The sequence below is a fragment of the Bacillus sp. XF8 genome (genome assembly GCF_017498755.1).
In the GTDB taxonomy this organism is placed as follows: domain Bacteria; phylum Bacillota; class Bacilli; order Bacillales; family Bacillaceae_G; genus Bacillus_A; species Bacillus_A bingmayongensis.
Genome location: NZ_JAGDQK010000025.1, coordinates 1 through 57671, shown reverse-complemented (window position 1 = coordinate 57671; position 57671 = coordinate 1). Strand labels below are relative to the sequence as shown.

The following is a 57671-nucleotide window of genomic DNA, read 5'->3' as shown; positions in this document are numbered from 1 at the left end:
ACAGAGCACCAGTAGATTGGTGCTCTGTTTATTTTAGCTAATTTTATTCTCCATCAACCCGCTTCAGTGGTTTCTCTGCTGGCCCCTCAATTACATCCCCCTCAATTGAAAAGCGTGAGCCATGACAAGGACAATCCCACGTACAATCACCGCTGTTCCATTCTACTTCACAGCCAAGGTGTGTACAGGTCGTATCAACAATATGTAATTTTCCCTCTTTGTCTTTATAAGCACCTGCACGTTTTCCGTGAACTCTTACAACTGCACCTTCACCGTTTTCAAGGTCTTCTGGTTTACGGAGAGCAAATTCTAACTTGCCTTCAATCAAATGTTTTGCCACATCAAGGTTTTGAGACAGGAATGTTTTTATATCTGGATCTGCATGGAATCGTGATGGAGCAAAGAGTTCTTTGTAAGGGCTATCTGTTTTTGTAATTGAAGCTGTTAGTAATTGTGCTGCAGCAGTTCCAGATGTCATACCCCATTTACGATAACCTGTTGCAACGAATATGTTTGGATTATTTTCATTAATATGACCAATGTAAGGCAATTTATCTAGAGTAATTAAGTCTTGTGTTGACCATCTGTAAGGAATTTCATCTATCCCAAATGTTTCTTCCGCGAAAGAGTGCAGTGCTTCATAATGAAGCATCGTATTAATTCCTTGTCCTGTTTTATGGCTTTCTCCACCAACGAGAATGAGTTTTTCTCCATTCATTGTTGTGTAGCGTAAGGAACGTGTAGGGTTATCGATACTTAAATACATGCCTCCGGGATAATCATTCTTTGCCTTTATTGCGAGAACGTAGGAGCGCTCTGCATACATTCTTGCGAAGAAAAAGTTGGTTGCATCATAGAAAGGAAAGTGGGAACAGGATACGACATATCCACATGTAATCCGATGGCCATCTTTTGTAATAACTTGTGGATAGAACCCTTTCTCAATATCGATTGCAGTGGTCTGCTCATAGATCGTTCCGCCAGCTTCAATAAAACGTTCGACAAGATTTTTTAAATAATGAAGAGGATGGAACTGTGCCTGATTTTTCATAGCAAGCGCTGCTTGAACTGAGATAGGAATTGAAATGGATTGAGTATAGTCACAAGGAATGTTTAGCTTTTTATAAGCTTCGTATTCTTTTGTTAATTTCCGTAATCCATCGTTGCAAGTTGTATATAAGTAGGCATCTTCTTCAGTAAAGTCGCAGTCGATGTTATTTGTTTGGATTGTTTCTTTAATAAATTGCAATGCTTTTTCGTTTGCCTCATAGTATAGCCGAGCTTGATCAGCTCCAAAATGATTAATCAGTTCATCATAAATGAGGTCATGTTGTGCAGTAATCTTTGCAGTTGTATGGCCTGTCGTTCCATTTAAAATATTTTCGGAATCGATTAAAACAACTTTCATACCCTCTTTTGCAAGTAAATAAGCAGTTGTAATGCCTGTAATTCCAGCGCCAATAATTGCAACTTCTGTTCTTATATTTTCTGATAGCTTTGGAAAAATAGGGAGTGAAGTAGAATCACGCCAGTACGGTTCTGGAAATTGGGGAAATGAATCATTTGTCATCGTATATCCCTCCTGTTTTAAAACAATTTACTACTTAATTTTTCCAATTTATATGAAATTCATGTAGATTATTTTTTATTTAAAATAGGGGAATGCTGTACAGTGAACAGAAGGAAATTAAGAATAAGTTATAAATATTTAAAAAACGTAAAAATTATTTTAGTATAATAAAAAACGCGTGTTTCGTCATAAACGTATTTTAAATGACAGTCAATTTCATAAAGAATTATTTCTGTTCATATATAAGTTATTCTTGAATAAAGCTAATTTTCTTATATGTTAAAGTATTTATATATATAACGGATAAAAGCATATAAAATCTATGTTTTTTCTTTGGTGAAATAAAATATTATTATAAAAATATAATCACATTTTATTACTAGGTCATAAAAGTTGTTGACAATACAGAAAGTCTATTGATATGATTCATCATGTAGAAAGGTTGATAAAGAGTAAAAAGAGAAATGTTTTTCATTGATAATAAAAGCAAAAATGAGTGACGGTAGAGTGAGTATGAATTACTTATTATAAATGCTTTTTGTAATTAACTAGTTTTATCAATCTGGAAACAAGAATTGATTTATGCAAGTTGCGTAAGCGCGGCATAAGAAAGGGGCAAAAGGATGAAGGAGCTTCATACGTTTGGATGGTATGCAGCACGTGTATCGCCGCATTTGCCAAAAAAAGCATTTAAACCAGTTCCAACTCGTTTGTTTGGTGGACTGGCTTATTTACTTGTGGCGGTAGCTGGATTAATAACGATCGGTTTATTCGACTTGAATGTGTGGGCAAATCTCGGGATTGCGATTGTTCTCGGGTTATGTTTTGCTTCGCTTGGATTTTTAGGACATGAAATTTTGCACGGAACGGTTGTAAGAAAGGCATGGCTTCGTGATTTTTTAGGGGCAATTGCATTTATGCCATTGTCTACAGGACCAAAATTGTGGAGAAAGTGGCATAATGCGACGCACCATGTGCATACGCAACATGAGGAACATGATCCTGATGCATGGCCAACGCTTGAAAAGATGAAGAAGAGTAAGTTTTTAAGATGGGTGTATCGTATGCCGCTTCATGTACGTTCTTTCTTTAGTTTTCTGTCACTAACAATTCAATTTACAATACATTCAACTCGTATGTTCTTTCATTTTATAAAAGAATTTAAGTCATCGAATCAACGATCTGTATGGCTTCAACTTCTTTTGCCGTGGACAGTGTGGATTAGCTTACTATTTATTTTGGGGCCTGCAAAGTGGTTGTTTGCGTATGTGATTCCGTTACTAATTGCAAACTTTATTGTAATGGCATATATTGCAACAAACCATCGCTTAAACCCAATTGTTCCTGTGAATGATCCGCTAGCTAACTGTTTGTCCGTAACAGTGCCGCGCTGGGTTGACGTTTTGCATTTTAATTTTTCATATCATACAGAACATCATCTGTTCCCTGCTATGAGTTCAAAATATTACCCGTTAGTAAAAGAGAAGATTAAAGAAATGTGGCCGGAGCGTTATCATGAAATGCCGATGACGAAAGCATTAGCAGCGCTTTGGAACACGCCTCGCGTATACTATCAAGGCAGTGAATTAGTCGATCCTCATAGGGAACATTTCTATGGTTCTTTAGGAAATGGATTAGATCCTGATAATATTGCGTATCGTGAGGAGCATATAGAAGAGCAGGAAACTATCAAAAAAGTGAATCCATGATGATAGATAAGTCAATTAAAAGCAAGCTACTTTGTCAGTAGCTTGCTTTTAGTTTTATAAAGAGGCTGCCTTTTCTTTCCCTTTATTTACTTGCAAAGAATTACTTTGTTTACGCTGAAGTCTTTTCTCTAAAAGGTTTACGAGATAGGTAAATAAAAGTACGAGTGCAAGATAGTATATACCAACAACAATATATGTTTCTAATTGTTGGAAGTTACCAGCTGCTATAGAGAGGCCAGAGCCCCATAATTCTGACATACCTACATAGGCAACAAGTGAAGAATCTTTTAATCCGATAATAAATTGGTTTCCTAGAGGCGGAATAGAGAGACGAAATGCTTGTGGTAATATAATACGTCGCATAGCCAGTGGATAAGACATTCCTAGGGAACGGGCAGCTTCTAATTGTCCGCGATCGACAGATTGAATAGAACCGCGGAAAATTTCGGTAATATATGCTCCGTTATGAATAGCTAAAGCGATTGCCCCCGCCCAAAAAGGTGTGAAGACAATGACAGATGTAATACCAAAGTAAAGAATTGCGATTTGTACGATTAAAGGTGTACCACGGATAATAGCGATGTAAACATGGGCAATACTATTTAATACTTTATTATTAGAAATACGAAAGAAGGCAAATAGTAGTCCAATTAATGAACCGAGTAGTAAGGAAGTTAATGTTAATTGTAATGTTATGACAACGGCCTTTAGAAGGGTAGGATATGTCGATATAAAAATTTCAATCATTAGTGTCACCTCAATATAGATTTTGTTTTAAGAAATAGATGCAAATGCCCCACGGCTGAGGTGGGGCATCGCTTATGGATTAAAAATGGTTTGTCCTGTAGAAGAGTAGATCCATTCTGGTTTGTAAAAAAAGAAAGTCATTTTATTTTGTCTTTTCTTCTTCTCCAAGAATATTGCGTCCAAACCATTTTTTACTGATTTTTTCATATGTGCCGTCTTTAATAATTTCATCTAATGCCTTGTTTACCTTCTTCACCATTTCTTTATCATCTTTGCGAATTGCAATTCCCATTTTATCAAGATTTAATGGTTTGCCAGCTTCTTTTATATTTGATTTACCTTCTTTTATCATACGAAGGCCAACCATTTGATCTGTAATAACAGCATCTACTCGGCCTGGTTCTAAATCCATAAGAGCTGTAACGTCACTATCATATTCTGTGATTTGATCTGTATGTTTTTCGACAAGTGCTTTAAATGTACTAGCTTTTACAACACCGATTTTTTTTCCTTTTAAGTCTTCTACTGAAGAAATAGAATTGTTCTTTTTAGCTACAAAAATTTGTGCACCGGAGCGATAGTATGGATTCGTAAAATTCACGGCTTTCAAGCGTTCTTCTGTAATTGCCATACTTCCTAATATCACATCATATTTTTTTGCTTTTAGACCTTGAATTAATGTTTCCCAAGGATTTGTAACTGGAACAGGCTTCATTCCCATTTTTTTTGCGAGTGCCTCACCAATTTCAACATCAAAGCCAACCAATTTTCCATCATTTTCTTTAAAGTTAAACGGCTTATATAGACCACTCATTGCATAACGAAATTCCTTTTCGCCATTTGTCGAAGTTGTACTACTTTCCTTACTACAGGCCCCAAGTATAAAAGATGCACATAGTGTAATAGTTGCAACAACAGTAAATATTTTCTTTCTCACAAAACCCCTCCTAAATATTTATCTTTTACATACGGGCAGTAATGCCACGTTTCAAAGTGCTATGAGAGTTTTTCTATTGGGAGATAAGCTACCCGGATGAGATTAAAATATTTTTATAAAATGTTTCGTAAAAACTGTTTTGCTCTCTCATTTGACGGTGCTGAAAAAAATTGTTCTGGAGGTGCATCCTCTACAATTTGTCCGTCATCCATAAAAATGACGCGATCTGCTACATCTCGTGCAAAGTTCATTTCATGGGTGACGATTACCATTGTCATTCCTTCCCCAGCAAGTTCTTTCATAACTTGAAGTACTTCTCCAACAAGTTCAGGATCAAGAGCTGATGTAGGTTCGTCAAATAGCATGATTTTAGGATTCATCGCAAGTGCGCGTGCGATTGCAACACGTTGCTTTTGTCCGCCAGATAAAAGGTGAGGCGTTACATTTTCTTTGTCTTGTAAGCCAACCTTCTTTAATAGGTCGTTTCCAATTTCTTTTGCTTTTGCTTTGTCTAGTTTTTTTACGTGAATGGGTGCTTCTATGATGTTTTCTAATGAGGTCATATGTGGAAAGAGGTTAAAGTGTTGAAATACCATTCCAACATTTTCGCGGACTTTATTTAAGTTTGTACTTTTTGGATCAATTCGTTCTCCTTGTAAGTGAATTTCACCTTCATCGTACATTTCTAAAAAGTTGAGGCAGCGAAGTAAAGTGCTTTTTCCTGAACCGCTTGCGCCAATTAAAACAACAACTTCTTTTTCTTTTACTTCTAAATTAATTCCTTTTAAAACATCTAATGAACCAAACGATTTTACTAGATTTTGAACCTGAATCATACCAACCCCCCCAGTCAAATTTGTATTTTACAAATGTTGCCTCTTATTTTTGTTATTAGTCATAAAGTGCCAAAACCCTTTATTTTTTGCGAAAAACATTGTCTGGGAATAAGTAAAATGAGGAAGATAAAATCATTTTTTTCTATTAGATAGTATAGAAATTTTTAATTACTGAAGCACCTAACAAATTTTGTGGGTTAAAAGTTACATACATTGAATAGAGAAGAATTGTTCTAGCAGTACTAAGAACTTTTAAAAATAAGACGGATAGTTTTATATATCATAAACTATGAACGTTTCCGCAATATTTAACCTTGTCTCTTTCGGATGGAAATTATAGCAAGATATAATAAAACTATAAATATTCGAAAGGGTGTCTTTTATGAAAAAAGAAAAAAGACAACGACTCATTAAACAATTGGTGAGAGAGTATGAAATAGATACACAAGAGAAATTAGTAGAATTATTAGAAGAACAGGGTGTATTGGTTACACAAGCGACAATTTCGCGAGATATTCGTGAGTTAAATTTAATAAAGGTAACTTCTTCAAGAGGCTTAACTATATATAAGGTTTTCTCAGAAGATAGTTTACAAACTGATATGAAGTTAAAGAAAAAATTGAGAGAGGTTGTCATAAGGGTTGATTATGTAGATCAATTGACGGTTATTAAAACATTACCTGGTAATGCCCACGTTATCGGTGCTTTATTGGATTCTTTAGACTGGAAAGAAAAAGTGGGATGTATATGTGGAAATGATACATGCCTTGTAATTTCTCGATCAGAATCGGATAGGAAGGTTCTAGAGGAAAGGTTGAAATTAATTATGTAAGTGAAAATCCTGTTTCTAATCGTTACTAGAAACAGGATTTTTTTTAGAATTTTAATATGAATTAGTAAAGCGTTATTCATTATATATACGTAATATACAGCTGTTTTGTAAAATGTAGGGTGAAAAAACTTATAAACATACAAATATATATTATTTTAAAAAATAACTTGTGAAATATTCCACTTAATAATGTTAACGTTTTCACAAAGTGAAAAGCACGTACCAGTTATTATGTACTTGTAAGGCATCAAACAAATTTAAAAGGAGGTACAACAAATGAAACATCCGATACATGTTACTTCAGAAATTGGGGAATTACAAACAGTTTTATTAAAACGTCCTGGTAAAGAAGTGGAAAACTTAACGCCAGATTATTTACAGCAATTATTATTTGACGATATTCCATACTTACCAATTATTCAAAAAGAACATGATTATTTTGCACAAACATTACGCAATCGGGGTGTTGAAGTTCTTTATTTAGAAAAACTAGCAGCTGAGGCGTTAGTTGATAAAAAGCTTCGGGAAGAATTTGTTGATCATATTTTAAAAGAAGGACAGGCTGACGTAAACGTTGCACATCAAACTTTAAAAGAATATTTACTTTCCTTTTCAAATGAAGAATTGATTCAAAAAATTATGGGTGGTGTGCGGAAAAATGAAATTGAAACAAGTAAGAAAGCACATCTATATGAATTAATGGAAGATCATTATCCATTTTATTTAGATCCAATGCCAAATTTATATTTTACTCGTGATCCAGCAGCTACTATAGGTGACGGTTTAACAATTAATAAAATGAGAGAGCCGGCACGGAGACGTGAATCATTGTTTATGGAATATATCATTAAGCATCATCCACGATTTGCAAATCATAATGTGCCAGTTTGGTTAGATCGTGATTATAAGTTTCCAATTGAAGGTGGCGACGAGCTGATCTTAAATGAGGAAACAATTGCAATTGGAGTATCTGCTCGTACTTCAGCTAAAGCAATTGAGCGTTTAGCTAAAAATTTATTTAGTCGTCAAAATAAAATTAAGAAAGTACTAGCAATAGAAATTCCAAAATGTCGAGCATTTATGCATTTAGATACAGTATTTACAATGGTCGATTACGATAAATTTACAATTCATCCAGCTATCCAAGGACCAAAAGGAAATATGAATATATATATTTTAGAAAAAGGAAAGGATGAAGAAACTCTAAAAATTACACATCGTACATCTTTAACTGAAGCTTTAAAAGAAGTATTAGGTTTAAGTGAATTAGTACTTATTCCTTGCGGAGGAGGAGATGTAATTGCTTCTGCTCGTGAACAATGGAACGATGGATCAAATACATTAGCAATTGCGCCAGGAGTAGTTGTTACATATGATCGCAACTATGTATCCAATGCTTTATTACGTGAACATGGTATAGAAGTTATTGAAGTATTGAGTTCGGAATTATCTCGCGGTCGTGGGGGTCCACGTTGCATGAGTATGCCAATTGTTCGAAAAGATATTTAGTATAAATAACGGAGAAAGTAGGGATGAATCATGTTGATGACTAAACCAAACTTAAAAGGAAGAAGTTTTCTTGCTGAAAAAGATTTTACGAAAGAAGAATTATTATATTTTCTAGATTTAGCAGCAGAATTAAAAGAGAAAAAGAAAAATGGTATCCCGCACCGTTATTTAGAAGGGAAAAATGTAGCACTCTTATTTGAAAAAACTTCCACTCGTACACGGTGTGCATTTACAGTAGCTTGTACAGATTTAGGTGCAAACCCTGAATATTTAGGTAAAGGTGATATTCAGCTCGGGAAAAAAGAATCAGTCGAAGATACAGCAAAAGTTTTAGGACGTATGTTTGATGGGATTGAATTCCGTGGTTTTGATCATGCGACAGTAGAATCTCTAGCAAAAAATTCAGGCGTGCCAGTATGGAATGGTCTAACAGATATGTGGCATCCAACACAAACACTCGCAGATTTATTAACAATAAAAGAACATGTGGGACGTTTAAAAGACGTTAAGCTCGTTTATGTTGGGGATGGGCGGAACAATGTAGCGAATAGCTTATTAGTTGGCGGTGCGATTGTCGGAATGGAAGTCCGTATTTGTACACCAGAATCATTATGGCCAGCACAAGAAGTTATTGATATGGCAAAAAAATATAATGACCGAGTAATGGTAACAGGTAGTGTTGAAGAGGCTGTTGCAGGTGCAGATGTAATCTATACAGATGTATGGGTATCTATGGGGGAAGAAGATAAATTTGCTGAACGTATCGAATTATTGAAACCTTATCAAGTAAATATGCAAATGATTAAAAAAACTGGAAATGATAGTGTGATGTTCTTACATTGTTTACCTGCATTCCATGATGTGGAAACAATGTACGGAGAAGAGATTTATGAAAAATATGGATTGAAAGAAATGGAGGTAAGTGACGAAGTATTCCGCAGTAAGCATTCAAAAGTATTTGATCAAGCAGAAAATAGAATGCATACAATTAAAGCGGTTATGGCAGCTACTTTAGGAAATATGGAATAAAGAAGGAAGTTATTCTTCCTTCTTTCTCCTCCTTTAGACACTATCATTCACTATTGTCGTTTTATTCTTATTGCAATTAAAGAGAGGTGAGTGTAATGGATGAAGAAAAGAAATTAGGGTTATTTACTTTAACAGCTCTTGTAGTTGGCTCTATGATCGGTGGTGGAGCATTCAACTTAGCAAGTGATATGGCAAAAGGCGCTGGTGCAGGGGCCATTATTATCGGTTGGGTTATAACGGGAATTGGGATGATTGCGCTTGGATTATCATTTCAAAATTTAACTGTAAAAAGACCAGATTTAGATGGCGGTATTTTTAGTTATGCAAAAGCAGGATTTGGTAATTTTATGGGGTTTAATAGTGCGTGGGGATATTGGCTATCTGCTTGGCTTGGTAATGTAGCTTACGGCACATTATTGTTCTCTTCATTAGGTTATTTCTTCCCAGTCTTTGAAGGTGGACAAAATGTAGCTTCGATTATTGGAGCGAGCATATTACTATGGTGTGTCCACATGTTAATTTTACGTGGTGTACAATCAGCAGCACTTGTAAATTTAGTAACTACAATTGCGAAATTAGTGCCTGTATTTGTATTTATTGTTGTAGGAATTTTCGCCTTTCATATTGATATTTTCTTAGATGGATTTTGGGGACAAGCTGGTTCTTTTTCTTGGGGAGCAGTAGGTAGCCAAGTTAAGAGTACAATGCTTGTAACGCTGTGGGTATTTATCGGTGTGGAAGGGGCTGTTGTTTTATCCAGTCGTGCTAAAAGCCGAAGTGATGTTGGGAAAGCAACAGTTATTGGATTAATTGGCACACTCATCATTTATATCCTACTTACATTACTATCTCTTGGTCTTATGCAACAAGCTGATGTTGCTAATTTGAAAAATCCAGCTATGGCGTATTTATTTGAAAGCGTTGTTGGAAAATGGGGTGCTATCTTTATTAACTTAGGTTTAGTCATCTCTGTATTAGGTGCTTGGCTAGGGTGGACTTTACTCGCTTCTGAAATCCCATATTTAGCTGCTAAAGACGGAGTATTTCCGAAGTGGTTCGCGAAAGAAAATAAGAACAAAGCTCCTGTAAACTCATTATGGATAACAAATGGTTTAATTCAAGTTTTCTTATTAACATTTGTTGTTTCAGATCAAGCATATAACTTTGCATTTTCTCTCGCATCCTCTGCTATTTTAATTCCTTATGCCTTTTCAGCATTTTATCAATTTAAGCATAGTTTACAATCTGAAGAAAAAGATCGGACAAAAAATATAATCATTGGCTTGGTAGCAAGTATTTATGGAGTCTGGTTAGTTTATGCAGCAGGGTTAGAGTACTTGTTATTAACAATGACCTTATATGCACCTGGTATTTTCATCTTTTACAATGTTCAAAAGAAAACGAGTCCAAAGCAAATATTTACTCGCGTGGAATTGGCATCTTCTGTAGCAATTGGTGCCTTAGCATTCTTTGCGATTTATGGATTAATTACAGGAAGTATTACTTTATAGAGTTTTGTGAAACTAACAATAATTGGAGGGTTGAAATATGACACGAAGAAAGATCGTAGTTGCACTAGGAGGAAATGCCATACAATCTGGAAATGCTACTGCCGGGGCGCAGCAAGAAGCATTAGAAAGAACAGCAGAACAACTTGTCAAAATCATGGAAAATAACGTGGATATTGTGATTGCACATGGAAATGGACCACAAGTAGGGAATATTTTATTGCAACAAAAAGCAGCGGATACGGAAAAAACACCGGCAATGCCGTTAGATACTTGTGGTGCAATGAGCCAAGGGATGATCGGATATTGGATGGAAAATGCAATTGAGAAGGCTTTGAAAAAGCGTAAAATAAAAAAAGAAGTAGCTACGGTTATAACACGTGTTGTCGTGGATGAAAAGGATGAGGCATTTCAAAATCCAACAAAACCAATTGGTCCTTTCTATACAGAAGAAGAAGCAAGAGCGTTAATGGAAGAAACAAAAGCCGTATTTAAAGAGGATGCAGGAAGAGGATGGAGACGCGTTGTGCCATCACCAAAACCTGTGAGTATTCATGAGCATAAAGTAATCAATTCATTAGTTGAGGATGGAAATATAGTAATTGCTGTTGGAGGTGGAGGAATCCCTGTTATTGACTCTGAGGAAGGTTTAAAAGGTACTGAAGCTGTCATTGATAAGGACTTTGCAGCTCAAAAGTTAGCGGAATTAGTAGATGCTGATACGCTTGTTATTTTAACTGCAGTTGATTATGTTTATGTGAATTTTAATCAACCTAATCAAAAGAGATTAGAGGCTGTTACAATTGATGAATTGGAAGGGTATATACAGGAGAATCAATTTGCAGCAGGTAGTATGCTTCCGAAAATTGAAGCTGCTATTAATTTTGCTAATACAGATCCAAAGCGAAAAACAATTATTACTTCTTTAGAAAAGGTATATGAAGCATTAGGAGAAAAAGCGGGTACTATTATTTCTAAGCAGGACGTATATGCTTGTGTATAAACAGAGCTCTTCTATTACTAGTAATTTCAAAAAGAATGAGGTTAGTAACTTCATTCTTTTTACTTACTAGTAATTTTTTGGTAACTAATGTTCATAAAGTATTCATGATAAGCAAAAGAAGTGTAGGTTAAGTGTGATAAAATAAACTTGAATGCGCTTTCTTGATGTTTCGCTCCGATATATAGCAAGAGAGAGGGAGTTTTATGAATAGACGGAACGTAGTTAAAGATCTGAAGCAGTTTGAATTATTTGCTCATTTAACAGAAAAAAAATTGAAAGGCTTAACAGAGTTTGTCTATTGGCGAACTTATAAGAAAGGTCAATTTTTATTTTTAGAAGGTGATTCAAGAGAAAGGATTTACCTTATGTTAGATGGTTTTGTGAAGTTAGAGCGGGTGAATCAAAGTGGAAATTTATTATATGAGGACTATGTAAAGCGATATTCTATTTTTCCTTATGGTGGTATGTTTACAGACAAGGGATATAATTATACAGCGGAGGCAATGACAGATGTGGATGTGTATTATATTCCTACAGTGATTTTTGAAGATATGGTGAAAGCAAGTCGGACGCAGCTAATGTATGTTGTTCAGCAGTTATCATCCATATTAAAAATTAACGAAAATCGCGTGCAAAATATTACAATTCCAAATGCACAAGATCGCGTCATTCAGACATTAAATTATTTAATGAATGATTTAGGAGAGCAGGATGGTGAAGAAATTGTAATTTCATGTCCGCTCACAACAATTGAAATTTCCAAAATATCTGGCACGTCTCGAGAGACGGTTAGTAGTGTATTAAAACAGTTAAAGAATGATAGTATTGTTACGGTGTTAGGTAAAAAAATAACAATACATGATCCAACTTATTTCGAGGAAATCTCGATGTGAAAACTGCATAAGAAATATTAGATAAGGGAAAGTATTGTTACACTGGAATAAAGCTAAATACCGATTCCCTTATTCATATTGTATATCAATAAAGTTCTTTATATATTTATAAGGAACTTTTTTCATGTTATTCACTATAAAAAGATTGTATATTCCGATAATATTAGCTAAAATCGATAATAAAATACAAAGGGGGAAGGGAGAAAGAATGATTCGGATTGAATATGATCGATTAGTAGCCATTTTCTACAGTATCGGAGTATTACTATTAATAAAAATGCCAAACGATAATGAATTAATTGGGGAAAAATTATTTCACACATATGGAATTCCAGTAGATACATATATTTATATGAATTATAAGGTCTCGAATATATGGATTTTTTCTTTTGTATTACAAATAATCTCTTTCTTATTTCTTATAAAATGGTTAGAAAAAAAGGACTCTAATTGGTTGAAAAAATTGAATAAAATAAAAGTAGTTTGTATAAGTGTCTTCGTTATAACAATGCCGTTTACTTTAAATAAGATGCTTCAAACTCTTGATAAAACATGGCATTACACAGGTAAAAAAGGATTAGAAGCAATTGAATACAAAAAAGAGGATAGCCAATGTACAATAGATAAAAAGGGAGATAATTTTGAACAAAATTGCGTCGTTACATTAAAAAATTATCACAATCATTCACAAGCATTACAGATTGTTTTATATCAAGATGCAAATCAGAAATTACAAGGCTATCAAGTACCGACACCTATTTACTTACAGCAACATGAGACAAAGAAATTTGAATTTCAAATTCCAGTTGTTTACGATGAAATCATAGCGGAAAATAAAGCACCAAATATTAAATTGCAGTCATTAAATGAAAATCATAAGACATATAATTAGTTTATGAAAATGCGGGTTGTTATTAGGAGAAATAATTAGAAATGAAAAAGAAAAGTAAACTTTAGTCATCCAAAATGTTACGAAGAATCGGGCATAAATTGGATGATTTTTTATTTGTAATTTTATTTATGATAAGAAGTATTGAAAAATCTCCAACAAGTTTAAGCATCATAAAAAATATGTAAGGTTAATCAAAAGGGGGTATTGTTTCTTAATAAAAGTAGATATTTAATAATAAGATAAAAAATTCTCATTGCAAACTCTCCATATTTTGTTATGATAGTGTTACGAAAACGTTTGCATAAAAATTTCCGAAGGGATGCAAAAGGAGAGAATTATTATGAATAAAACATGGTGGAAAGAAGCTGTCGCTTATCAAATTTATCCGCGTAGCTTTATGGATTCTAACGGCGACGGTATTGGAGATTTACAAGGTATTATTGCAAAGCTTGATTATTTAAAGGATTTAGGAATAGATGTAATTTGGATTTGTCCAATGTATAAATCACCGAATGATGATAATGGTTATGATATTAGTGATTATCAAGACATTATGGATGAGTTTGGCACGATGGCTGACTTCGATGAACTATTGGATGAGGTTCATAAACGCGATATGAAGCTCATTATTGATTTAGTTATTAATCATACGAGTGATGAACATCCTTGGTTTATTGAATCACGTTCTTCGAAAGATAATCCAAAACGCGATTGGTATATTTGGCGCGATGGTAAGGATGAGGAAGAACCGAATAACTGGGAAAGTATTTTTAGTGGTTCTGCTTGGGAATATGATGAAGTAACAGATCAATATTTCCTACACATATTCTCGCGTAAACAGCCGGATTTAAACTGGGAGAATGCAGAGGTCCGTGAAGCTTTATATGATACTGTAAACTGGTGGTTAGATAAAGGAATCGATGGTTTCCGTGTAGATGCAATCAGTCATATTAAAAAAGAAGAAGGCCTAAAAGACATGCCAAATCCAAAAGGGTTAAAGTATGTGTCTTCTTTTGATAAACATATGAATGTAAATGGAATTCAGCCACTCTTAGAAGAATTAAAAGAAAACACATTTTCTAAATACGACATTATGACTGTTGGAGAAGCAAATGGTGTCAAAATTGAAGATGCGGATCTTTGGGTTGGAGAAGAAAACGGTAAATTTAATATGGTATTTCAGTTTGAGCATTTAAGTTTATGGGATGCAGAAAAGAAAAAAGAACTTGATGTTGTGGAACTGAAAAAGGTGTTAACGAAGTGGCAAAAAGGATTAGAGAATAAAGGATGGAATGCACTTTATATTGAGAATCATGATAAACCACGTATTGTCTCTACATGGGGAGATGATAAACAGTATTGGCGTGAAAGTGCAACGGCTTTAGGCGCAATGTACTTCTTTATGCATGGGACACCATTTATTTATCAGGGTCAAGAAATTGGTATGACAAATGTTCAGTTCCCAAATATTGAAGATTATGATGATGTGGCAATTAAGAACTTGTACCGTGAAAAGATTGCAGAGGGTGTACCTCATCAAGAGATGATGGAAATTATATGGGCATCTTGTCGTGATAATTCACGTACACCAATGCAATGGAACGATGAAGAAAACGCTGGCTTTACAACTGGTACACCGTGGTTTGGTATGAATCCAAATTACAAAGAAATTAATGTTCAAAAGCAGCAAGTAGAGGCTAATTCTATCTTTAATTTCTACAAAAAGATGATTGCACTTAAAAAAGAGCATGATGTATTTAATTATGGCACATATGATTTAATCTTAGAGAATGATCCGCAAATTTATGCATATACGCGTTCGTTAAATGATGAAAAAGTGATTGTAATTAGTAATATTTCGAAGGAAGAAGCTGTGTACAATGAGGATTTATTTGCATTAGAACGCAAACGTTTGCTTTTGAATAACTATGAAGTGTTAGAACATGAAAAAGTTACTACAATTGCGTTGAAACCTTATGAAACAAGGGTTTATCGTATTTCTTGATAAAAAAAGATGCTTTCGTAGCATCTTTTTTTATGAAAAATAATAAATTTATATTGCAATGTGAAAACGCTTTTATTAAAATAGGTTTATGAAAACGTTTGCGCTGAAAGAGGGTATCGTTTTCATAAACAAAAAGAAATTATTATCTATATCATTAGGGATGTTATAAATTAAAGGGGAGGAAGAAACAGATGAAAATTACGTCTTTTGATTTTTGGCAGAAGTTCGGGAAAGCATTGCTAGTTGTTGTAGCGGTTATGCCAGCTGCAGGTTTAATGATTTCCATCGGTAAGTTAATTGGTATGTCTGCTGGGGATGTAAATGCTGTACATACCATTGCCAGAGTAATGGAAGACATTGGTTGGGCGATTATTACAAACTTGCATATTTTATTCGCAGTAGCGATTGGGGGATCTTGGGCGAAAGATCGTGCAGGCGGTGCATTTGCAGCGCTGTTAGCATTCGTCTTAACGAACCGGATTACAGGAGCTATATTTGGCGTTAACGCTGAAATGTTAACGGATTCAAAAGCGAAAGTTTCTTCATTATTAGCTGGGGATTTACTTGTAAAAGATTATTTCACTTCTGTACTTGGTGCACCAGCATTGAATATGGGAGTATTCGTAGGGATTATTACAGGTTTCTTAGGAGCTACCTTATATAATAAATATTATAACTACAATAAATTACCACAAGCGTTAGCATTCTTTAATGGAAAACGATTTGTACCGTTTGTTGTAATTGTTTGGTCTACAATTACTGCTATTGTTTTATCACTTTTATGGCCATTCATCCAAAGTGGATTAAATGAATTTGGTCGCTGGATTGCAGCATCAAAAGATAGTGCACCAGTTGTTGCACCGTTCGTATATGGGACATTAGAGCGTTTGTTATTACCATTTGGCTTGCATCATATGTTAACGATTCCGATGAACTATACAGAGCTTGGCGGAACATATACGATGTTAACTGGATCGAAAGTTGGTCAGATTGTCGCAGGACAAGATCCATTATGGCTTGCATGGATTACAGATTTAAATAACTTGTTAGCAAATGGTGACACAAAAGCGTATAACGATTTATTAAATAATGTTGTTCCAGCGCGTTTCAAAGCAGGGCAAGTTATTGGTTCTACAGCAGCATTAATTGGTATTGCGTTTGCAATGTTCCGTAATGTTGATAAAGATAAACGTGCAAAATATAAACCAATGTTCTTATCTGCAGCGTTAGCAGTATTTTTAACAGGTGTAACAGAACCAATTGAATTCATGTTCATGTTTATTGCACCGGTATTATATGTTGTATACGCAATTACAACAGGACTTGCATTTGCATTAGCGGATTTAATTAACTTACGCGTCCATGCATTTGGATTTATTGAGTTAATTACACGTACACCAATGATGATTAATGCGGGATTAACAAGGGATTTAATTAACTTTGTTGTTGTATCAGCAGTATTCTTTGGTTTAAACTTTACAGTATTCAATTTCTTAATTAAAAAGTTCAATCTACCAACGCCAGGACGTGCCGGTAACTATATTGATAACGAAGACGAATCTTCAGAAGGAAAAGCGGATATAAAAGAGGGTTCATTAGCGACAAAAGTTATTGATTTGTTAGGTGGGAAAGATAATATTGCGGATGTAGATGCTTGTATGACACGTTTGCGTGTAACAGTAAAGGATTTAGACATTGTTGCACCAGAGGCACAGTGGAAGCAAAATGGAGCTTTAGGTCTTATTGTAAAAGACAAAGGTGTTCAAGCTGTATATGGTCCGAAAGCTGATGTATTAAAATCAGATATTCAAGATATGTTAGGTGCATAATAAATGAAATTACTCACTTTAAACTGCCATTCTTGGCAAGAAGAGAATCAAATAGAGAAAATAAGACATCTTGCTAAAACGATTCAAGAAGAAGATTATGATGTTATTGCCTTACAAGAGGTCAGTCAGTCTATAAAAGCTCAAAGTGTATGCGGTAACAAGAAAAACGATAACTTTGGTCTTGTATTACTTGCAGAGCTAGAGAAGCTGGGTTCAGGAAATTACAATATTGTTTGGGATTTCTCGCATATTGGTTATGACATATATGAAGAAGGGTTAGCGATTATAACGAAGCATTCAATTGTAAAACAAGATTCTTTCTTTGTATCAGAAAGTAAGGATACTTCTTATTGGAAAGCACGTAAAATTGTTAGTCTAACAATCTCTTATAAAGGTAAGTATATAACCTTTTATTCTTGTCATCTTGGCTGGTGGAATGATGAAGAAGAATCGTTTCAAGGACAAGTGGATTGCTTAATGGAACATATGAATAAAAATGAATTCTCTTTTCTAATGGGCGATTTTAATAATAACGCTCGTTTACAAGGAGAAGGATACGATTATCTCATTCAAAAAGGGCTTTATGACACATACGAGCTAGCTTTGGAAAAAGATGAAGGAACAACTGTACAAGGGAAAATTGCTGGTTGGGATGAAAATAAGCAAAATTTACGAATTGATCTTATTTTAAGTAACAAACCAACAACAGTTATTTCTTCAAAAGTTATTTTCAATGGTGTAAATCGAAATGTTATTTCAGATCATTTCGGAGTAGAAATTCAATTGGACATATAATATAGAAGAAATCCTCATAGCTATGTAAGCGCTGTGAGGATTTTTTTCTGCGAATACAAGTATTTCCAAGAGAAAATACTTGTATTTTTTATGACATTTCCTATATATTTGTTATTACTGAATGTAAAACTAATTTGGTCATTTTGTATGAATACTTTATCGGCTTCGTTATATAATGAAGTAAGTAAAAGATTTTGGGAAAATAGTACATTTTCGTTTAATCCACGATGTAGAAAATGATATAATTGCAAAATGCATGTATCATTTTCTAAAGAAGGAAAAATATATAATTAGGTGATAGCTTATATGAAACAAATATGGCGTATTTATACGACGGACTTACGGAATGTAGCCAAACATTGGGCTGCAATTGTAATTGTATTAGGGCTAATGATTTTACCATCGTTATATGCATGGTTTAATATCAAAGCTTCTTGGGATCCTTATGGAAATACAAAAGACGTTCCAATAGCAGTTTCTAATGAAGATGTTGGATCAAACTTGCGTGGGAAAGATATTAACATCGGGAATGAAATTGTTGATTCACTAAAAGAGAACAAAAATCTTGGTTGGAAGTTTGTTGATGAAAAGCAAGCAATTCATGGAGTAGAACACGGAGAATACTATGCAAGTATTACAATTCCGAAAGACTTCTCAGAAAAAATTGCAACAGTCATTAGCGATAATCCACAAAAACCAGAACTTGATTATTTTGTGAATGAAAAAGTGAACGCCATTGCACCGAAAATCACAGCAAAAGGTGCATCAGGTATAACAGAAGAAATCAGTAAAAACTTCGTTAAAACAGCAAACGGTGAGATTTTTCAAGTTTTCAATGACCTTGGAATCGATTTAGAAACAAACTTACCAAGTATCGAAAAAGTAAAAGATCTTGTATTCAAGCTAGAAGCACAGTTCCCAGAAATGTATACACTTGTGAATACAGCATTAGATGATGCGACTAGAGCGCAAGACCTTGTAAAAGTTGCACAAGAGGATTTACCGGTCGTGGAAAGTGTCATTAATGATGGGCAGGCAACGTTGAAAAGTTTAGATGAATTTTTCGCACGAAATGATGAAACATTAAAGAACGCACCAGGAACAATTAAGAGAGATTTAACGGTTCTACAAAAAGGTATGGATGGCGCAGCGGCCATAACTGATTTTTTAATGGGGCCAGGAATTAACTTGGATGTTCCAAATCTTTCACAGTTACCTAAACTTCCTGAGTTTCCGGCAATGCCGCAACTACAAATTCCGGAATTGAATACTGAGGGATATAAAAATATTGCAAGCACTATTAATCAAACAGTAAACAGTGTATTGAATTCAGCACGTACAGGAACTGCATATGCGAAAAGTGTAATGGATGGGTTACAAAATGGAAGTATTGATCCTGAAATAGCCAAGAAAAACATCACAACTGTTTCTAATAATCTCCAAACCCATATAGATAATCTTTCTTCAATCATTACGATGATGTCTACACTTCAGCAAAATGCAACGACTGATTTTGGTAAAGATTTCTTTAGTAAAAGGGTAGAACATTTAACTGCTATTAGAGATAGTCAACAAGATTTAAATAATCGATTTAAACGTCTTAATGACCTAATTAGTACAGGGCAAGAAGTAAAACAAGATGTGAGAGATGGAATTAACCAAAAGCTAGATGCAACGAATGCTTTAATTGATAAAGCTGAGAAAGATTATAATGAAACGTTTGTAGCAGATTATCAAAAAGCGGTTAGTACTGCTGAACAAGTAGGACAGCTTAAAGATCAGGCCGCTAATACAATAAATGAAACATATGACAAGACAAAGGCTGAATATAATAAAGTAAGAGATGGAATTGAAGAGGTTAAATCTAACGCTCAAAAAGCAGTGGAAGATATACAAAATAAAGGTATTAATGGATTAGATTCAACAAAAGTAGCTTTAAATAGTTTAAACAGTCAATTCCAAGCGACTTCAAATATGATTGGTGATATGATTCCTGTCTTAGAGAATGCCAACAAAGTTTTAGCTGATGTAAATAGCGATAAAAACTTTAATGATCAAATTGCGAAGTTGAAAAAAGCACAAGATGGTCTACAAAAAGGCATGGAATTAACGGATAAAGGAATTGACGCTATTAATAAAGGACAGCAACCAGCAAAAGATGTCATTGAAAGTATTAATGAAGTATCGAAAAATGTTTCAGCTGAATTAGGTGACATTTTAGCAAGATACGATTCAGAAATCGTTCCGAACTTCAATGCAGCAATTGCTCGTACAAAAGAGATGTCAAAAAATACATCTAAGATTTTAAACGATGCAGATAAAAAGCTTCCAGATGTAAAAAAACTGCTAGAAGATTCATCAAAAGGCTTAGTAGAAGGTAAAAAGAAAGTTGAAGATATTAAAGCAGAAATGCCAGCTACTGAGAAGAAAATTAAAGAATTAGCAGATAAAATCCGCAAGTTTGAATCAGAAGAGGATATAAAAGATATTATCCGTTTATTGAAAAACGATGTTGAAAAGCAAAGTGATTATTTTGCAAATCCAGTAAATTTAAAAGAAAATAAATTATTTGCGATGCCGAACTATGGTTCTGCGATGTCACCATTCTATACAGTGCTTGCGTTATGGGTAGGAGCATTGTTAATGGTTTCGTTATTAACAGTAGAAGTACATGAGGAAGGCGCAAATTATAAGAGTCATGAGATTTACTTCGGACGCTTCTTAACATTTTTAACAATTGGTCTTACGCAGGCGTTTATCGTATCAATGGGTGATATATTCTTACTCGGTACGTATGTAGTCGATAAATTCTGGTTTGTTTTATTCAGCTTATTTATCAGTGCAGTCTTTGTTTGTATCGTATACTCACTCGTTTCTGTTTTTGGAAACGTTGGGAAATCGATGGCGATTGTTTTACTGGTGCTGCAAGTAGCTGGATCAGGCGGGACATTCCCAATTCAAATGACGCCACCGTTCTTCCAAGCAATTTATCCATTCTTACCGTTTACGTATGCAATTAGTGCCCTTCGTGAAACAGTAGGTGGAATGCTTTGGGATATTGTAATAAGAGATCTTCTCGTGTTAAGTGTCTTCATCGTAATCATGCTTATTATCGCATTATTACTGAAAACACCGATTAATAAGTCGAGTGAAAAATTTGTTGAGAATGCAAAAGGAAGTAAGATCATTCACTAATTAGAAAAGGTTCCTACCAAATTTGGTAGGAACCTTTTCATTATCTTTAAAGATAGGTTTAATCAAATTTTAATTTTTTTAATGCTTCTGCTAGCGCGTTATTCAAAGGTTCTTCTTGCTTTTGTTGCTGCTTCATATATTTTTGGACGTAACGCTTATCAGCTTTACTACCAGACTCTTTCTTACGGCGTTCTTGGAATGAAGAAAGCTTCTCACGATATCCGCATTTACATGCGAAGATTTGACCGTCTCCTTCACCGCGAAGTTCTAGTTTTTTCTTACATTGAGGGCAGCGTGCGTTTGTAGTACGGGATACATTTTTACGGTGACCGCATTCGCGATCTTGGCATACAAGCATTTTCCCTTTTTTTCCATTTACTTCTAGCATTGGTTTACCACAGTCTGGACAAGTTTTTGTTGAAATATTGTCATGCTTATATTTTTTATCGCTCGATTTAATTTCGGCAACAATTTCTTTTGTATAGTTTTTCATTTCTAAAATGAATACTTCTTTTTTTAGTTTGCCGTTTGCGATTGCCTCAAGCTTTTGTTCCCACTCGGCAGTTAGGGTAGGAGATTTTAATTCTTCTGGTACTAAATCAAGTAACTGACGGCCTTTTGATGTAATGTGAATATCTTTACCGCGCTTTTCGATTAAGAACGAATTGAATAGTTTGTCGATAATGTCGGCGCGTGTAGCTACGGTACCTAGTCCACCAGTTGATTTTAACGTGTCAGCAAGTTTTTTATTTTGCGTGCCCATGTACTTTGTAGGGTTTTCCATTGCTGAAAGTAATGTCGCTTCATTAAAGCGTGCAGGTGGTTTTGTTTGACCTGATGTTTGTGCAATTAGTTTCACGTTTAATGTATCGCCTTTTTCGATGCGAGGTAAGATCTGCTCTTTTAAATCTTCAGCTGCATCGTCATCTTCAAATCTGTTTTCATATACTTCTTTCCAACCAGAATTTAAAATTGTTTTGCCACGTGCAACGAATGTTTCATCACCAATTTTTGTGCGTAACGTTAGTTGTTCATATTCGAAGGCTGGGAATAAAACTGCTAAGAAGCGTTTTATAACTAAATCATAAATTTTGCGTTCTTTATCTGTGAAAGCTGAGAAGTTTACATAGCTTTCTGTTGGAATGATTGCGTGATGATCACTTACTTTACTATCATCAACAAACGATTTAGCAGATTTGATTGGTTTATTTAAAATCTTATGAGCTAAAGGACGATATTCTCCTACCCCGCACGCCTTCAGGCGTTCTGGAAGTGTTCCTACAATATCAGATGAGATATAGCGTGAATCTGTACGAGGATACGTTAAAACTTTATGTTGCTCATACAATTTTTGCATAATATTTAACGTTTCTTTTGCGGAGTAACCAAAGATTTTATTCGCATCACGTTGTAGTTCAGTTAAATCATAAAGACCAGGAGAGAATGATTTTTTCTGCTTTTTCTCAATTTCCACGACAGTAGCATTTTGTTTGTCCAGTTTTTTCACAATTGCATCCGTTTTTTCTTTATCAAAACTACGTCCATTGCCTTTAGCATCTTGCCAAGTTAGTTTTAACTTGTCTGTTGTTTGGGCTTCGATACCGTAGTATGTTTGTGCTTTGAAGTTTTTAATTTCGTCCTCACGACCTGCAATGATAGCAACAGTAGGTGTTTGTACACGACCACAGTTTAGTTGTGCATTAAACCTTGTAGTTAATGCACGTGTTGCATTAAGGCCGATATACCAGTCAGCCTCCGAACGTGCGACAGCCGAAGCGTATAAATTGTCATATGCTTTACCTGGCTTTAAGTTTGCGAAGCCATCTTTGATTGCTTTATCAGTAACAGATGAGATCCATAGACGTTTGATAGGTTTATTAATTCTAACTTTATCAATAATCCAACGAGCGACTAATTCGCCCTCTCTTCCTGCGTCTGTAGCTACAATTATTTCATTTACATCTTTTCTAATCAGTTGGCTTTTAACGGCATTAAACTGTTTGCCAGTTTGCTTAATCACTGTCAATTTCAAACGATCAGGTAGCATTGGCAGATCTTCTAGATTCCACTTTTTGTATTTCACATCATAGCTTTCTGGATCTGCTAATGTAACAAGATGCCCTAAAGCCCAAGTAACGATATATTTATTACCCTCAAAATAACCATTTCCTTTTTTATCACACTGTAGTACACGTGCAATATCACGTGCAACAGAAGGTTTTTCAGCAATTACAACACTTTTTGCCATATTTAAAACATCCTTTCAAGTTTCCGTAAGTTAAATATAGCATACATCCTGTGCGGATTCAGTTATGCCGAAGATTCTAACCTTTTGTTATTAATTAAATACTCTACATCTTTAAATAGTTAAGATGTGAAAGTTTTAGTATTTCGTATATAACAAAATAATTGTTTTTTTTGAAAGGAAAAACAATTATTTTGCAAAGTGGAAAAGTATCAAAGCGCGATGTTGTGAAGTATATGAAACAACAAAATTAAGATGATGAACCACGTAATCCTGCGTTAGCGGAAGTGTTGGCGAAATTCAAGTTTGGTTCAAAAACATAAGAAGAAAGCCCAGTTTTCCTTATCTCAAAGGGGAATTAGGTTTTTTTGTTAATCTTGTAGACAGGATAGGTTTCCTTATATGAATAAAAAAGCGATATAAATAAATGGTATTCGTTGACATCGTAAATGAATTTCATTATCATTAAATAAGGTTGACTGATTATTGCTAAAATGTCAGATATAAAATCAATTATTACATATAGTAAAGTATGAGTTTAATTGATAATCAAAATCATTTGTATCCCGCATGAACGGGTAGTAGGAAATACTTACTAGTGAAAGTTATGTTTTATATCATTCTATGTATAGATGAGGGGGATAAAATGATAGGATTATAGTCTGTTTGAAATCAAATGATGGCGACAGAACATAATCTGCACCATGAAGAAATTATGAAAAAAAGATATTTGTTTATCATGCTTATTGTTTTATCAATTGCGTCTATTTTTATCGGTGTAAAAGATATTAAGCCGACAGACATTTTACATTTAGATCAAGGACAGCTCCAAATTTTACTTGTTAGCAGATTACCGCGCTTAATTAGTATTATTGTAGCCGGTATTAGTTTAAGTATAAGTGGCTTAATTATGCAGCAATTGAGCAGAAATAAGTTTGTATCTCCAACAACTGCGGGGACGATGGATAGCGCAAAGTTAGGCGTTTTAGTTTCATTGTTGCTATTTACGTCAGCAAGCCCACTTGAAAAAATGTTGGTAGCATTTATTTTTGCGTTAGCTGGCACATTTTTATTTATGCAAATTTTGAAGAGAATTAAGTTTAAGGATACAATTTTCATTCCACTTGTTGGGATTATGTTTGGAAATATTATTAGTTCCATTACAACATTCTTTGCTTATAAATATGACTTAATTCAAAATATCAATTCATGGCTACAAGGTGATTTTTCAATGATTATGAAGGGAAGATATGAAATTTTATATTTAAGTATCCCGCTTGTGATCATTGCCTTTTTATACGCAAATCGTTTTACCGTTGCTGGAATGGGAGAAGATTTTGCAGCGAATTTAGGGATGAATTACAACCGTGTGCTAAATATCGGTCTCATTATCGTCGCTTTAATCTCTGCATTGGTTGTCTTAACTGTCGGAATGATTCCGTTTTTAGGGCTTATTATTCCAAACATTGTTTCGATTTACCGCGGGGATAATTTGAAAAATAGTTTACCTCATACTGCTTTACTCGGAGCAGTTTTCGTACTTGCTTGCGATATACTTGGCCGCATCGTGATTTATCCGTACGAGATTTCTATCGGTCTTACAGTAGGGGTAATCGGAAGCGGAATCTTCCTTTATTTATTGATGAGGAGAAACGCATATGCAGCATAGAAAACAAACAAATCATAAAAAAATGTTGGCAGTGCTTGCCATTTTATCAATTGTAGCCATTGGGATATTTTTATTTATTAACTTAAATATGAATACGTTAGATTATGCATTGCCAAGAAGAGGGAAGAAATTATTGGCAATGGTTATAACGGGCGGAGCAATTGCGTTTTCGTCTATGATTTTTCAAACAATTAGTAACAACCGTATTTTAACACCTAGTGTCATCGGTTTAGATTCACTTTATATGTTTATTCAAACATTTGTTGTGTTTGTGTTTGGATCGCAGCATATCGCGATGATGAATACAAATATTAACTTTCTTATATCCATAAGTTTAATGGTTGTCTTTTCGCTATTTCTTTATAAATTTCTCTTTAAGAGGGAAGGCAACAATATTTACTTCTTATTGTTAATTGGATTAATATTTGGTACATTCTTTCAAAGTTTATCTTCCTTTATGCAAGTGCTCATTGATCCAAATGAGTTTCAAATTGTACAAGGAAAAATGTTTGCTAGTGTAAATAACGTAAAAACAGAGTTACTTGTAACGTCTATTATTGGAATTGTATTAGTTATTGCATATGTGTATAAGGAACTGAAGTTATTAGATGTACTATCACTAGGAAGAGAAGAGGCTATTAATTTAGGTGTAGACTACGATAAAGTTGTGAAAAAGCTGTTAATTGTAATTGCGATTCTAGTTTCTATTTCTACAGCACTAGTTGGACCAATTACATTTTTAGGATTACTTGTAGTTAACGTTGCGCGTGAATGTTTACGTACATATCAGCACAAATATTTAATAGCAGGTTCTATATTTATTAGTATTATTGCCCTAGTAGGGGGACAATTGATTGTTGAAAGATTATTTGAATTTAATACAACTTTAAGCGTTATTGTGAATTTTGTTGGTGGAGTATACTTCATCTATCTTCTATTAAAGGAGAGCAAGACATGGTAGAAGTAAGAAATGTATCAAAACAATATGGAAATAAAAATGTTGTTGAGGATGTCTCTATTAAAATAGCAAAAGGGAAAATAACATCCTTTATCGGGCCGAATGGAGCTGGAAAAAGTACAGTTCTTTCTATGATGAGCAGGCTGTTAAAAAAAGATGCTGGTGAAATCTATATAGAGGATAAAGAAATTGGCGAATGGAAGAGTAATGAGCTTGCCAAAAAAATCTCTATTTTAAAGCAAACAAATCATATCAATTTAAGACTTACAATTCGGGAATTAGTTAGCTTTGGAAGATTTCCATATTCACAAGGTAATCTATCAAAGGAAGATTGGAATCATATTGAAGAAGCAATCCGTTATATGGAGCTTGAAGATATTCAATATAAGTATTTAGATCAGCTCAGTGGTGGGCAACGGCAAAGAGCATATATCGCCATGGTCATTGCTCAAAATACAGAATACATTTTGCTAGATGAGCCGCTTAACAATTTAGATATGAAACATTCTGTCCAAATTATGAAAGTACTGAGACGCTTAGTTGAAGAGCTTGGCAAAACAATTGTTATTGTCATTCATGATATTAACTTTGCTTCTTGTTACTCCGATCGCATCGTTGCTTTGAAAGATGGAAAAGTAATGAAAGAAGGAGCAACAAATGAAATTATTGATCCGGTTGTTTTGAAAGATATTTATGATATGAATATTCATATTGAGGAAATTGCCGGAAATAATATATGTATTTATTTTTCATAGTGGGGGTTATTTTGGTAGTACTAGCTTACTATCTATTTAAAATAATTTTTAAAAATTTATAGAGGTGATTAAAGTGAAAAAATTAGCAATGCTATTATTAACTTTCATGCTTGCAATTGTAGCTGTAGCTTGTAGCAACAACGCTTCTTCTGATAAAAAAACAGAAGCAAGTGAAAGTAAAGAAATTACGATTAAGCATAAATTAGGAGAAACAAAAGTTAAAACAAACCCGAAAAAAGTTGTCGTATTTGACTTTGGTTCATTAGATACATTAGATAAATTAGGTGTTGAAGTAACTGGTGTACCACAAAAGAGTGTACCAAAATACCTTTCTAAATATGAAGATAAAAAATACACAAACGTTGGTGGTTTAAAAGAGCCAGACTTTGAAAAAATTAATGAAATTAATCCAGATTTAATTATCATTTCTGGAAGACAATCTGATTCATACAAAGAATTTGAAAAAATTGCTCCAACAATTTATGTAGAACAAGATACAAAAGATTATATGAAATCATTTAAAGAAAACACAGAAATGTTAGCGAAAATCTTCGGTAAAGAAGATCAAGCGAAAAAAGAAATTGCAACAGTTGAAAAAGATATAAAAGCATTAAATGAAAAAGCTACGAAAAGTGATAAAAAAGGTTTAATTATCTTAGCAAATGACGGTCAAGTAAGTGCATATGGTCCAAATTCTCGCTTTGGTATTATTCATGACGTATTTGGTGTAGCTCCTGTGGATACAGAACTTAAAGCGGATACGCATGGTAATAAGATTTCATTTGAATACATTCTTGAGAAAAACCCAGATTACTTATTTGTAATCGATAGAGGTGCTGTTGTTGGCGGTAAATCTTCTGCAAAACAAGTTGTGGAAAATGAAATTGTTAGCAAAACGAATGCTGCGAAAAACAACAATGTAATCTATTTAGATGCAAACTACTGGTACCTATCTGGTGGCGGACTTGAGTCTGTATCAGCAATGGTGAAAGAAGTATCTGAAGCCTTAAAATAATAAGATGAGAAACAGTGATAGGATTCATTTCCTATCACTGTTTTTGTATATAAATATGGATTGAAAGACCGACATAAAACCATTCCTTTTAGGTGGTAGAGAGAATCCGCCGGTGGATAGAAGCGGTCAGTTCCTTTTTTAGCCCCATGCCATGTGAAAACAGAAGGAGAAAATGAGAGGAAGTCTCTTTTTATTTTTCATAGCCGCAATTTATATGTTGGAAAATCAACTTGGATTTATATATGATAGAGTAAAGAACTTGTTATTTTACTAGAATAAGAGTAGACTCTGAAGTAGATGAATAAGAAAACACATGGGAGTTTGCGGATGCAAACTGAGAGTACGGCTAATCTGTCGTTGACCATTTGAACCTGTTGGATAATGCCAGCGTAGGGAGAGTGTAAAAGCACATGTTCAGGCACTTTGCATACGCGAAGTGTCTTTTTGTGTATCTCCCACTATTAAGTTAGGAGATGAAAAGAATGAATATACAAGAAATCAAAAAAGTAGTGGAGAAAGTAAGAGAATCTAATCCACTTGTGCATAATATTACAAATGTTGTTGTGACAAATTTTACAGCGAATGGCTTACTTGCATTAGGGGCCTCACCTGTTATGGCATATGCAAAAGAAGAAGTAGCGGAAATGGCTAGTATTGCTGGAGCACTTGTTTTAAACATGGGTACACTTCGTCCTGAAGAGGTAGAAGCAATGTTACTTGCTGGTAAATCAGCGAATACGAATCATGTACCAGTATTGTTTGATCCAGTTGGTGCAGGCGCAACTTCTTATCGAACAGAAGTTGCAAGGTACATTCCAAGTGAAGTGGATTTAGCAATGATTCGCGGAAATGCAGCGGAAATTGCTAATGTAATTAATGAGAAATGGGAAATTAAAGGTGTCGATGCTGGAATCGGAAACGGTGATGTTGTAGGAATTGCGAAACAAGCGGCAGATGAACTAGATACAGTTACGGTGATTACCGGAAAAGAAGACGTTGTGACAGATGGTGAGCGAACTGTTATCGTTCGTAATGGTCATCAGATTTTAACGAAAGTCACAGGAACAGGCTGTCTATTAACTTCTGTAATGGGAGCATTTGCAGCAGTTGAAAAAGATTATGTAAAAGCAGCAGTTGCTGCATTAACATTTTATGGCGTGGCAGCAGAAATAGCTGCTGTTAAAACAGTAGAATTAGGACCAGGAAGTTTCCAAATTGAATTTTTGAATCAGCTAGCAAACACTACTGCGAATGATATCGAGCAATATGGAAATCTCCAAGAGGTGCAGTAAGAGGGGATGAGAGACATGGCGCGTATTGATAAACAACAAATGTCCAAATTATTGCAAGTATATTTTATTATGGGAAGTAATAACTGCCAAAAGGACCCATTACAAGTAATGAAAGAAGCACTAGATGGCGGAGTGACACTTTTTCAATTTCGTGAAAAGGGAGAAGGAGCTTTAACTGGAGAGAACAGGTTGCATTTTGCTAAGCAGCTACAAGCGCTTTGTAAAGAATATAATGTTCCATTTATCGTAAATGATGATGTGGAATTAGCAATTGAATTAGATGCAGATGGTGTTCATGTCGGGCAAGATGACGAAGGAATTACATCAGTTCGTGAAAAAATGGGAGATAAAATTGTCGGAGTATCTGCTCATACGGTAGAGGAAGCACATTTTGCAATTGCAAATGGGGCGGATTATCTAGGAGTAGGACCTATCTTTCCAACGAGCACGAAAAAGGATACAAAAGCAGTACAAGGAACGAAAGGTCTGCGTCATTTTAGAAAGGCGGGGATTACAGTCCCGATTGTTGGAATTGGAGGAATTACAGTTGAAAATGCTGCTTCTGTTATAGGAGCGGGGGCAGATGGAGTTTCCATTATTTCAGCGATAAGTTTAGCAGATTCACCTTATGAAAGTACAAAAAAACTTATAGAACAAGTAAATAAATAAAAAAGGGGAGGCAGCTTAAATAGAAATAAGCCGCCTCCCCTTTTTTATTTAGTAATAGTTTGTATTTCAATGACGAGTTTTAATGGGTATGGAAAGGTAAAAATAGGGATTTGAGTTTTTTTTGTAGGAAAAGGATGATTGGTGATAGATACTACTCTTAAAATGGGATTGGAAAATCCATACGCTCAATTTTGGAAAAAGAGTGATCTCGTTATTTGGGGACAGCAAAAAGTATGATTGATGAGGGGCAATAATCAATGGAGGGTGAAGAAATTCCCAGGGATAAAAGTTATACTTTATATAACGTATATAGGGAAGTGAAAATTTGAATACAAAAAAAGATATAAGGCTATATAAAGGCATTTATTATAGTGTTTTTTTTCCGTTAGTTTTTGGGTGTGTATGTTTAGTTACATGGCCAGATAGTATATTATATGTTATTTCCGGTTTGCTTTTAAACCTTTTTTTGGCTGTATTTTCTTACTTATTTAAGTGGGAACAGTATTTAGGGTGGCGCATTTATTTTGGTATTATTCAATTTGATTTATCTTGCATATTTACTTTAGTCGCAACTTGGTATAGATGGGGAAGTAAGGGGTTTATTGGTGTTGGAATGGTAGGGTATTTTTTGATATGTAAAATAATAGGTTATAAATTTCGTGAAACTATTTTAAAAGAAGCAATTAATCCAAAAACAACAATTGGAAAAATGATTTATGGAGTAGGTTTTTTAGGTGGGGGAACTGCAGGATTTGCAGGTTATTTTTTTAATACAGAGCTGAACGGAAGGTATGGAGAGCATGTAGGCGGTGGGATTGTATTAGGAATACTATCGGTGGGACTTTTATTAATATCAATGTTTTTTCAAGCTACACATTATAAAATTGATCATCCAAATTTTGATGCTTTTGGAAAGAAAAATCAAAGATTCAAGGACGGATGATTATCTCAATATGTAACAGAATAGATTAAAGTTTTACTTTTCAGCATAAAAACATTGGTGCGGCTCAAACTAACATGTATGAATATATCCGTTTCGGAGGCGACAACATGATTTCTTTACAAGATATTATAGCTGCTCATGAGAAAATGAAAGGCATTGTACATATGACACCGCTGGATTATTCAAGTACATTCAGTGAGTTATCGCATAATGAAGTGTATTTAAAACTTGAAAATTTACAAAAGACGGGTTCTTTTAAAGTGCGAGGCTCTTATAATAAGATGGTTTCTCTTGATAAAGGTGAATTAGAAAATGGAGTTATTGCAGCATCTGCTGGAAATCACGCACAAGGAGTCGCTTATTCTAGTAATATGCTCGATATTCCCTGTACGATTGTGATGCCCAAAGGTGCACCGCTCAGTAAAGTGCTTGCGACTAAGCGATATGGTGCACATGTGGAATTGCAAGGTGATGTATTTGACGATGCTTTAGCTTATGCACTTGATTTAAAAGAACAAACGGGTGCGAAGTTTGTTCACCCATTTGATGATGATGCTGTAATTTCTGGTCAAGGGACGGTAGGTTTAGAAATATTGCAGCAGCTTGATGACGTCGAAGCTGTTATTTGTCCAGTTGGTGGCGGCGGCTTAATTGCAGGTGTTGCGCTGGCGATTAAAGAACAAAAACCGTCGGTGAAAATATATGGTGTACAAGCGCTTGCTTGTCCGGGGATGAAGCAATCATTGCAAGAAAAGAAAGTGATAACAGTAGATGGGGCCCCAACTATGGCAGATGGTATCGCTGTAAAAAGGCCAGGTGATTTAACATTTCAGCTTGTAGAGCGATATGTAGATGATATTTTTTGTGTGGATGAAATGGAAATTGCGAGAACGATGTTAATGCTACTTGAAAGAAATAAATTATTAGTAGAAGGCTCAGGTGCTAGTTCATTAGCTGCTTTACTCTATCAAAAAATTCCTGTGAAAGAGAAAAAAGTTGTGTCGATTTTAAGTGGTGGAAATGTTGATGTTAACTTCATTACTCGTATTATTGAACATGGGATGGTTGAAGCTGGCCGATTTGTTCATATCGCAACAATGATTAAAGATAAACCAGGACATTTGCAACACTTACTCGAAATTGTAACAAGTTTTGAGGCGAACGTATTACATATTCATTTAGAGAGAATTGGAACAAAAGTGTTTCCAGGGTATGCACAGCTCCATTTATCATTAGAAACAAAAGATAAAAATCATATTGAAGAAGTATTAAGTGGGATAGAAAAGAAAGGGTATAACGTAGAAATTGTTGAATGAATAATTTAAACAAACGTTTGATTAAATGAAAAAGCACAAACTTTATTCAGAAAAAGTTTGTGCTTTTGTATGTTAAAACATAATTGAAATGAGTAGCATCCCAATTCCAATGGAAGCGAATGTTGCGACTAGACCAGGAATCATAAAGCTATGATTTAATACATATTTACCAATACGTGTTGTTCCTGTACGGTCAAAGTTGATCGCAGCAACAATTGTTCCGTAGTTTGGAATGAAGAAATAACCGTTTACTGCCGGGAACATTGCAATAAGTAGTGCAGGTGAAATGCCGAGTGACAATCCAAGTGGCATTAACGCACGTACTGTTGCTGCTTGACTATAAAGTAAGATTGATAAGATAAATAGTGCAATTGCGAATAACCAAGGTGCACTTGTTACTAAGTGTTGAATGGATCCTTGAATCATATTTAAGTTTCCATTGAAGAATGTGTCTCCCATCCAAGCGATACCGAAGATTGCAACAACGGCTGTAGCACCTGCTTTAAAGACATTGCCAGATACAATGCTCTCTACATTTGGTTTACAGAAGATAATAATAAGAGCAGCAATTGTTAGCATAATCATTTCAATTGTGTAAGGCATCGATAGACGAACCAACTTTCCATCTACCATCCATCCTGGACGAAGGGCTTCAAATGAGCCAAGAAGAACAACAAAAATTGTTGCGAATAAGAAAAGAAGAACAGATAGTTTCGCGCCTTTTGTTCCGGTGAACTTTTCCTTTTCTTCGAGTTTAGGAATCATGCCTTCTTTTAAACGCTTTAAGTATTCAGGATCTTCGTTTAATTCTTTACCCAGTTTGCTTGCAACGAAAGCTGCTAACATACAAGCAATGAAAGTAGAAGGAATACTTACTTTTAAAATATCTAGCAGTGTGATTTTATAATCAGCTAGCATTGCTAGAAGTGCAACAGTTGCAGCTGAAATTGGACTTGCTGTAATTGCTTGTTGTGAAGCGATTACGGCAATGGACATCGGACGTTCTGGTCTGATTCCTGATTCACGTGATACTTCTGCGATAACAGGGAGTACTGAATAGGCAACGTGACCAGTCCCTGCGCAAAATGTAAATAAATACGTAACAATTGGTGCGAAGAATGTAATACGCTTCGGATTTTTACGAAGTGCTTTTTCAGCGAGATGGACAAGATAATCCATTCCGCCTGCGGCTTGCAGTGCGCCAGCAGCTGTAATTACTGCTAGAATCATCAACATAACGTCAATAGGTGGAGCGGTAGGTTGTAAGTGGAAGACGAATACGAGTATTGCCATACCAACTCCGCCCATCACTCCTAGTCCAACTCCGCCAAGGCGTGCACCGATAAAAATGCAGAGTAATAAGGTAATAAATTGTAGCCAAAACATAATAAAATACCTCCAACATTCATATGGTAAGATATTTTTGAATAATTTAATTTGAATGATAATTATTAAATTAAACAAATAAAAACCTTTTTTATTATATAACACATAAAAAGTAACATTCACTATAATTGGTAAAATTATTTTACAAAAATAATCGTAAAAATGTAATTTTTTAATATAGTGTTTTATGATTGAAGCAGTTATGTAATCTGCTTATCATGGAAGATAAATTTGCGAAAAATAAGAAAATCGAATAATGGGAGTTAAAAGGAGGGAAGAATTTCAACTAGTATTACTGCCCGTAAAAGCCCGATTCGTGAGGGTTAATAATCAGTGGGGAATGAAGAAAAAAACTGATTAAAGTTTTGCTTTATGTGTAAATAATCCCCACTCTATTGTTGATATATAAGTTAGAATGGGGATTAAGAAAAATATGAGTTAGAAAAAACATAGAACTATTTTGTTATGAGAGAGTTTTACAGACCAATGTTTTTTCTTTTTTATAGTGTTTAAAGATTATTTATTAAAGATTTTTGCTTCTAATTTACGACCAGTTGGAGTTGCAGCTAAACCTCCCTCTGCTGTTTCACGTAAAGCTGAGGGCATCATACGGCCGATGCTATACATTGCATTAATTACTTCGTCACAAGGGATAGCAGATATAATACCAGCTAATGCCATATCAGCTGCAATTAATGCGTTCGATGCACCACCAGCATTTCGTTTTACGCAAGGTACTTCTACAAGGCCTGCGACAGGATCGCATACAAGGCCTAATAAATTTTTTAATGCAATACTAAACGCCGTTGCACATTGTTTTGGTGTACCTCCTGCCATAGCAACTGCACCAGCTGCCGCCATTCCGCTAGCCGTACCGACTTCAGCTTGACAACCACCAGCAGCTCCAGAGATGGAAGCGTTGTTGGCAGTGACAATTCCAAATGCAGCAGCTGTAAATAAAAATTCTAGCATTTGTTCTTCTGTTGCTTGTAATTTTTCTTTTACTGCAAATAATACACCAGGAACTGTACCAGCTGATCCTGCGGTTGGGTTTGCACAAATAATGCCCATTGCTGCATTTACTTCATTTGTTGCAACAGCTTTTGCAACTGCATTGAGGATGATATCTCCCGAGAGTCCTTTTTTACTTTCAATATACTGTTTCATTAATACGGCATCACCCCCAGTTAAACCAGTGATGGATTTAACCCCTGCTAGTCCTTGAGAAATAGCATTTTCCATAATCGTAAGCTTTTTTTTCATACGGTCGATTACTTCTTCGCGAGAAGATTCTGTAGCTAAAATTTCTTGACGAACCATGATTTCAGCTATAGACACGTTTTCTCGTTTTGTTAATTCTAGAAGATCTGCGACTGTTTTGAACATCATAATTATCAATCCTTTACTGGAAGTTTTGTATGTAGGAGATATTGCTAATGAATACTAACTTACACGTTTACCGTCAATCTCTGTAATTTCCATCATACCGCCACCGATTGAAATACCGACTAATTCCATCTTTCGCGAGCCTTTTATTAACTTAAGACGAGCTGTGTTTGGATGTTCACTTTCTTCTTCACATTCATGAAAATTAACATTCATCCCGATTGCTTTTGCTAGTTTTAATGCTTTTGGAATACGCGAGTCATCTGTTGGAAATCCCATTAATCCCCCGACAATCGCTACATCTGTTCCATGGCCTTTATATGTTTTTGCAAATGAACCATAAAATGAAATATTTACTTCTTCTGGTTGTTCACCAAATAGTGTTCTAGCTTCAACACCTATCCGAGCAGCACCAGCAGTGTGGGAACTAGAAGGACCTACCATAATTGGACCAATAATATCGAACATTGATTTGTATTTCATGTTTTATTCCTCCAAGCTTAGTTTTTTTATAGATTAAGCAGCGATTTCTTGTGAAACTTCTCTAATTTCGTCACTTCTACGAATTTTAAAGTTTTTAAAGATTAATGAGCCGATAAAACCGGATAATAAGCCAGTGGCCATAATGGTTGCTGCGCACATTAGTACTTTTACTGGATCGTTGAATCCAAACATTACCATTAATCCAGCAATTGGAGTTGCTGTGCCCACAGCATTATTGATCAGTCCAAACGATGCAATAATTACGCCGGCAATCATGCCACCCATTGCGTTTGTTAAATAGATAGGAATTGGATTTGCAGCGATAATATCGATTTGTGTTAATGGTTCAATTGCAACTGCAGTTGTAGTAGATTTGTTACCAAATTTCATACGCTTGAATAGCATATAGTTAACAAAAGAAGAGCTTGTTACTGATAAAGCACCGATTGCCATTGGCATACCAGTTAAGCCAATTAAACTTGTTAAAGCCATGGAACTTAATGGGCTCATGCCAACGATTGGAATAATTCCGCCTAGAACAATTCCTAATAAAATTGGATTTCCAGTACCAGCAGATACTAAAACGTCACCAATATTTTGTAAAATTCCGACTACTATTGGTGCAATTGCTTTTGCTAATAAACGCGCTACAACTGGAGCAACTAATACAGCGACAATTAAATCGATACCTTCTGGAACACGTTTTTCAATTTTTTTAATAAGGAAAGAGACTAAGTAACCAGCTATAAATGCAGGTAATAATTTAAAATCAGCTAAAGCTACACCAACCATCATTGAATAGACCGGATTTACCCCCATTTTTAAACAAACAAGTGTACCGGCAGCGATCCCGCCAAGGCCACCTGCCATTTGACCGAGCTCTTTTAAAAATGGAATTCCGATTAAATCACCTGTTACATAACTATGAAAGGCTTCTACTAAGAACGTCGCACAAGCAGCGCCAGATAGACCACCCATAGCTTTCATTCCATTAGGAGCTTTAAAGCAAAATAATGACATACACGAAAGTACAGCGAGTAACAGTAAAGTACCTTTTAACATTTCCATACTAATTCAGTTCCCTTCATTCATTTACTTTTTAAATATAATTATCGGGAGAGTGTAAACGTTTTCTCTGGAGGCGATAAAACATAATTATTTGATCGGTTATCTCTCGACGCCATCATTATAACCTGTATATTTATGAGATTAATATTTTTGTGTTTTCAGAAAAGACATATAAACAGAACTTTGAATGACTAATAAATCGAATTGGTTAAAAGGAAAATGTGTCCATTATTTGAAGGTGTATCAATAGTTAATGGGGAAAATATACTACAGATTTCTTTTGATTAACAAGTTGATTATATTGAAAAATTGTTAGTAGGGTACATATTTTTTTAGTAGTTTTTGTTTATTATTCTATAAAGAAAAACTGTTATAGTAGTAAAAAAAATTGAATGCAAATAGATAATCGGAGAAAACGTAAGATTAATAATGAATTATAATTATAACAAATGAATTTATATTCATTTGTTAGAAAAAAAGAACTTTTTTTGTGTGTTTCTTAACAAGAAGCTTTATTAAAAAAGTATTGGAAGGGGCGATTTAGTTATCTTGCTTCATTTATCCTGCATTAACGGGCAGTAAGACCCCAACTGATTAAAGTTTCACTTTATGTTCTAACAAAGTTATTTTAAAATGTAATCTAATAGAACAGAAGCAATGTCTTCTGTGTTATAAGTTTGTTTGAAAAAATAAATCATGCTACAATGAAAACGAATTAAGGACCGGGGAGCCAATTGGCTGAGAGGATGTAAAAAGCATCGACCCTCAACCTGATCTGGATAATGCCAGCGTAGGGAGTTACTTAAAGTGATGTAGCATATGTTATTCTATAATAACTTGCATACAAGGCTTTCCTACGTGATGGTAGGAAAGCCTTTTCTTTTTACAAACATATTTTGCAAGGGGGATTTTAATATGTCACAACAAGTTACAATTTCATTTTCAGTAGTACCGCAAGCAAAAACGAATGATGTATATGCTGTTGTTGATAAAGCAATTGAAGTCGTACAACAATCGGGTGTTCGCTATGAAGTAGGTGCGATGGAAACAACGCTAGAAGGAGAATTAGACGTGCTTCTTGATGTCATTAAGCGTGCACAACAAGCTTGTGTCGATGCTGGAGCAGAAGAGGTTATTACTTCTATTAAAATCCATTATCGTCCAAGTACTGGTGTAACGATTGATGAGAAAGTTTGGAAGTACCGTGATGAATATGAAAAACCAGAAACGATCTAACATAACAATTACAACGATTTGGCTAATCCTTCTCATTGCTATATGGGAAGGAGTGGTTACATTATTTCAAATTGAGTCGTGGATTTTACCAAAGCCTTCTGCGATTGTCCAAGAGCTAGTTGGAATGAAAGATTTATTGTTACCAAATACAATGCAAACACTGCAAGAAGTTGTAATTGGTTTGTTTTTTGCGATTTTACTTGGAACAAGTATTGCAATTATTATGGATGTTATTCCGCTATTTCGCATTTTAATTAATCCGTTACTCGTTATTTCGCAAACAATTCCGATTGTGGTGCTAGCACCTCTATTTATTATTTGGTTTGGATATGGAATGTTGCCAAAGGTAATGGTCGTTATTCTTGTCTGCTTCTTTCCAATTGCTCTTAGTATTTTAGAAGGTTTTCAAACCGTAGATAAAAACATGCTCAAGTTATTAAAAACAATGCGTGCGACAAAATGGCAAACCTATCAAAAGGTGAAATTTCCAGCTGTACTTCCATACTTTTTCTCAGGGTTAAAAATTGCCGTTACATATAGCGTGATGGGAGCGATTATTGGGGAATGGCTTGGTGCGAGTGAAGGATTAGGTGTCATGCTTACGCGCGCAACAAAATCCTTTTTAACAGCTCGTGTATTTGGTATCGCAGCAATTATCGTAATGGTGACATTGCTCTTGTATTTTATCGCAGAATTTATGGCAAGACTAACAGCACCATGGATATACAGAAAGGACGATAAAAAATGAAAAAAGGACTAAAAGTGATGCTAGCGGCTTTACTCGCAGCCAGTGTTGTTGGTTGTAATGCAGCAAAGAAAGAAGAGAGTACAGATACAGGAAAGAAAGTAAAAATTGTTTTGGACTGGTTCCCAAATACAAATCATACTGGTTTATATGTAGCGAAGACGAAAGATTACTATAAAAAACAAGGTTTAGATGTAGAAATTATTCAGCCAGGTGATAACGTATCGGCAGAGCAAATGATTGCTTCAGGAAAAGCTGATTTCGGTGTGAGTTATCAAGAAAATGTAACATCGGCTCGTGTTGAAGGAATACCGGTTGTTTCGATTGGAGCAATTATTCAGCATAACACGTCAGCGTTTGCATCACTGAAAAAAGATAATATTACTTCCCCGAAAGATTTTGAAGGAAAGCGTTATGGGGGCTGGGGGGCACCAGCAGAAGAAGCGACGTTAAAAACAATTATGGATAAACATCAAGCTGATTTTAGTAAAGTAGAAAAGATTGTTCTTGGACAAACAGATTTCCTTAAATCGATTGGTCGCGATGCGGATTTTGAATGGATTTACTATGGTTGGGATGGCATTGAAGCGAAACGACAAGGAAAAGAATTAAATACAATTATGGTAAAAGATTTAGATCCAGCGTTAGATTTCTATAGTCCTGTCATTATTACAAGTGAAAAGCATACAAAGCAAGATAAAGATTTTGTGAAAAAGTTTATGAGTGCAACAGCAGAAGGATATAATTTTGCAATTAAAGAGCCAAAAGAAGCTGCTGATATTTTAATTGAAAATGTACCGGACATTAATAAAGAGTTAGTACAAGAGAGCCAAAAATGGTTAAGTACGAAGTATCAAGATGATGCGAAAGCGTGGGGAGTACAGAAGGAAGAAGTTTGGACGAATTACATGAATTTCTTACATGATAACAAAGTTATTAAAAAGAAAATTGAAGTAAAAGATGCCTTTACAAACGAATTCCTTCCAAGTGAAAAATGAACGGATTACAAATAAAAGATGTTGTGAAAGCATTTGATGGGAAAAATGTACTAGAAAAAATTAGTGCTTCTATACAAGAAGGTGAGTTTGTCTCGTTCGTAGGCCCAAGTGGTTGCGGAAAAAGTACGTTATTAAATTTAATTGCGAGTGTTGAAGAGGCGACTAGTGGTGAGGTGGTCTATAATGATACCCTTGTTCAAAAACAAGATATTGTAAGTTATATGCCGCAGCAAGATTTGTTACTTCCATGGCGCTCAGCACTGCAAAATATTGTTCTTCCACTAGAAATTGAAGGGAAGCCAAAGAAAGAGCGACTTACAGAAGGAATGGAAGCCTTAGAGCAGTTTGGTCTAGCTGAATATGCAAATCATTATCCAGATGCATTATCTGGTGGTATGCGTCAGCGTATTAGTTTTCTTCGTACCTATTTATGTGAAAAGCCGATTATGCTACTTGATGAACCGTTCGGTAAGTTAGATGCATTTACAAAAATGGAAGTACATCGTTGGCTTTTAAATTCGTGGCATCAAGAGAAGCAAACAATTGTGATGGTAACGCATGATCTAGACGAAGCAATATTATTGTCTGATCGTGTATTTATCATGTCTCAAAGACCAGCAACAATTGTAGGTGAGGTGAATGTTAACTTACCCCGTCCTCGAACGATGGAAATGTTAACATCTCTTGAGCTGAAAGAAGATAAAGCGGAGATTTTAGGAATATTGGCTCCTTATATGCAGAAGTAATAAAAGTCTCTTAACAATTTTTGATATAATAATTGTTAAGAGGCTTTTTGTTTGAAAAAATTTTTTAATGAAAAAGAGGAACAAAAAGATTCATAACGAATAAAATATAAGAGCATGGTACATGCTTATTATAAGACAATAATGATTCATAAAGGAGTGAAAGGATAAGATGACTTTATCGACTGTTCTTCAAATGGTTTTAGCTTGATATGGGAGAAGTCTGCCCATTTTTAAAGTTTAAGCCAAATTGAAGACAGCAGGTAAAGAGCCTTAATCCTTTTTTACGATAATAAATTGTAATGGGTAAGGTGTGTTCACCTTACTCATTTTTCATGTATACACAATTCAATAAGATCTTTATTTTGCTGTTCTCTCTATTTGGCTTGTTAGTTATAAAGAAAAGGAGAGAACAAAAATGAGTGTATTAACAGTAGAAAATCTTACGCATACGTATGGAGATAAAACCATTTTATATAATGCTTGTTTTCGATTATTACAAGGTGAGCACGCCGGGCTTGTTGGAAGTAATGGTGCAGGGAAATCAACGTTACTTCGTCTTTTAACTGGAGAAGTTTTGCCTGATGGAGGGAAGATTGAATGGTTTCCACATGCGAAGGTGGGATTTTTAGAGCAGCATATTGATTTACAAGAAGGGATAACGATTGAAGAATATTTACAAAGTGCATTTTCTCATCTGTATACGATTGAACGTGAAATGATAGTCATTGCTGAAAAGATGGCAAAGGAAGCAGAGTTAGAGAAGCTATTAGTACAATATGGAGAATTACAAAATATACTAGAGGGTTCAGATTTTTATCAAGTTCATACAAAAATAGAGGAAGTAGCAGCCGGTTTAGGCTTGTTAGACTTAGGTATGAAAAAAGATGTTTCAAAATTAAGTGGTGGTCAGCGTACAAAGTTATTACTTGGAAAGCTTCTCTTAGAGAAGCCACATATCTTATTGCTGGATGAGCCAACAAATTATTTAGATACGGTTCATATAGATTGGCTAAGAGCGTATTTACAAGCGTATGAGCATGCTTATATTGTCGTTTCCCATGATGAATCGTTTTTAAACCATATTACGAATGTTATTTATCATTTAGAAGGGCAAACAATAAAGCGCTATACGGGGAATTATGAAAGATTTTTAGAAAGTTACCAATTGCAGAAGCAACAATTACAAGCAGCTTATGCAAGACAGCAAAAGGAAATTGCAAATTTAGAGAGTTTTATTCAAAAAAATAAAATCCGAAAAGCGAAGCAGGCAAAAAGCCGTGAAAAAGTATTAAAAAAAATGGAAATAGTTGAAAATCCTGACGGTGCACCAAGGCCGCGTTTTCATTTTCAAGTTCACACTGAACCTGTGAGTCGTATATTACAAGCGGAAAAAATACAATTTGGTTATACAGAAGCATTATTTCCATCATTTGATTTACAAGTAAAAAGGGGCGAAAAAATTGCGATTGTTGGTCATAATGGAATAGGAAAAACAACGATGTTAAAAACGTTACTAGGACAACTAGAACCATTAAGTGGGGCAGTTCGTATTGGAGAGAAAGTAAAGCCCGCATATTTTGCACAAGAAGAATTTGCTACAGAAATTACACCACTTGAGCAAGTATGGTCAAGACGTCCAGATATGACGCAAAAAGAAATTCGTCAATCTTTAGCAAGATGTGGTTTAAAAGAAGAGCATATTCGACAGCCTCTTTGTTTTTTAAGTGGTGGAGAGCAAACGAAGGTACGTTTATGTGAACTTATGTTAATGCAGAGTAATGTCTTAATTTTAGATGAGCCAACGAATCACTTAGATGTGTATGCGAAAGAAGCATTAAAAGAAACACTAGCACAATATAAAGGAACCATTTTACTCGTTTCTCATGAGCCTTCTTTTTACGAGTCTTGGGTGACTCGAGTTTGGAATCTAGAGGAAATGGATGTTACTAAAAAATAAGAGAGCTATTTATTTAGGAGCATCATGGGAAAGGCATAAAATATTTTAGTGAGAAAATTGCGAAAGCAGCTACATGTTAAGTAGCTGCTTTCAGATTATTTACTGGTTTACTTGTAATCGTTCTTGAATGAATAATAGTAATTTAACAATACTGTCTTCCGTATAAATATCAAATTTTTGGCGATGAAATTCACCATGTTCATGATAAAAAATAAGTTCGCCTTTCCCAGCAACTTCATTTATCAGCATATGAAAACTAAGTGGTGTTGCTACGATAGAACCGTTATCATCTCGTAAAAGGATTTGGCATAGTGTTCCTTGTTGTCCCTCTTCATATAAAAAGTCGTAATGAAAGGATTGGGATAGTTTTTCTATCTGAGATAATAGTAGGGTTTGTATAGCATTTTTTTCCTGCATACAATATAGCCTCTTTTCGTATATAAGTATAAAGTATTTACTTTTATTTAGTATATTCATTATGAGGATAACTTGTATATGGTTATCAATCAGAAACTTTGATAGTATCTCTAGAAATGGTTACTAGCTGAATTGATTTGTTATTTGTAAAAAGTTTATATTCAGAAAAATATGATTGACAAAATTTTTTGTAAGATTTACTATTAGTACCATAACTTTTGGAAAATTTAATACAGATACTCTTATCCAGAGTGGCGGAGGGACTGGCCCTATGATGCCCGGCAACCGAGCTTATGAATAATAAGCTAAGGTGCTAATTCCTGCAAAACGATTTTCGTTTTGGAAGATAAGAGAGGAGCTTATTTTGTCTATTCGACACCTCTCTTATTTGAGAGGTGTTTTTTGTTTAAGAACAGATATATTGAGGGGGAATTTTATATGAAGAAGTTGGTGCTAAGTATTGTAAGTGGAGCGGTATTATTATTAGGCGCATGTAGTGCGGATTCGAATAAGGAAGCAAAAGCGCTAGATGAGAAAAAGGTTACAGTTGGTGTAACGGGGGGACCACATGAACAAATTTTTGAAAAAGTAAAAGAAGTAGCGGCAAAAGATGGATTACAAGTTGATTTACAGATATTTAATGATTATGTAGCGCCCAATGTATCGTTAGACGAAAAAGATATTGATGTGAATAGCTATCAAACGAAGTCCTACTTAGATGTATTTAAAGCAGAGCGTAATATGAAATTGACAGAAGTGTTTTCAACGGTAACATTCCCGATGGGAGTATATTCTAAACACTTAAAAGATGTAAAAGAGTTAAAAGATGGAGATGCAATTGCTGTACCAAATGATCCAACGAATGAACTTCGGGCATTAAAATTATTTGAAAAAGCAGGTGTTTTAAAGGTTGATCCAAAAGCAACAGAGAAAGCAACTGCAAAAGATGTGATTGAGAATCCGAAGAATTTGAAAATTGTTGAGTTAGAGGCGTCACAATTACCAACGCAGCTAGATGAAGTGAAAGCAGCAGCAATTAATACGAATTTTGCATTAGGTGCGAAACTAAGTCCAGCTAAAGATTCTATTTTCCGTGAAGGAAAAGATTCACCATATGTAAACTGGGTGGTTGTTCGTACAGAGAATAAGGATGATGCAGCTGTAAAAAAATTAAAGAAAGCTTATCAGTCTAAAGAAGTAAAAGAGTTTATTGAGAAAAAATTTGATGGTTCTGTTTTGCCGTCTTGGTAGGAGCTGACTATAATGATTGAATTGAAAAATGTATCCAAAGTATTTACAACAAAAAAAGGTAAGGTTGAAGCTCTTAAACCAACTTCTCTTAAAGTAGAAAAAGGAGAAGTGTTTGGAATCATCGGATATAGTGGTGCTGGTAAAAGTACATTAATCCGTTGTGTCAATGTATTAGAAAAGCCAACAACAGGAAATATCATTGTAAATGAAAAAGATTTAACAAATTTGTCTACAAAAGAGTTAGCGAAGGCGAGACAAAAAATTGGGATGATTTTTCAAGGATTTAATTTATTAAAAACAGTCAATGTTTATGAAAATATTGCATTACCTTTACGTCTAGCTGGGATTTCAAAAACTGAAATTGAAAAAAGAGTAGAAAAATATTTACGTATTGTTGACCTTTTTGATAGAAAAGATGCATATCCAAGTGAGCTTTCTGGTGGTCAAAAACAACGTGTTGCGATTGCGCGTGCACTATCCTATGAACCAGAAGTTTTGCTAAGTGATGAAGCGACAAGTGCATTAGACCCAGAAACAACGGATTCTATTCTAGATTTGTTATTAGAAATCAACGAGAAAATAGGCATTACGATTTTGCTAATTACACATGAAATGAATGTAATACAACGTATATGTGATCGAGTTGCTGTAATGGAGCATGGGGCTGTGATTGAGAGTGGCACAGTAAAAGACATTTTTACAAATCCACAACATGTAACAACGAAAAAATTTGTGAACAGCGCTTTTGCAGCCAAAATTCCAGAAGAAGTACAGAAAGAGCTAAAAAATACTGGAGAGATTGTAACACTCTCGTTTATAGGGAACTCTTCAGGAGAACCAGCATTGGCTGTTGCTACAAAACGATTTCAAGTGTATCCCAATATTTTATCCGGCAATATTACACAACTAAAACATGAAGCGTATGGTAAGCTCGTTGTTCATATGCAAGGTGAAGAAAACGAGATACACCGAGCTTTAGTATTTTTACAGGAACAAGGGATCATTGTAGAAGGAGGTAGGGAAGAGTATGGGAAACAAGTCCTTTTGGGATGAATGGGGTAAGATGATATGGGAAGCAACGATTCAAACATTTCAAATGACATCAATTTCACTACTTATATCAATTATTATTGCATTACCACTAGGAGTAACACTTGTTTTAACAAGGCCTGGTGGTCAACTAGAGAATAAAGTTGTATACCCTATTTTTAATACAATTATTAATGTCATTCGTTCTATTCCATTTATTATTCTATTATTCTTCATTCTACCGTTTACAAAGCTGATTATGGGGACTTCAATTGGTGTGAAAGGTGTGATTGTACCGCTTGTTGTATTTACAGCTCCCTATATTGCACGTTTAATGGAAACAGCTTTACTAGAAGTGGATCGTGGTGTAATTGAGGCATATCAAGCGATGGGGATTTCTACTGTGAAAATTATTTGGCACGTTATGGTTAGAGAAGCGCGTCCATCTCTTGTGCTTGGCTTAACGATCGCAACGATTGGACTAATAGGTGCAACGGCAATGGCTGGACTGGTAGGTGCAGGTGGACTTGGAGATTTAGCATATCGATTTGGTCATTTACGGTATGAACCGGAAGTTATGTATGCAACGGTCTTTATCTTGATTATTCTTGTTCAAGGATTACAGTCTTTAGGTAATGGGATTGCTAGAAAATTAAAGAAAGATTGATAAAAGACGATATCTCAATAAAGAAGAGATATCGTCTTTTATTTAGTTTCCAGATATCACAGCATTTAGAATCTCTGCTGGATTTCCTGTCCCAGCACCACCAATTGTAACTGTTCCACCAGCAGGAATGTCACCATTCCATCCTGCATTCGTAATAACATAGTGGTTATTTGTATTACTTACAAGTTTAGAGTCCCAAACTTGTGTTAAACTTCCGTTGTAATCAAATTCTAAATTCCAATTTTTAATAGGGATTGTTCCTGTATTTTTAATTGTAATAGAGAAGTTGTAGCCATTTCCCCAGTTTGAAGTAACTGAAAATGTCACATTACCATTTCCCCCTGGTGGAGTTGTACTACCATCATCGGTTTTGACAGTAATAGAGGACGGTTGTGATTGATTACCAGCCGCATCTTTTGCGACAATTGAAAAAGTATATTCTGTATTTGGTTTTAAATTTTTAATCGTAATGCTATTCGTAGTTGCTGTCCATTTCTCAGTCCCAGAGGTTATTTCATATTCTGTGATACCAACATTATCAGTAGATGCAGTCCAAGATAATTGGACTAGATTTGAATTCTTATTTGTGACTGTAATATTTTTCACATTTGTTGGGGCTTCATTATCTTTTTGGTTAATAGGTCCACCTAGTAATTCTGTAACTAACGTATCAAGCAGTTTTGGGCCACTACAACTATATCTTGGACTGGTGCGACAGTCACCGCTTAATTCCCAAAACATTGCCCCACCCAAACCTTTTGTTTTTATATAATCCGTTTTATATTTCATAGATTCATTGTCATCATAGCTTATAAATGTTCCAGTAGCTTCATTATATAAATATGGAACTTTAGCAGTGTCGTTCCAGTATCGAACAAAGCCGTTTTTATTTACGTAGTTAGCTGCCAAATCACCATAATCATATACACCTGTATCTCCTGTAGAATAATCATCCCAAGTTCCTTTAGAAGCTAGTTTCCCATCACTTCCTGGTTTACAAGGTTGATATTGTCCGTTGTTATCTTTTCCGCAACTTTTCCAGCCACGACCATAGAAAGGAACACCTAATACAATTTTATCGGCTGGTACACCTTCGCTTTTATAAATTTCAACAGCTCCATCGACATAAAACTTTGTACCAACTGCTGGGTCTTTAGGATCTCCGTATAATGCAGCATTATGATTAGAAGTTGTATCCCATCCGCCGTGAAAATCATATGTCATGATGTTAATCCAATCCACGATTTGGGAAACCTTTTTCAACTCTGTATGATCAGCGTAGCTCTGACTTGCCCCTGACGCAATTGTTAATAAATATTGTTTTCCATCTTCAGAGCCTGCTTTATTTAAAGCATTTCGGACATCGTGAAGGAGTAATGTGAAATTTTGCTTATCCTCAGGACGATAACTTCCTCCTGGTATGGTTTCAACGCCTGGATACTCCCAATCTAAATCTACACCATCAAAACCATATTCACGAATGAAGGCGACTGCAGATTCTGCAAATATTTTCCGTGTTTTTTCATCGGCAGCTACATCAGAAAAACGATTAGACCACGTCCAGCCTCCAACTGAGATAATTGTTTTTAAGTGAGGGTACTTTGCTTTTAGACGTTTCATCTCACCGAAGTTTCCGCAGCGAGCATACTTGTCGCAATCTTCCCATGTTGTACCCGAGCCTGGAAAAGATTTATTAACATCGGCCCAAGGTTCGCCTAGCACAAGAGTACCATTTGGTACCTCTTTATTTTGCAATGGTACACTAGATTCTTTACAGGACCATGTTTGTTTATTAGGATTGTCAGGATGTGTAGAAGGATTCCCGTGTTTGCCATTCCAGCAAATATCAGCAAAAGCATAGTTCAAATGAGTAAGCTTTGATGCATCGATGTCGGCAACTTGATAATTGCGGCCATAGATACCCCAAGAAGGAAAGTATCCAATAATCTTTTGATTTGTTTTGGAGGAGTCTGCTGATACAAAACTAGGAGTGATAAAGTTTGTAAGAAAAAGAGGTAGGAAGAGTAGTAGAGATAGGAACAAGAATGTGATTTTTTTTGACCTCATAATCATTTCCCCTTTCTAAATAAAAAGATATATTTAATGGCTATTGCCAATAAATCAAAATGAATCTAGACGTAAAAATGTCTAGACTACCGAAACGAACAGATGTCACGAAGTCTATACAAGTAAGGGAGATTGATTACATCGTAACAAATGTAAGATTTTGTGTAAACGCTTTATTTATACAGAAAGGATTTTCTCAATTATAAGAATAGCTATAATGCGAATTATATATATATATCTAGTCAAATCGATTCAAAAATTTTAATTTAGAGGATAATTTGAGAAAAAATTGTTTGAAGTTATTGTTTCATATCATAGCAGCGATATGAAATTTCATGTAAAATAATAGTAAAAATATGTAAGGGAGGGAATGAAGTGGATGTTTTCTTAAGCATTGCTGAAGAAAGAATTCGTCAATCAATCAATAATGGTGATCTTGATGACCTTCCAGGTAAAGGGAAACCACTGCAATTAGAAGACCTTTCAATGGTACCTCCAGACCTAAGAATGAGCTACAAAATTTTGAAAAACGCTGGTATGATTCCGGCAGAGATGGAATTACAAAAGGATATATTGAAAATAGAAGATTTAATAGCTTGTTGTTACGATGAAACGGAGAGAGCAAAATTAAAAGAAGAGTTAACAGAAAAAACGCTTCGATTTCAACAGTTAATGGAGAAGAGAAAAATAAAAGGAAATTCAGCATTTCGTATGTACCAAAATCAAGTGTTTCGTAAATTACGCTAAGAGGGGTAACATGAGAAAATTTCAAATGATAGAAGAATTAGTAGCATATATTGAAGAGCAAAGGTTATTACTTTTATTCATAAAAACCGAAAATTGTGGTGTTTGTGATGTGATGTTAGAGAAAGTAAATCACTTATTGAAACAATATCATGCTGTAGAAAACATTGTAATATCACTACAGGATATGAAAGAAATTTCAGCGAAGTATTTAGTATTTACAGCTCCAACCATTTTATTATTTCATGAAGGAAAAGAGATACTTCGTGAGTCAAGATTTATTTCCTTAGAGAAGATAGAACGATCATTACAGTTATTAAAAAAATAAAGGAGGTATTTGATATGGGATTTGTAATAGCGGCATTATTGTTTTTAGTTTTAATTGGAATGATTGTAAAATCAATAAGATCGAATAAGCGGAAAGTAAATCTTTATAAAACAGGTAATGGTGATAGTACGACAACTACAGCTACTTCTACACCATTTTTCTTTGCAGGATCTGATAGTGATAGTTCAAACGAATGTGGGAGTTCTTTTGGAGGAGATAGCGGTTTTTCGGGTGGAGATGGTGGTAGCTGTGGTGGCGGTGGAGATTAATGAGAAATACGCTCTTTATGGGCGTATTTCTTTTTAAACAAACGTTTGATTAGTTGGCTTGAACCCGTATAGAATCAGCTAAACAAACGTTTGTTTAAGTGTAATGTATTAATAAATAAGGAATATAGCCTCTTGTAAAAGAGGTTTTATATTTGCTATTATTAGACTGAGCGGTCGGTTTTGTGAGGTGTGAACATGAGAAAAAGTGCAGAAGAGATAAAAAAAGAAATAGCGTATCAAGCAGAAGAGTTGTTTTCACAAAAAGGATACGCTGCAACATCTATGGAAGATATTTGTGAAATTACTGAACGTAGTAAAGGTAGCATTTATTATCATTTTAAAAGCAAGGAAGAATTATTTTTATTTGTAGTAAAACAGCATACGTATGATTGGCTTGAAAAATGGAATGAAAAAGAAAAGCAGTATCGTACGAGTACTGAAAAATTATATGGGCTTGCTGAGTACCATGTAGAGGATACACAACATCCTATTTTTAGCGCAGTTGAAGAATTTTCTATGAGTCAAGTTGTAAGCAAAGAGATTCTAGATGAAATGCTTGTTTTAGCAAGAGCATCATATGGTGTTTTTGAGAAATTAATTGAGGAAGGCATAAAATCTGGAGAATTCCGTCAAGGAGATATCCGGGATCTTATGTATATTGTGAATGGTTTACTATCTGGGCTTGGGGTACTTTACTACGAGTTAGATTCTGCAGAAATGAAGCGAATTTACAAAAAAGCAATTGATGTATTGCTACAAGGAATGGCAGCTGAATCATAAATCAGCAGCTTTTCTTTCACATTAAAATAGACTGAACGGTCGGTTTATAAAAAGGAGGAATAACATGAAAGATTTACTCAAAAATCGAGCATTTACGCTTGTTATGGCGTCTGATATTTTGCAGCAGTTTGCGATTTGGATTCGGAATATGGCACTTTTGTATTTCATTATGGAGCGAACAAATAATGATCCCGTTTCAGTTTCATTATTATCAGTTATGGAATACGCACCTATTTTTATTTTTTCATTCATTGGTGGTGCGCTAGCAGATCGTTGGAATCCTAAGAGAACGATGGTAGCTGGAGATATGCTAAGTACGTTATCTATTATAGGGATTGTTTTACTGCTAAAAATTGATTATTGGCAGGCTATATTTTTTGCAACTCTTGTTTCAGCAATTGTTGGACAATTTTCTCAGCCTTCATCGTCACGAATATTTAAACGCTATGTAGAAGAAAAACATGTTGCAAACGCAATTGCAGTAAACCAAACAGTGCAGTCGCTATTTATAATTTTCGGGCCAGTTGTAGGATCGATTGTGTATACGCAGCTGGGACTGTTTACTTCACTATATAGCTTAATTGGATTGTTTGCGTTATCGGCTATTACTCTTTCGTTTTTACCAAGATGGATAGAAAAAGAGAAGCCTGAAAGTATCTCATTATGGAATGATATAAAAGAAGGATGGAGGTACGTCCTTCAAACAAAAAATTTATGTATGATTACAATTACTTTCGCGATTATGGGGTTAGCGGTAGGATTAACAAATCCATTAGAAATATTTCTTGTTATTGAACGGTTAGGAATGGAAAAGGAGGCTGTTCAATATTTAGCAGCAGCTGATGGAATAGGTATGCTAATTGGAGGCATCGTTGCAGCAGTTTTTGCTTCAAAAGTACATCCGAAAAAAATGTTTGTGTTTGGCTTGCTAGTATTGGGGATTTCCTTTCTCGTAGAAGGAGTATCTACATCATTTTGGATTACTAGTTTCATGCGATTTGGAACGGGAATTTGTTTAGCCGCTGTTAACATTGTTGTTGGAACGCTTATGATTCAGCTCGTACCGGAGAATATGGTAGGACGTGTAAATGGTACAATTTTACCACTTTTTATGGGAACTATGCTAATTGGAAATTCACTAGCTGGGGGATTAAAAGAAGCGACATCACTTATTATTGTATTTTGTATAGCGATGTCACTTATTCTACTCGCGATTTTACCAATTTTACGTATGAGAATAAATGAAGAAGCCAGAAATAAAAAAGAGGATGGAAATCAAAAGGGGCTTACGGATTCTTTGGTGTAGGAATTTTACTAGAAAAGGGGCGATTTACGCTTCTTTTTTGTATGGGAATTTTTTGACAACTCCATGTACCAAATATATACTGATGTTGTAAAAACGATTTTACAGGTTAGGAGAAAAGATGTGAAAAATCAAATTTACGAATTGCGCACTGAAAATAATATTTCACAAGGTGCATTAGCTGATAAATGTAAAGTTTCAAGACAGACGATAAATGCAATTGAAAATAATAAATATGATCCAAGTTTAGCACTGGCATTTCGTTTAGCTGAAGTGTTAGGGACAACGGTTGATAAATTATTTTTGTATAAGCAGTAGAGTTTTTAGTGGTGAAACGATATTGATAGAATAATAAAAAAATGTCCCTTTCTGTATGAAGAAAGGGACATTTTCTATTATAGTGTTTCCGACTTTGGAGCAGGTGGTGTAACAGAAGTTGCATTTTCCGGTACTCGTGTTAGTATGAATCCACCTATTATGAATAAAACGATAATACTTAGTACACCAGCATTTGTTTTTCCTGTTAGTTGAGTAGTCACACCAACTAATACTGGCCCCATAATAGCTGCGAACTTACCGAAAATATTATAGAATCCGAAGAATTCATTTGCTGATTCTTTCGGCACAAGCTTTGCAAAATATGAGCGACTGAGTGCCTGAATTCCGCCCTGAGAAGTTGCGACAAGCATTGCTAAAATCCAAAAGTCGAGTGTTGTTTTTAAGAAATAAGCGTATGCACAAATAATGATATAAATAATAATACCAACATATAGCATTTTTTTGCCTTTGAACGTTTCAGATAGTTTCCCATACAGTAAAGCGAATGGACAAGCAACAATTTGTGTTACAAATAAAATAATAAGTAGGTTTGTCGCACTAATACCAAGGTCTGTTCCATAAGCTGTGGACATTGTAATAATTGTATCGACGCCGTCAATGTAGAAGAAATAAGCAAGTAAGAACAAAAATACAGTACGATATTGACGGATATTTTTAAATGTATGAGCTAAACGCTTAAAGCTCATTGTAATTGGTTTTGGATGACGTTCAATATAATGTGTTTGTTCCACATTTTTGAGCATCGGAATCGTAAATAATCCCCACCAAAGAGCTGTAATTGCAAAGGAAATTTGACTGGCAATACCAACTGATAATGGGATTGTTCCTTTTTGGGAAAGGATAATAAGAGCAATACAACCGATAAAGGGAACTGTACTTCCGATATATCCTAATGCAAAGCCACGAGTCGAAATTCGGTCCATTCGATCTTCTGTTGTGACATCTACTAAAAATGCATCATAGAAAATATTTGCTCCAGCAAATCCAACTAAAGCGAGCATATAGCAACCTAGTAGTAAGTACCATTGTGATGTAGGTACAACTGCTAGCATACTTGTAAATATAATACCGAGTCCAAAAAAGAATGTGAAAAAGCGTTTTTTAAAACCTTTATAATCGGCAATTGTACCAAGAATAGGAGCGAGAATAGAGATTAGAAGTGTAGAGAAAGAATTTGCATATCCCCAAAAAGCTGTTGAAGTTGCTCCAGATAGACCTGCTTCTTTTGCAGCAGCTTTGAAATAAATAGGAAATAGTGCAGTTGTAATGACGAGCGAGTATACCGAGTTTGCCCAGTCATACAATATCCAGCTTTTTTCTTGTCTGGACATTTTTTTCATATAATGTTCCTCCTTATAGTCGTTCTAACATTAGTGTACAAAAATAAAAATAGGAAAAAGAGAAACAGAGGTAATTTTTACATGATTTTTACATATATACATATTTATTTACAATTGAAGTAAATCCTCTATTACAGTTCCGTCGGTTTCACCAAGATGTAATCCGAGCAACCGTGCAATGGTAGGTCCTTCGTCAATGAGACGCATATATGGAATGACCGCACCTGGACGAATGCCTTTTCCAGCAGCCATGAAGATGGTCTCATAGTTTGGTTTTGTTGGAGAATATCCATGCGTACCAAACGTATATTTTTTACTGGAAGTTACATCTTTTTCCGTGATTTCTTTTATAAACTCTCCTGTATAGTTTTGGGTAAAGTAATAGCCTCCCCTTGCCTCAAGCATAAAAAGGCAATTTCCATCAGCACCCCGTTCTTTTGCATCTTCATCATGAAGGATAAATTCGATTCCATTTTGTTTATCTTGAAGAAGTTCTTCAAGAAGCTGTTGGACAGTTTGTATAGTTTGGATATCATTTTTATCCTTTACATGTACATAAGCAGAACCATCACAGCTTTGACAATAGGCTTTCCAAGCTGTTAATTTTCCACTTTGATTTACTGAAATTAGTCCTTTTTGATGGAAAAGAACATTTAATTGAATAGTCTTATTCTCGCTTAGAGCGCTATGATCACCGAGAGCAATAATTGTACTTTCTTCATATATACCAGTGTCTTTTAATGCTTTGATAATCTTCCCGAGTCTTTCATCGTGCCGCTGAATAGATGCTGTTGTTTCTGGGGAAGAAAATCCATGATAATGCCTTTGTGTATCTAAATCTGTAAAGTGAACAAGCATGACGTTAGGTTTTTTCGTTTGTATGGTATGTACAGCAGAGGCGAGAACAAAATCATCCAGCTCAGGCTGTGACAACCCGTTTCTAATATGACCAAAACGACGATTTAAATCTAGTTGATACAGCGAGCTTCCACTAAATAATGAAACAAGAATTTGATTTTGCCACGGTCTGTTTGGAAAGATTTCAGGTAAGTTGTAGTCAATTTTTGCTCTCCCTGTAACAGGCCATAGAAGGGCAGCGGTTGTTAAATTTGCTTTTCGTGCCTCGTCATATAATGTCGTCCCTTTAATAGAACGGCGATACCAATGCCAATCCGGTGATTCCCTGCCAGGCTGAAGTAATGTATTGCTTACAACACCATGTTTGTTAGGATAGTTACCAGTTACAATAGTGGCGTGACTTGGATATGTTACAGAAGGATAAATAGCTTCTACTTTTTTTGCAATTGCACCTTGTTCTATTAAAGATCGAAAATGAGGAAGTTCTTGTAATATAGGAAAATCTAAAGCTGATAAACAGTCAAAAGATAAGACAATTACATGATTTGTTAATGGCTTTCCCATTGTATATACCTCCTGTTATCCCGCATTAACGGGCAGTAATACTCCCACCTCAAAATTCTGCGAAAGCAAAGAAGTTAGGTGAGAGATAAACTGTCCGTAAAAGCCCGATTGGTGAGGGCTAATAATCAGTGGGGGATGGAGAAAACCTCCACCGATTAAAGTTTCACTTTATATAACTTATTATTATATATTACTATTAATACCTAGTTATAAAAACTTGTTTTTGAAGAAAGTTTATTGTTTATTTTTAGAATTTTAAAACATATAATAAATTATAAGGAAATGAATGGAAGGAGGGAATGGGATGAATGGGTTTGAAGTGTTTTTTATAATTGGAGCTGTAACAATTCTCATTGTATTTGCTGTTTCATTTTTATTAAAGAAGCAATTTCCAAAGAGAGCGTTTGATATTATATTTGCACTTATTTTAATTCTTCTTTGTTTAGCTTTCTTTCCTTTTACTATCTTCGCTATTGGAGGATGGGATGGAATGGGTTATGGCATTGCATGTTTCTTTGTTTTAGTGGGAACAATCATCGGTATGATTACTCATCAATTTGTAAAACTCTTTCGGGAAAATTATGTGTAAATTCAGTATAAAACTGAAAAAAATGAAAAGAATATATAAAAGTAAGAAAATTAACTATTGTTTTAAAATAGAATTTATATTATGATATTCAACAAATTTATTTCGTTATAACGATGAAAAAGGATTAGTACATGTCACACCTTTTTTGTAGAGAGAGAATCCGTTTGGCTGGAAGATTCTTAAAAAGGCGATATGGAACCTACCTTTGCGTTCTGCATATGCAGCGGGAAGTTCCCGTTATCAAAAAGAGAGCATGTACAATTTATTTGTGCATGAATCAGGGTGGTAACGCCGGCAAAAGCTCGGTCCCTATTTAGGGGACGCGGGCTTTTTTTATTTTTTAAAGGAGGGAAAGAATATGGCGAAAGAACAAGTACAAGCTATTACAAAAATGGAAGAAGACTTCGCGCAGTGGTATACCGATATTGTGAAGAAAGCTGAACTTGTTGATTATTCAAGTGTAAAAGGGTGTATGATTTTACGGCCATACGGATACGCATTATGGGAAAATATACAGAAAGTAATGGATGAAAAATTAAAAGCATCTGATCATGAAAATGTGTATATGCCAATGTTTATTCCAGAGAGCTTACTGCAAAAAGAGAAGGATCATGTAGAAGGATTTGCACCTGAAGTAGCATGGGTTACACATGGCGGGGATGAAAAATTAGCAGAACGACTCTGTATTCGTCCAACATCTGAAACGTTATTTTGCGAACATTTTTCAAAAATTGTCCAGTCTTATAATGATTTACCTAAATTATATAATCAGTGGTGCTCAGTAGTACGCTGGGAAAAAACGACGAGACCATTTCTTCGCACAACTGAATTTTTATGGCAGGAAGGCCATACAATTCATGAAACGGCAGAAGAATCTCAAAAAGAAACATTAAATATTTTGAATTTATATGCTTCTTTCTGTGAAGATTACTTAGCAATTCCAGTAATTAAAGGACAGAAAACGGAAAAGGAAAAATTTGCAGGGGCAAAAGCAACATATACGATTGAAAGTTTAATGCATGACGGAAAAGCACTACAAACAGGAACATCTCATAATTTTGGTACGAATTTCTCTGAAGCGTTTGATATTAAATTTTTAGATCGTAATGGAAAATGGCAATATGTACACCAAACATCTTGGGGCGTATCAACAAGAATGATCGGTGGACTTATTATGGTTCATAGTGATAATAACGGGCTAATGATGCCACCAAAAGTAGCACCAGTACAAGTTGTTATTGTACCAATTGCTCAGCATAAAGCAGGTGTGTTAGAAAAAGCAAGCCAGCTGCAAGGAATTGTTCAAAAAATTGCACGCGTAAAAATAGATGCTAGCAATAAAACGCCAGGCTGGAAATTTAACGAGTATGAAATGAAGGGCGTTCCAATTCGATTAGAAGTTGGTCCAAAAGATATAGAGAAGAATCAAGTGGTACTTGTTAGACGCGATACGAAGGAAAAAGAGTTCGTATCAATAGATCAATTAGAAGAGCGTATTACATCATTACTTGATGAGATTCACAATTCTTTATTTAATAAAGCAAAGGTATTTCGTGATGAAAACACATATAGTGTTACAACCTTTGAAGAAATGAAGAAGGCGGCTGATGAGAAGCAAGGGTTTATTAAAGCAATGTGGTGTGGTGATCTAGCTTGTGAAGAAAAATTAAAAGAAGAAGTTGGAGTCTCGTCACGTTGCATACCATTTGAGCAAGAAGAATTAGCACAAGAATGTGTATGTTGTGGTAAAAAAGCAGAGCATATGGTGTATTGGGGAAAGGCGTATTAATTATGTAAGTTTTCAAATAGACCTTTATCTCGGATTTGCAAAATTTGGGGTAAAGGTCTATTTATATATTTGTTTAATTGTACAGTATGTATTTTTAGGATGGAGTTATGTTATTTTCATTATTTCACTCGTTTTCTACGAACAAGTAGAATAATACCAAAAAGGAATGGTGGCCGATGTGTTAAGATTAAATAGTAATTTGAGTTTAGCAAGGGAGGATTGAAGAATATAACATTGTTTATATTCTAATGAATAGATGAAGCAAACAACAAAACAAATCATAACAGGTACATTTTTAGCAACTGCAGCATCTCTTGTTTCCACAAATGCTTTTGCACAAGATGAAAATTCAGCGACAGTGAATGCAACGAATTTAAATATACGTGAACAACCGACAACGCAAAGTAAAGTTGTAGGGAAAGTAAAGCAAGGGACGACAGTACAGGTTTTAGGAAAAGAAAAAGAGTGGGCTAAAATTTCTCATGATGGAAAAGAAGGCTATGTCTCATTACAGTTTTTAAAGATGAAAGTATCAGAGCCAAATGTTGAAACGAAACAACAACTAACAATTAATAGTGAACAAAAAGAAACGGGTGTTGTTACAGCGACACGTTTGAATGTAAGGAATAGTCCTGTTTTGGGAAATTCAATTATTGGGCATGTTACAAAAAATGAGAAAATTACAGTTTTAGGTAAAGCAAATGGTTGGGCAAAAATTGAGTATAAAGGAAAAGAAGGTTACGTTTCTTTAGAGTTTTTAAAATTTGGAGAAGTAGTACAAAATATAACGGCACCTCAGACCGACCAACCAACAATCAATAATGGGACACAGGAAAGTGGAATAATTAATGCAACCAGTCTACGAGTAAGAAACCAAGCAAACGCAAGTAGTGCAATTCTAGGAAGTTTGAAAAATGGCGAGAAGGTAACGGTCCTAGGAAAAGCAAATGGTTGGGCAAAGATTAGTTATAAAGGAAATGAAGGATACATATCACTAGAGTTTGTGAAATTAGAAGGCGGAAAGCAAGAAGAAAAGCCGGGTAATATTACAAAGGGCGTACAAGAAACGGGAACAATAAACGCAACCAGTCTGCGAGTAAGAAGCCAAGCAAACGCAAGTAGTGCAATTCTAGGAAGTTTGAAAAATGGCGAGAAGGTAACGGTCCTAGGAAAAGCAAATG

At 35.0% G+C, this 57671-nt stretch carries 50 protein-coding genes, 1 pseudogene, 3 riboswitches and 1 other annotated feature (1 of these 55 running past the window's edge); of the genes and pseudogenes, 38 read left to right on the top strand and 13 right to left on the bottom strand.

What is annotated here, in order from left to right; all coding sequences use genetic code 11:
• Positions 1 to 15, top strand: the 3' portion of a protein-coding gene (locus J4P91_RS16550) for a nucleotidyltransferase domain-containing protein (protein ID WP_017154092.1). The gene continues 765 nt to the left of window position 1, outside the view; the window shows 15 of its 780 coding nt (coding positions 766–780); its start codon lies beyond the left edge, outside the window; it ends in the stop codon at positions 13 to 15.
• Positions 16 to 43: 28 nt separating this feature from the next.
• Here the strand turns inward: J4P91_RS16550 and J4P91_RS16545 are convergent, their stop codons facing one another.
• On the bottom strand, positions 44 to 1570 hold the full coding sequence (locus J4P91_RS16545; protein WP_207994990.1) for an FAD-dependent oxidoreductase: 1527 nt from the start codon (positions 1568 to 1570) through the stop codon (positions 44 to 46).
• Positions 1571 to 2193: 623 nt separating this feature from the next.
• Between J4P91_RS16545 and desB the strand changes: the two genes are divergently transcribed.
• Positions 2194 to 3279, top strand: a complete 1086-nt coding sequence (desB, locus tag J4P91_RS16540) for a Delta(10) desaturase DesB (RefSeq protein ID WP_017154090.1) — start codon at positions 2194 to 2196, stop codon at positions 3277 to 3279.
• Positions 3280 to 3333: 54 nt separating this feature from the next.
• On the opposite strand, the gene J4P91_RS16535 is transcribed toward desB, so the two are convergent.
• The 3 genes from J4P91_RS16535 to J4P91_RS16525 all read right to left on the bottom strand — a co-directional run bounded on the left by J4P91_RS16535 (position 3334) and on the right by J4P91_RS16525 (position 5799).
• Entirely contained in the window at positions 3334 to 4026 is a 693-nt protein-coding gene (locus J4P91_RS16535) for an amino acid ABC transporter permease (protein WP_017154089.1), read from the bottom strand.
• Positions 4027 to 4168: 142 nt separating this feature from the next.
• The gene (locus J4P91_RS16530) at positions 4169 to 4963 is read right to left on the bottom strand and encodes an ABC transporter substrate-binding protein (RefSeq protein WP_207994989.1); all 795 of its coding nucleotides are present in this window, start codon (positions 4961 to 4963) and stop codon (positions 4169 to 4171) included.
• Positions 4964 to 5076: 113 nt separating this feature from the next.
• Positions 5077 to 5799, bottom strand: a complete 723-nt coding sequence (locus J4P91_RS16525; RefSeq protein WP_207994988.1) for an amino acid ABC transporter ATP-binding protein — start codon at positions 5797 to 5799, stop codon at positions 5077 to 5079.
• Positions 5800 to 6181: 382 nt separating this feature from the next.
• On the opposite strand from J4P91_RS16525, the gene argR reads away from it, so the two are divergent.
• The 11 genes from argR (at position 6182) to J4P91_RS16470 (ending at position 21289) form a co-directional block, all read left to right on the top strand.
• Complete coding sequence (gene argR, locus J4P91_RS16520; RefSeq protein ID WP_017154086.1) at positions 6182 to 6631, top strand: arginine repressor; 450 nt, start codon at positions 6182 to 6184, stop codon at positions 6629 to 6631.
• A gap of 276 nt (positions 6632 to 6907) precedes the next feature.
• Positions 6908 to 8140 carry an arginine deiminase gene (arcA, locus tag J4P91_RS16515; RefSeq protein WP_207994987.1) on the top strand — a complete coding sequence of 411 codons (1233 nt, stop codon included), beginning with the start codon at positions 6908 to 6910 and terminating at the stop codon, positions 8138 to 8140.
• A 30-nt stretch (positions 8141 to 8170) separates the two neighbouring features.
• A complete protein-coding gene (argF, locus tag J4P91_RS16510; protein ID WP_207994986.1) occupies positions 8171 to 9169 on the top strand; it encodes an ornithine carbamoyltransferase in 999 nt (332 codons plus the stop codon).
• A 95-nt stretch (positions 9170 to 9264) separates the two neighbouring features.
• Entirely contained in the window at positions 9265 to 10680 is a 1416-nt protein-coding gene (gene arcD, locus J4P91_RS16505) for an arginine-ornithine antiporter (RefSeq protein WP_207994985.1), read from the top strand.
• A 37-nt stretch (positions 10681 to 10717) separates the two neighbouring features.
• Complete coding sequence (arcC, locus tag J4P91_RS16500) at positions 10718 to 11680, top strand: carbamate kinase (protein WP_207994984.1); 963 nt, start codon at positions 10718 to 10720, stop codon at positions 11678 to 11680.
• Positions 11681 to 11883: 203 nt separating this feature from the next.
• Positions 11884 to 12573 (top strand): Crp/Fnr family transcriptional regulator, encoded by a 690-nt coding sequence (locus J4P91_RS16495; protein WP_207994983.1) that lies wholly within the window; start codon positions 11884 to 11886, stop codon positions 12571 to 12573.
• Between the two features lie 208 nt (positions 12574 to 12781).
• Positions 12782 to 13465, top strand: a complete 684-nt coding sequence (locus tag J4P91_RS16490; RefSeq protein ID WP_207994982.1) for an ABC transporter permease — start codon at positions 12782 to 12784, stop codon at positions 13463 to 13465.
• Between the two features lie 340 nt (positions 13466 to 13805).
• A complete protein-coding gene (locus tag J4P91_RS16485) occupies positions 13806 to 15470 on the top strand; it encodes a glycoside hydrolase family 13 protein (RefSeq protein WP_207994981.1) in 1665 nt (554 codons plus the stop codon).
• Positions 15471 to 15661: 191 nt separating this feature from the next.
• Entirely contained in the window at positions 15662 to 17299 is a 1638-nt protein-coding gene (locus J4P91_RS16480) for a PTS transporter subunit IIBC (protein WP_207994980.1), read from the top strand.
• Positions 17300 to 17302: 3 nt separating this feature from the next.
• On the top strand, positions 17303 to 18094 hold the full coding sequence (locus J4P91_RS16475) for an endonuclease/exonuclease/phosphatase family protein (protein ID WP_207994979.1): 792 nt from the start codon (positions 17303 to 17305) through the stop codon (positions 18092 to 18094).
• Positions 18095 to 18400: 306 nt separating this feature from the next.
• Positions 18401 to 21289 (top strand): YhgE/Pip domain-containing protein, encoded by a 2889-nt coding sequence (locus J4P91_RS16470; protein WP_207994978.1) that lies wholly within the window; start codon positions 18401 to 18403, stop codon positions 21287 to 21289.
• Between the two features lie 58 nt (positions 21290 to 21347).
• Here the strand turns inward: J4P91_RS16470 and J4P91_RS16465 are convergent, their stop codons facing one another.
• The gene (locus tag J4P91_RS16465; protein WP_207994977.1) at positions 21348 to 23537 is read right to left on the bottom strand and encodes a DNA topoisomerase III; all 2190 of its coding nucleotides are present in this window, start codon (positions 23535 to 23537) and stop codon (positions 21348 to 21350) included.
• Positions 23538 to 24249: 712 nt separating this feature from the next.
• Here J4P91_RS16465 and J4P91_RS16460 point away from each other — a divergent pair.
• The 8 genes from J4P91_RS16460 (at position 24250) to ilvA (ending at position 32151) form a co-directional block, all read left to right on the top strand.
• On the top strand, positions 24250 to 25203 hold the full coding sequence (locus J4P91_RS16460) for an ABC transporter permease (protein WP_026049353.1): 954 nt from the start codon (positions 24250 to 24252) through the stop codon (positions 25201 to 25203).
• The gene (locus J4P91_RS16455) at positions 25193 to 26164 is read left to right on the top strand and encodes an iron chelate uptake ABC transporter family permease subunit (RefSeq protein WP_017154073.1); all 972 of its coding nucleotides are present in this window, start codon (positions 25193 to 25195) and stop codon (positions 26162 to 26164) included. Before J4P91_RS16460 ends, J4P91_RS16455 begins: the two co-directional genes overlap by 11 nt.
• Positions 26158 to 26916, top strand: a complete 759-nt coding sequence (locus J4P91_RS16450) for an iron ABC transporter ATP-binding protein (RefSeq protein ID WP_207994976.1) — start codon at positions 26158 to 26160, stop codon at positions 26914 to 26916. Before J4P91_RS16455 ends, J4P91_RS16450 begins: the two co-directional genes overlap by 7 nt.
• Positions 26917 to 26989: 73 nt before the next feature.
• Complete coding sequence (locus J4P91_RS16445) at positions 26990 to 27931, top strand: siderophore ABC transporter substrate-binding protein (RefSeq protein WP_017154071.1); 942 nt, start codon at positions 26990 to 26992, stop codon at positions 27929 to 27931.
• A gap of 303 nt (positions 27932 to 28234) precedes the next feature.
• Positions 28235 to 28344: riboswitch (TPP riboswitch) on the top strand.
• 60 nt (positions 28345 to 28404) lie between these two features.
• Positions 28405 to 29223 (top strand): hydroxyethylthiazole kinase, encoded by an 819-nt coding sequence (gene thiM / locus J4P91_RS16440; protein WP_340139933.1) that lies wholly within the window; start codon positions 28405 to 28407, stop codon positions 29221 to 29223.
• A 6-nt stretch (positions 29224 to 29229) separates the two neighbouring features.
• Positions 29230 to 29892, top strand: coding sequence for a thiamine phosphate synthase (gene thiE / locus J4P91_RS16435; protein WP_374192052.1), 663 nt, complete (start codon positions 29230 to 29232; stop codon positions 29890 to 29892).
• Positions 29893 to 30217: 325 nt separating this feature from the next.
• On the top strand, positions 30218 to 30835 hold the full coding sequence (locus J4P91_RS16430; RefSeq protein ID WP_207994975.1) for a hypothetical protein: 618 nt from the start codon (positions 30218 to 30220) through the stop codon (positions 30833 to 30835).
• Positions 30836 to 30942: 107 nt separating this feature from the next.
• A complete protein-coding gene (gene ilvA, locus J4P91_RS16425) occupies positions 30943 to 32151 on the top strand; it encodes a threonine ammonia-lyase (RefSeq protein ID WP_207994974.1) in 1209 nt (402 codons plus the stop codon).
• Between the two features lie 72 nt (positions 32152 to 32223).
• Here ilvA and J4P91_RS16420 read toward each other — a convergent pair whose 3' ends face one another.
• From J4P91_RS16420 to J4P91_RS16405, 4 genes and pseudogenes are all read right to left on the bottom strand, one after another.
• The gene (locus J4P91_RS16420; RefSeq protein ID WP_017154066.1) at positions 32224 to 33537 is read right to left on the bottom strand and encodes an anaerobic C4-dicarboxylate transporter family protein; all 1314 of its coding nucleotides are present in this window, start codon (positions 33535 to 33537) and stop codon (positions 32224 to 32226) included.
• A gap of 516 nt (positions 33538 to 34053) precedes the next feature.
• Positions 34054 to 34923, bottom strand: a complete 870-nt coding sequence (sdaAA, locus tag J4P91_RS16415) for an L-serine ammonia-lyase, iron-sulfur-dependent, subunit alpha (RefSeq protein WP_207994997.1) — start codon at positions 34921 to 34923, stop codon at positions 34054 to 34056.
• A gap of 72 nt (positions 34924 to 34995) precedes the next feature.
• Positions 34996 to 35406, bottom strand: a pseudogene (gene sdaAB / locus J4P91_RS16410) (L-serine ammonia-lyase, iron-sulfur-dependent subunit beta); the annotation flags it as partial.
• 33 nt (positions 35407 to 35439) lie between these two features.
• On the bottom strand, positions 35440 to 36474 hold the full coding sequence (locus J4P91_RS16405) for a PTS sugar transporter subunit IIC (RefSeq protein WP_207994973.1): 1035 nt from the start codon (positions 36472 to 36474) through the stop codon (positions 35440 to 35442).
• A 713-nt stretch (positions 36475 to 37187) separates the two neighbouring features.
• A riboswitch (TPP riboswitch) is annotated at positions 37188 to 37288 on the top strand.
• A gap of 101 nt (positions 37289 to 37389) precedes the next feature.
• Here J4P91_RS16405 and J4P91_RS16400 point away from each other — a divergent pair.
• From J4P91_RS16400 to J4P91_RS16380, 5 genes are all read left to right on the top strand, one after another.
• Positions 37390 to 37710, top strand: coding sequence for an MTH1187 family thiamine-binding protein (locus tag J4P91_RS16400; protein ID WP_017154062.1), 321 nt, complete (start codon positions 37390 to 37392; stop codon positions 37708 to 37710).
• Entirely contained in the window at positions 37682 to 38458 is a 777-nt protein-coding gene (locus tag J4P91_RS16395) for an ABC transporter permease (protein ID WP_207994972.1), read from the top strand. The genes J4P91_RS16400 and J4P91_RS16395 overlap by 29 nt, the downstream gene beginning before the upstream one ends.
• Entirely contained in the window at positions 38455 to 39453 is a 999-nt protein-coding gene (locus tag J4P91_RS16390) for an ABC transporter substrate-binding protein (RefSeq protein WP_207994971.1), read from the top strand. The genes J4P91_RS16395 and J4P91_RS16390 overlap by 4 nt, the downstream gene beginning before the upstream one ends.
• Positions 39450 to 40199 (top strand): ABC transporter ATP-binding protein, encoded by a 750-nt coding sequence (locus J4P91_RS16385; protein ID WP_207994970.1) that lies wholly within the window; start codon positions 39450 to 39452, stop codon positions 40197 to 40199. Before J4P91_RS16390 ends, J4P91_RS16385 begins: the two co-directional genes overlap by 4 nt.
• A 415-nt stretch (positions 40200 to 40614) precedes the next feature.
• Positions 40615 to 42156: an ABC-F family ATP-binding cassette domain-containing protein gene (locus J4P91_RS16380; RefSeq protein WP_207994969.1), complete on the top strand. Its 1542-nt coding sequence runs from the start codon at positions 40615 to 40617 to the stop codon at positions 42154 to 42156.
• Positions 42157 to 42255: 99 nt separating this feature from the next.
• Here J4P91_RS16380 and J4P91_RS16375 read toward each other — a convergent pair whose 3' ends face one another.
• Positions 42256 to 42573, bottom strand: a complete 318-nt coding sequence (locus J4P91_RS16375) for a hypothetical protein (RefSeq protein WP_207994968.1) — start codon at positions 42571 to 42573, stop codon at positions 42256 to 42258.
• A 239-nt stretch (positions 42574 to 42812) separates the two neighbouring features.
• Positions 42813 to 42926: riboswitch (SAM riboswitch) on the top strand.
• An 85-nt stretch (positions 42927 to 43011) separates the two neighbouring features.
• On the opposite strand from J4P91_RS16375, the gene J4P91_RS16370 reads away from it, so the two are divergent.
• From J4P91_RS16370 to J4P91_RS16360, 3 genes are read left to right on the top strand one after another with little or no spacing between them, the layout of a single operon-like run.
• Entirely contained in the window at positions 43012 to 43824 is an 813-nt protein-coding gene (locus J4P91_RS16370; protein ID WP_207994967.1) for a MetQ/NlpA family ABC transporter substrate-binding protein, read from the top strand.
• Positions 43825 to 43836: 12 nt separating this feature from the next.
• Positions 43837 to 44877 carry a methionine ABC transporter ATP-binding protein gene (locus tag J4P91_RS16365; protein WP_207994966.1) on the top strand — a complete coding sequence of 347 codons (1041 nt, stop codon included), beginning with the start codon at positions 43837 to 43839 and terminating at the stop codon, positions 44875 to 44877.
• Positions 44852 to 45520: a methionine ABC transporter permease gene (locus J4P91_RS16360; protein WP_017154054.1), complete on the top strand. Its 669-nt coding sequence runs from the start codon at positions 44852 to 44854 to the stop codon at positions 45518 to 45520. The genes J4P91_RS16365 and J4P91_RS16360 overlap by 26 nt, the downstream gene beginning before the upstream one ends.
• Positions 45521 to 45562: 42 nt before the next feature.
• On the opposite strand, the gene J4P91_RS16355 is transcribed toward J4P91_RS16360, so the two are convergent.
• A complete protein-coding gene (locus tag J4P91_RS16355) occupies positions 45563 to 47587 on the bottom strand; it encodes a glycosyl hydrolase family 18 protein (protein ID WP_207994965.1) in 2025 nt (674 codons plus the stop codon).
• 375 nt (positions 47588 to 47962) lie between these two features.
• Here J4P91_RS16355 and J4P91_RS16350 point away from each other — a divergent pair, with 375 nt between their 5' ends.
• From J4P91_RS16350 to J4P91_RS16325, 6 genes are all read left to right on the top strand, one after another.
• Positions 47963 to 48334 (top strand): DnaJ family domain-containing protein, encoded by a 372-nt coding sequence (locus J4P91_RS16350; RefSeq protein WP_207994964.1) that lies wholly within the window; start codon positions 47963 to 47965, stop codon positions 48332 to 48334.
• Between the two features lie 10 nt (positions 48335 to 48344).
• The gene (locus J4P91_RS16345) at positions 48345 to 48659 is read left to right on the top strand and encodes a thioredoxin family protein (protein WP_207994963.1); all 315 of its coding nucleotides are present in this window, start codon (positions 48345 to 48347) and stop codon (positions 48657 to 48659) included.
• Between the two features lie 14 nt (positions 48660 to 48673).
• Positions 48674 to 48928, top strand: a complete 255-nt coding sequence (locus J4P91_RS16340) for a hypothetical protein (RefSeq protein WP_207994962.1) — start codon at positions 48674 to 48676, stop codon at positions 48926 to 48928.
• Positions 48929 to 49123: 195 nt separating this feature from the next.
• A complete protein-coding gene (locus J4P91_RS16335; RefSeq protein ID WP_017154049.1) occupies positions 49124 to 49708 on the top strand; it encodes a TetR/AcrR family transcriptional regulator in 585 nt (194 codons plus the stop codon).
• A 64-nt stretch (positions 49709 to 49772) separates the two neighbouring features.
• A complete protein-coding gene (locus J4P91_RS16330) occupies positions 49773 to 51014 on the top strand; it encodes an MFS transporter (RefSeq protein ID WP_207994961.1) in 1242 nt (413 codons plus the stop codon).
• Between the two features lie 63 nt (positions 51015 to 51077).
• Positions 51078 to 51329: a helix-turn-helix transcriptional regulator gene (locus J4P91_RS16325; protein ID WP_207994960.1), complete on the top strand. Its 252-nt coding sequence runs from the start codon at positions 51078 to 51080 to the stop codon at positions 51327 to 51329.
• Positions 51330 to 51406: 77 nt separating this feature from the next.
• Here J4P91_RS16325 and J4P91_RS16320 read toward each other — a convergent pair whose 3' ends face one another.
• Complete coding sequence (locus tag J4P91_RS16320; protein ID WP_207994959.1) at positions 51407 to 52690, bottom strand: MFS transporter; 1284 nt, start codon at positions 52688 to 52690, stop codon at positions 51407 to 51409.
• Positions 52691 to 52798: 108 nt separating this feature from the next.
• Positions 52799 to 54112, bottom strand: a complete 1314-nt coding sequence (locus J4P91_RS16315; RefSeq protein ID WP_207994958.1) for an alkaline phosphatase family protein — start codon at positions 54110 to 54112, stop codon at positions 52799 to 52801.
• Between the two features lie 304 nt (positions 54113 to 54416).
• Between J4P91_RS16315 and J4P91_RS16310 the strand changes: the two genes are divergently transcribed.
• The 3 genes from J4P91_RS16310 to J4P91_RS16300 form a co-directional block, all read left to right on the top strand.
• Entirely contained in the window at positions 54417 to 54701 is a 285-nt protein-coding gene (locus J4P91_RS16310; RefSeq protein ID WP_279538641.1) for a YesK-like family protein, read from the top strand.
• Between the two features lie 104 nt (positions 54702 to 54805).
• Positions 54806 to 55015, top strand: a binding site (T-box leader).
• Between the two features lie 44 nt (positions 55016 to 55059).
• The gene (gene proS, locus J4P91_RS16305) at positions 55060 to 56490 is read left to right on the top strand and encodes a proline--tRNA ligase (protein ID WP_207994956.1); all 1431 of its coding nucleotides are present in this window, start codon (positions 55060 to 55062) and stop codon (positions 56488 to 56490) included.
• 256 nt (positions 56491 to 56746) lie between these two features.
• Positions 56747 to 57671, top strand: a 925-nt coding sequence (locus J4P91_RS16300; protein ID WP_207994955.1) for an SH3 domain-containing protein, incomplete at its 3' end; no start/stop codon positions are given.

Excerpts from the sequence above, each read along its gene's own strand:
- J4P91_RS16450 (WP_207994976.1), top strand. The coding sequence starts at position 26,158 with ATGGTAGAAGTAAGAAATGTATCAAAACAATATGGAAATAAAAATGTT.
- desB (WP_017154090.1), top strand. The coding sequence starts at position 2,194 with ATGAAGGAGCTTCATACGTTTGGATGGTATGCAGCACGTGTATCGCCG.
- J4P91_RS16495 (WP_207994983.1), top strand. The coding sequence starts at position 11,884 with ATGAATAGACGGAACGTAGTTAAAGATCTGAAGCAGTTTGAATTATTT.
- arcD (WP_207994985.1), top strand. The coding sequence starts at position 9,265 with ATGGATGAAGAAAAGAAATTAGGGTTATTTACTTTAACAGCTCTTGTA.
- J4P91_RS16330 (WP_207994961.1), top strand. The coding sequence starts at position 49,773 with ATGAAAGATTTACTCAAAAATCGAGCATTTACGCTTGTTATGGCGTCT.
- J4P91_RS16340 (WP_207994962.1), top strand. The coding sequence starts at position 48,674 with ATGGGATTTGTAATAGCGGCATTATTGTTTTTAGTTTTAATTGGAATG.
- J4P91_RS16315 (WP_207994958.1), bottom strand. The coding sequence starts at position 54,112 with ATGGGAAAGCCATTAACAAATCATGTAATTGTCTTATCTTTTGACTGT.
- J4P91_RS16400 (WP_017154062.1), top strand. The coding sequence starts at position 37,390 with ATGTCACAACAAGTTACAATTTCATTTTCAGTAGTACCGCAAGCAAAA.
- J4P91_RS16395 (WP_207994972.1), top strand. The coding sequence starts at position 37,682 with ATGAATATGAAAAACCAGAAACGATCTAACATAACAATTACAACGATT.
- thiE (WP_374192052.1), top strand. The coding sequence starts at position 29,230 with ATGAGAGACATGGCGCGTATTGATAAACAACAAATGTCCAAATTATTG.
- J4P91_RS16380 (WP_207994969.1), top strand. The coding sequence starts at position 40,615 with ATGAGTGTATTAACAGTAGAAAATCTTACGCATACGTATGGAGATAAA.
- thiM (WP_340139933.1), top strand. The coding sequence starts at position 28,405 with ATGAAAAGAATGAATATACAAGAAATCAAAAAAGTAGTGGAGAAAGTA.
- J4P91_RS16475 (WP_207994979.1), top strand. The coding sequence starts at position 17,303 with ATGAAATTACTCACTTTAAACTGCCATTCTTGGCAAGAAGAGAATCAA.
- J4P91_RS16355 (WP_207994965.1), bottom strand. The coding sequence starts at position 47,587 with ATGAGGTCAAAAAAAATCACATTCTTGTTCCTATCTCTACTACTCTTC.
- argR (WP_017154086.1), top strand. The coding sequence starts at position 6,182 with ATGAAAAAAGAAAAAAGACAACGACTCATTAAACAATTGGTGAGAGAG.
- J4P91_RS16375 (WP_207994968.1), bottom strand. The coding sequence starts at position 42,573 with ATGCAGGAAAAAAATGCTATACAAACCCTACTATTATCTCAGATAGAA.
- J4P91_RS16405 (WP_207994973.1), bottom strand. The coding sequence starts at position 36,474 with ATGGAAATGTTAAAAGGTACTTTACTGTTACTCGCTGTACTTTCGTGT.
- J4P91_RS16420 (WP_017154066.1), bottom strand. The coding sequence starts at position 33,537 with ATGTTTTGGCTACAATTTATTACCTTATTACTCTGCATTTTTATCGGT.
- argF (WP_207994986.1), top strand. The coding sequence starts at position 8,171 with ATGTTGATGACTAAACCAAACTTAAAAGGAAGAAGTTTTCTTGCTGAA.
- J4P91_RS16525 (WP_207994988.1), bottom strand. The coding sequence starts at position 5,799 with ATGATTCAGGTTCAAAATCTAGTAAAATCGTTTGGTTCATTAGATGTT.
- J4P91_RS16535 (WP_017154089.1), bottom strand. The coding sequence starts at position 4,026 with ATGATTGAAATTTTTATATCGACATATCCTACCCTTCTAAAGGCCGTT.
- J4P91_RS16385 (WP_207994970.1), top strand. The coding sequence starts at position 39,450 with ATGAACGGATTACAAATAAAAGATGTTGTGAAAGCATTTGATGGGAAA.
- J4P91_RS16310 (WP_279538641.1), top strand. The coding sequence starts at position 54,417 with ATGAATGGGTTTGAAGTGTTTTTTATAATTGGAGCTGTAACAATTCTC.
- proS (WP_207994956.1), top strand. The coding sequence starts at position 55,060 with ATGGCGAAAGAACAAGTACAAGCTATTACAAAAATGGAAGAAGACTTC.
- arcA (WP_207994987.1), top strand. The coding sequence starts at position 6,908 with ATGAAACATCCGATACATGTTACTTCAGAAATTGGGGAATTACAAACA.
- arcC (WP_207994984.1), top strand. The coding sequence starts at position 10,718 with ATGACACGAAGAAAGATCGTAGTTGCACTAGGAGGAAATGCCATACAA.
- sdaAA (WP_207994997.1), bottom strand. The coding sequence starts at position 34,923 with ATGTTCAAAACAGTCGCAGATCTTCTAGAATTAACAAAACGAGAAAAC.
- J4P91_RS16325 (WP_207994960.1), top strand. The coding sequence starts at position 51,078 with ATGTACCAAATATATACTGATGTTGTAAAAACGATTTTACAGGTTAGG.
- J4P91_RS16455 (WP_017154073.1), top strand. The coding sequence starts at position 25,193 with ATGCAGCATAGAAAACAAACAAATCATAAAAAAATGTTGGCAGTGCTT.
- J4P91_RS16370 (WP_207994967.1), top strand. The coding sequence starts at position 43,012 with ATGAAGAAGTTGGTGCTAAGTATTGTAAGTGGAGCGGTATTATTATTA.
- J4P91_RS16490 (WP_207994982.1), top strand. The coding sequence starts at position 12,782 with ATGATTCGGATTGAATATGATCGATTAGTAGCCATTTTCTACAGTATC.
- J4P91_RS16470 (WP_207994978.1), top strand. The coding sequence starts at position 18,401 with ATGAAACAAATATGGCGTATTTATACGACGGACTTACGGAATGTAGCC.
- J4P91_RS16460 (WP_026049353.1), top strand. The coding sequence starts at position 24,250 with ATGAAAAAAAGATATTTGTTTATCATGCTTATTGTTTTATCAATTGCG.
- J4P91_RS16320 (WP_207994959.1), bottom strand. The coding sequence starts at position 52,690 with ATGAAAAAAATGTCCAGACAAGAAAAAAGCTGGATATTGTATGACTGG.
- ilvA (WP_207994974.1), top strand. The coding sequence starts at position 30,943 with ATGATTTCTTTACAAGATATTATAGCTGCTCATGAGAAAATGAAAGGC.
- J4P91_RS16480 (WP_207994980.1), top strand. The coding sequence starts at position 15,662 with ATGAAAATTACGTCTTTTGATTTTTGGCAGAAGTTCGGGAAAGCATTG.
- J4P91_RS16360 (WP_017154054.1), top strand. The coding sequence starts at position 44,852 with ATGGGAAACAAGTCCTTTTGGGATGAATGGGGTAAGATGATATGGGAA.
- J4P91_RS16345 (WP_207994963.1), top strand. The coding sequence starts at position 48,345 with ATGAGAAAATTTCAAATGATAGAAGAATTAGTAGCATATATTGAAGAG.
- J4P91_RS16465 (WP_207994977.1), bottom strand. The coding sequence starts at position 23,537 with ATGGCAAAAAGTGTTGTAATTGCTGAAAAACCTTCTGTTGCACGTGAT.
- J4P91_RS16390 (WP_207994971.1), top strand. The coding sequence starts at position 38,455 with ATGAAAAAAGGACTAAAAGTGATGCTAGCGGCTTTACTCGCAGCCAGT.
- J4P91_RS16365 (WP_207994966.1), top strand. The coding sequence starts at position 43,837 with ATGATTGAATTGAAAAATGTATCCAAAGTATTTACAACAAAAAAAGGT.
- J4P91_RS16545 (WP_207994990.1), bottom strand. The coding sequence starts at position 1,570 with ATGACAAATGATTCATTTCCCCAATTTCCAGAACCGTACTGGCGTGAT.
- J4P91_RS16485 (WP_207994981.1), top strand. The coding sequence starts at position 13,806 with ATGAATAAAACATGGTGGAAAGAAGCTGTCGCTTATCAAATTTATCCG.
- J4P91_RS16335 (WP_017154049.1), top strand. The coding sequence starts at position 49,124 with ATGAGAAAAAGTGCAGAAGAGATAAAAAAAGAAATAGCGTATCAAGCA.